Here is a 56,100-nt window from a genome sequence, read left to right as displayed (position 1 = left end):
TGGAGGCGGAGAGAAATACGCGGGACGGCAAAACGCCATACTTCGCCACCCCACGCCATGCCCATGCTTGAGCTAGACGCACTAGGGACGGAGCGGCTGCGGGAGCCGCCGACGCTCCACCCGCGAGGGGATCCCCCTGCCATGCGCACGGGGAGTGATGCGCCAGCAGATACGCACAGTGAAGTGATCGACACATGGTGTGATGTGGCCCACGGTGTTGCCAGGCGTGCAACGGAAAGGAACGAGCGCTCATGCGCGAGATCCTCGGAAGGCGACGCAGGCGTCTGTCCCGGCGGAAGGACGGCAGCCCTGAGTTGATCAGCGCGGCCCTGACCTTCGCGACGGAGTGGCGGTGGCCCGTGCTCCCGGGCGTGGCGGCCGACCCGCAGGGGCGCTCCCGCTGCGACTGCCCCGACCCCGAGTGCACCGTGCCCGGTGCCCATCCCTTCGAGCCCGGCCTTCTCGCCGCCACCACCGACGAGCGGATGGTGCGCTGGTGGTGGACCAACCGGCCCGCGGCGCCGATCATCCTGGCCACCGGGGGTGCCTCCGGCCCGGGCGGCGCCGCGAGCGGGGGAGGCCGCGCGCCCTGCGCGGTCAGCCTGCCCGCCCTGCCGGCCGCCCGCGCCCTCGCCGCGCTCGACCGCATGGGGGTGCGCCTGGGCCCGGTCGTCGCCTCGCCCGCGCGCTGGTCGATCCTGGTCCGCCCCTACTCGCTGGAGCAGTTGGGCGAACTGCTGTACGCCAAGGACTTCGTGCCCGGTTCCCTCCGCTTCCACGGAGAGGGCGGCTACATCGCGCTGCCCCCGTCCGAGACCGGCCGGGGCGCCGTCCGCTGGGAACGCGCGCCGCTGCCGGGCTCGGCCTCGCCGTGGGTGCCCGACGTGGCGGCCGTGGTGGACGCGGTGGTCGAGGCCCTCACTCGTACGGGTGTGAGCGCGCCCGAGTTGTAAGGGTGTCCGGCGCGCGTGGAACGGCTCCCGTGCCTCGCCTCGTTATCTTCCCTTGCCATGAACCTTCGTCTCCTCGCCCTCGCGGGCCTCGCGGTCTGCGCCGTCGCCCTGCCGCTGGCCGTGGCCTCCGCGGGGCAGCCCGAGGGCGAGGGGCGCACGGTCGTGCCCGCCGCGGCGCGCGACGTCGCCCACGGCGACCGGGGCGGCAGGACCTCCGACGGCCGGGGCGACCAGGACGGTTCCGCCGCCGGAAGTCGCGACGACCGCAGCGGTCCGGCTCCCGGTGACCGGGGCGGGTCCTCCTCCGGGCCCGGTCCGGCCACCGGAGACGGCGACGCGAAGGCCCCTGCCGCCCGGCCCGCAGGCTCGCCCCTGCTGCTCGGCCTGGGCGTGGCCACCGCCGCGCGCTGCGGCCCCGAACTCTCCACGCCCGGCGGCATCGAGGCTCAGACCTGCGTGCTGGCGCAGGGCGAGGAGACCTGGGCGCGCACCTACTACCGCAACGCCACCGGACGCGACCTGGAGGCCGTCCTGAGCCTCATGGGGCCGCAGAGGCGCACGATGCAGATGCACTGCCGGATCGGTGCCGAGGACGAGCCGGGGACGTGCGAGACGCCCAGGGAGCGGACGCGGGGCGCGATGGACGCGTACACGGCGGTCGCTGAGTTCGCCCGGGCGGGCGGGGGCGGGCCGCTGCTGTTGCGGTCGGGGAGCAATTCCCCGGTGCACACGGGTAATTGACGCCGGGCGGTGCTCTGTACACCCAGGTGGGCAAGAAAAAAGACCCGGTTGCTGGCGACGGGGGATGCACCAGCAACCGGGCTACTCGAACGGTAACAAGAGATCGGCCCCAGGCAAATTCGATCTCCTGTCGCCCTCGCCGATTCGGACACCGTCCCGCACGGCCGGACAGGGCCTCTTCGGACACCGACTCCCCTGAAACCGAGGGGAGTTGTGACAGGTGTCACCCCTTCCGGGGCGCCGGAACGGGCTGACCGGCCGGTCAGCCCGGACGAGACGTTCCCGGCGCGTCAGCTGAGAGTGACCTGGCGGTTGGTGAGGCCGCCGCGGGCGCGGCGCTCCTCCGCGGTCAGCGGCGCGTCCACGGCCAGGGCACCGGTGAGGCGCTCGGCGAACTCGGCCGCCGGCTTCTCGATGTCGTCGGCGCCGACCGAGACGGGCAGGTCCCAGACCGGCACGATCAGACCGTGGGCGCGGAAGGATCCCACCAGGCGGGTGCCCTCACCGAGGCTCGACGTGCCCGCCGCGTGCAGCCGCGCCAAGGCGTCCAGAAGCTGCTCCTCCGGGTGCGGCATGACCCAGCGCAGGTGGTTCTTCTCCGGGGTCCGGCACCAGTACGCCGAGTCGACGCCGGTCAGCCGCGCGGTCGGGATGGCCGCGGCGTTGGCCCGTTCCAGGGAGGCGGCCACGTCCGGCGTGGCGTTCTCCGCGTCCGGCACCCAGAACTCGAAGCCACTGTGGACGACCGGCTCGAACGCGGCGTCGGCGGCGAGCACGTCCTGCAGCCGCGGCCCGTCGGCCGGGGCGCGGCGGCCCTGCACCGGGCTGCCCGGTTCCGCCTCCAGGGCGCGCCGCAGGGTGTCGGCGAGGTCGCGGCTGATGTCGCCGGACGCCGTGTCGTTCTGCAGGCCGATCAGGACCGAGCCGTCGTCGCGTCGCAGCGCGGGCCAGGCCATCGGCAGCACGGTGGCCAGCGTCACGGACGGAACGCCCTCCGGCAGGCCGTCCTTCAGGGTCAGCTCGACCGTGGCGGCCGGGACCAGCTCGCGCAGCGCCACCCAGTCGCACTCGCCCGGCAGCCCCTCGAAGGGACGCTGCACCAGCTCGGTCGCGGCCTGCGCGGCGGCCCGTCCGTGGCAGGCCTTGTAGCGCCGTCCGCTGCCGCAGGGGCAGGGCTCGCGGGCGCCGACGACCGGGATCTCTCCATCCGTGATCTGCGGGCGCTTGCCCTTCGTCTGGGGTCGCTTCTTGGCCATCGTGCGTGTCTCCCGGTTACGGCTCGTCTGATACGGCGCGAGCCTAGCCGTTCAGGCCATGGCCGACGGGAACCTGTGGACGACGCTCGGACGGTGGACGGCCGCGGACCCGCACGGCGCCCGCCGGGGCGACGCCGGGAACGGCGGACGCTCGGCCCTCGCCGGCGGGCGCGGCCGTCCACCGGTGCGCGCCCGGGCACGCCGTCCGCCGCGAACCCGGGCGAGGGGCTCGCCGTCCCGCGCCGTCGGCCGGCTCAGTCGAGGGTGTCGAACGCGTCGGCGAAGCCCAGGTCCGGCATCGCCGCCACGGACGGTGCCGCCACCCGGGCGGCGAAGTCGTGGCGCCGCTGCCCGGCGTCCGGGTCGTGCACGTCCTCGTGGACGACGACCCACACCGTGACCTCGCCGTGGACGTCGTCCCGTACGCCCCAGTCGTCGGCCAGCGCCGTCACGATGCTGAGCCCGCGTCCGCCGTGCGCGGTCACCGACGGGGTGGCCGGGGCCGGACGGGTCGGACCGCCGCCGTCGGTCACCTCGACGACGAGCCTGCCGGTCGGGTCCACGCGCCAGGCGGCCCGCACGTCGCCGTCCCCGGCGAAGGCGTCGCCCAGCGGACGGCCGTGTTTGCACGCATTGCTCAAGAGCTCGGAAAGGATCAGCACCGCGTCGTCGACGACCGATTCCGCCACGCCGTTCCCGCGCAGCTGCTCGCGCATCCGATGCCGTGCCTCGCCCACGCCCGCAGGGCCATGGGGTACGGCCATGCTCGACGACGTGGGCACCTCCTGTGCCACCACCAACGCCACCCCCGAGACCTCCTTCGCCCCACGCCACCGTGTGGATGCCCCATTGGCCTGTACCGGAAACCGGCCAATCCTCTTCCGGTGACGCACTCGCCCCGATCGCCCCCCTTCCGAACGCGCCGGAGCACTCCCCGTGATCGGACCGTCGCCTTCAGTGGTCCAGAGCCGCCTCTTCCCGCCCCCGGGCCCCGGTCCCGGCGTGCCGGTGTACCGTGCGGCGTTCCCGGTGGGCCGCACCGGGGCGCCGTCACGCGGTGGCCGTCCACGGTGCGGGCCCGTGGCGGCCCCCGCCTGCGGGCGTCGTCCGCGGACGGCGCCGCTCAGCGGCCCAGCCGCTGCAGCACCGCGCGCGGGCGGTTGGTGATGATGGCGTCGACGCCCAGGTCGGCGCAGAGGTCCACGTCCTCGGCATCGTTCACGGTCCATACGTGGACCCGGTGGCCGGCCTTCTTCAGGCGCTCCACGTACGCCGGGTGGTTGCGCACGATCCGGATCGAGGGGCCCGCGATCCGGACGCCGACCGGCAGCCGGCCGTCGCGCAGCCGCGGCGAGACGAACTGCATCAGGTACACCGTCGGCAGTGTCGGCGAGGCGGTCCGCACGCGGTGCAGGGACCGCGCCGAGAAGCTCATGATCCGCACCGGGGACTCGGCGGCCGAGGCCGGGGAATCCAGCCCGAACCGCTTCAGCAGGAGCAACAGCCGTTCCTCGACCTGGCCCGCCCAGCGGGTGGGGTGCTTGGTCTCGATGGCCAGCTCCACGCGGCGCCCGGAGTCGGCGACGAGCTCCAGGAGCCGCTCCAGGGTGAGGACGGACGTCGCCTCCAGGTCCTCGGGCGGGTGCTCCCAGTCGGGCTCCTCGTCCCGGCCGCGCCAGGCCTCGCGTGTCTTCCAGGAGCCGAAGTCGAGCGCGGCGAGGTCGGCGAGCTCCAGCGCCGAGACCGCTCCGCGGCCGTTGGACGTACGGTTGACGCGGCGGTCGTGCACACACACGAGGTGGCCGTCCGCGGTCAGCCGCACGTCGCATTCCAGGGCGTCCGCCCCGTCCTCCATCGCCTTCCGATAGGCGGCGAGGGTGTGTTCGGGGGCGTCCTCGGAGGCGCCGCGGTGGGCGACGACCTGGATGTGGTGCTGTCGTGCGTCGGTCACCGCGTCATGGTGCCACCGTGACGGGGTAGGTGTCGGATCGAGGAGCCGGTACACGGCGGCGACACTCCGCGAGTGTGTCCAGTTTGCCGGAAATTTCCTCTATAAAGAGTGGCCGCGGACCCACAGGCACGGCTTATGGTGCTCTGACGGCCCGTGGGAAAAGCTGACGGCATACACATGCCGCCGGCGAGCATCCGGCGACGGCATGCCCGAGCACTCGCACAGCGACCGTGCCCCGGGACGGGCAGCAACGCGAACGTCCGTCGCCGAGTGCGACGGACGACGACAGCAACGACAGCAACGACAGCCGTGGATCGAGGAGAAGAGCTGTGAGCACCGAGAACGAGGGCACCGAGGTACCCCCGGCCCCGTCTGCACCCCCTGTGCCGGTGGCATCTCCCGCAACTCCCTCGCAGCCCGCCGCCCCTGAGCACGCCCCGCAGCCCGCACCGGAGAGCGGTGCCGCGACCGCCCAGTCGCCGGCCGTCCCCGCGAGTCACCAGGAGCAGCCGTCCCAGCCCGCCCACCCGGCCGCGCCGTACGCGCCGGCCCAGGGCGGCGCCGACGCGCAGTACCCCGCCGAGGATCCCTCGGCTCCGGGTGCGGCTCCCGCGTCAGCCTCCGCCCCGCACGCCGGATGGCCGCCCCCGCCGCCCCCCACCCACCCCGGGTACGCCGACGGCGGCGCCGGCTCCGGCGCGGGCTGGGGCGCGACGTACCAGCAGCAGCCCGCACCGAAGAAGCCCGGCCGGGGCGGACTCGTCGCGGCCGTCCTGGTGGCCGCGCTGGTCGCCGGCGGAGTGGGCGGCGGCATCGGCTACCAGCTGGCCAAGGGCAACGACGGCAGCGGCTCGACGACCGTGTCCGCCTCCACCAGCGGCGGCGACGTCAAGCGCGACCCCGGCACGGTCGCCTCCGTCGCCGCGAAGGCCCTGCCGAGCACGGTCACCATCCAGGCCGAGTCCACCAACGGCGAGGGCGGCACCGGCACCGGCTTCGTGTTCGACACCCAGGGCCACATCGTCACCAACAACCACGTGGTCGCGGACGCCGTCGACGGCGGCACCCTGACGGCGACCTTTCCCAACGGCAAGAAGTACGACGCCGAGGTGGTCGGCCACGCCCAGGGCTACGACGTCGCGGTCATCAAGCTCAAGAACGCGCCGTCGGACCTCAAGCCGCTCCCCCTCGGCAACTCCGACGAGGTGGCGGTCGGCGACACCACGATCGCGATCGGCGCCCCCTTCGGCCTGTCCAACACGGTGACGACGGGCATCATCTCCGCCAAGAACCGCCCCGTCGCCTCCAGTGACGGCCGCGGCAGCCAGGCCTCCTACATGAGCGCGCTGCAGACGGACGCGTCGATCAACCCGGGCAACTCCGGAGGTCCCCTCCTCGACGCCCGGGGCAACGTCATCGGCATCAACTCCGCCATCCAGTCCACCAGCAGCGGAGGCCTGGGCGGCACCGGCCAGTCCGGCTCGATCGGCCTCGGCTTCGCCATCCCGATCAACCAGGCCAAGTACGTCGCCCAGCAGCTGATCAAAACGGGCAAGCCCGTCTACGCCAAGATCGGCGCCTCGGTCTCCCTGGAGGACACCTCCGACGGCGCGAAGATCACCGACCAGGGCGCCGGCGGCTCGGCAGCCGTCGAGCCCGGCGGCCCCGCCGCCCAGGCCGGCCTCAAGCCCGGGGACGTCATCACCCAGCTCGACGACCACGTGATCGACTCCGGCCCCACCCTGATCGGCGAGATCTGGACCCACCAGCCCGGCGACAAGGTCACCCTCACCTACGAACGCGGTGGCAAGAGCCACACCGTCCAGCTGACCCTGGGCGCCCGCAGCGGCGACAGCTGACCCGCCCCTGGGTGCCTGCATCGCGACGTGGGCGCCCGCATGGGTGACAGCTGACCCGCCCCTGAGCGCCTGCACCGAGACCTGGGCGTCGCCCACCGCGTCAGCTGACCCGGTGGGGCGGCGGGGGCCCGAGCCCGGCACGGCAGGGCCCCACGCCCCGCGGCCACTGGGCCCGCTCCCACCCCGGACGCCGCCCGGACACGGCACCCGTCCACGCTGCGGGGCCGGTAGGCTGTAGCCGCTCCGCCCCTGGTGGGCGGCGCGGGGAGGCGTGCCCGAGCGGCCGAAGGGAACGGTCTTGAAAACCGTCGTGGCAGCGATGTCACCGTGGGTTCAAATCCCACCGCCTCCGCACAGGTCATAGACACCGCAGGTCAGAAGGGGTGCCCCCGCTCATGGGGCACCCCTTCTGCATGCAACCTGTCTCACTCTTTCTCGCCCGTCTCCCACCTTTGACCAGTGCGTATGGGCCATCTGTGGGCCAGGATCAGGGCTCGCTCCCCTCGTCGAGAGCACGAGAGATCAGGTCGTTGGAGTGCTTCTGACCGCCCTTGAGGATCTTCGCGTAGAAGCGGTGGAGAACAGCGATGCTGTGGCCGGCGCGAGCGGCGGCCTCTGCCGGGTCGACCCCGGACTTGATCCAGAGGGACACGCCCGCATGACGCAGGGAGTACGGCACGGCCGCCAGGCCGGACTCCACCTCGCGCGGGGACAGCACCGCTTTCCGCGCCCCCTCCCAGATGTCGCAGTACTCGGGCTACGGGACTCGTCCGCCCCGGGCAGCACGGCACAGCCGACCGTCATCGGCTGTGCCGTAGCGCTCGATGTGCTCCCGGAGCAGGTGCACCAGGACGGGCGGGATGGGCACGGAACGCGTCGCACCGCCCTTGCGCCGCTTGAGCCCGCGCTTCTCGTACGACGTCCCGTCGTCCGTCCACCCGCCACCCACCTCCGGGCGGCTTTCCCCCAGCAACAGTTCCCCCCACTCATTCACGTTCTCGGGCGAGTTGGGAGGCAACGTGCAGTCGGTTCAGCACCCGCTCTGCGATCGCCGGTTCGTCCCGCTCGACCTGGACCTCCTGAAGCTGCTCGGTCAACTGCTCGCCAAGGGCGTCCAGTTCGCTCGGGCGAGCGGAGATCCACTGCCGCTCCTGCGTCTCTGCAGCCTCCCGCGCTCTCGTGGCGTGCCGACCTGTTGACGGATCGTAGGCGGGGGTCGGCCACGGGCGCAGCCGAACCCGGCGCCGCACCGGAACCGGACCTGCCCGATGATCTACGCCATGGTCATCGGCCGCCGACCGGCGCGAGTAGCCGAATCTCCACACACCAGACCCATGACCTGCGCATTCACGACGCACGCCACTCAATGAGTGCCCCAGATCGACGGCTGGGGCGCGCTGTCTGCGGACTTGGCAACCCGCGCCCCCGCCGTCAGCCTCCCTCATCCAGTGCCCGTGTCCGTGCCACCGACGAGTTCCTCGCTCGGCGATTCCACGCCCACGACCAGGGTCACAGTGGAGCTTGCCTCGGCCTCGCCACCCGCCGGCTCCTGCTGGACGACCAGGCCGACCTGGTCAGCGGAGGCGGGCGTGGTGTTGACGGCGGGGACCAGCCCGGCGGCGTTGATCTCCGCCTCGGCCTCCGGCTGGGGCAAGCCCACCACGTTGGGCACGGTCACCGTTTCCGGTTTCGTCGGCTCCGCAGCGACCAGCAAGGTCACCGCGGAGTCAGGGGCCGCCGTTCCGCCCCCCTCCGGTTCGGTGCCGGCGGCAAGCCCCGGTGCCACATCGGGGTCGTCCACCGTCCGCGTCTCGACGACGAAGCCCAGGGCCTCCAACTGCTGGGTCGCGTCCGCTACCGACAAGCCCCTGGTCCGGGGGATCTCGACCAGTTCCGGGCTCGGCGACTCACCGGTCTCCCCGTCCCCGCCGGTGCCCCCGGTCAGCTCGGGCTCCTCGGGCAAGGCGATCTCGACCTGCTTGTCGGGGTCCTCCACGTCCACGACGGTGAGGGACTCCTGCGGCTGTTCGGCCTCCTCGACGCGCACGACCTGATCCTTCTTGACCTTCCATTCCTTGTTTCCCTTGTCCTTGCCCTTGAACTCGACCTTTACGTCACCGGGCTTGTGTTCGCTCACTGCCAGCGGGTTGCCGCAGTTGCACTTCACACGTGGCACTCCGAACACGTCGACGAGTACCGCCGTGCCCGCTTCGAGGACTGCGTCGTAGCGGTTGGCCTCACCTTTCTTGTAGCCGTGGTTGGCGACGAGGGTGTCGTTGGCGAGGACGACCTCAGTGAGGGACTTGACGAACTTCTTCACGTTCCCGTTCTTGGCGCCGATACCGAGGGCCTTGGCCCAGGCGGCTTTCTTCTTGCCGTTGCCCACCTGCAGCAGGAAGTCGAGCAGCAGGTCCGGATCGCATACGTCGATCTGGGTGCTGCCGCCGTACAGTCCCCGCTCGTTGCCCTTGCGTGAGCCGCCCTGCTGGGTGAGGTTGCCCCCGAGGTTCACGCCGTCACCGAGCGCACCGGTGAAGAAGGCGTTCTCGGCGACGTACCCGACCGCCTCCGCGGCGACCGTACGGGCCACGCACGCCAGGCCCGTCATAGAACCGAGTACGACAGCGAAGGCGAGGAATGCCCCCACGGTCCTCAGTTTGAACGTGCGGAATCCCCACACGCCTGGCGTGCGTAATTGTCGCGTGGTACGCGCCATCTGCTCCCCTGATATCCCCCGTGACGAGGGCCTCCATGCGTCCAGCATCCTCAGCGGCCTCAGTTCAGGCAGGAATTGGCAACGAATGAATGACAGTGGTTCGGGTGTCGTACTTCAGATCGGTCCGGCGTTGCGGGCCCGCTCCGCCACCGGACCGAGGGGATTCTGCACGGGTCTCGACGTTCGTCTTTGTAGACGTCCGGCCGAGTGAGAGGCGCAAGGTGCCACGGTCCATTTCCGGGTCGGCGTCGGTGGCGAGCAGGCCGCCGCTGGGCTGGGTGTAGGCATGTGTGAGACGTGGCCACCGGACAAGCCGGACGGATACCTGGATCACATCCGGACCAAGGCGGCGACCAGCGCGGCCATGCCTCCCTGGACAGCGGAGAGGACGGCGTCACGGGCCCCGCTGGAGACCGCCCGGCCGAGAGCCTGCAGGCGGCCCGGTTGGGAGTTCACTGCTGCGACGACCGCGCCGGGATCCAATACGGAGCCGTCGGAGGCGACCAAGCCTCGGGCCGTCAACTCGTCTATGAAAGCCCGCAGTTCGGCGATCGCGGCGTCGATCTCCGCGCGGGACAGGCTCTCTTGGTCGGTGACCGTGATGTGGGTGTTGTCGCCGGCCTTGTACTGGTCACGGCCTACCTTGTCGCCGTGCACCACATCCCCGTGAATGTGGTCCCCAAATCCGGAGTGAGGCATTTCCCCGCCCTTCGACGATGTTCAGGTGAACGAGCGGTTCCCGCTTCCGCTCGTCTTGTACTGGTCCCGGCCGGCCTTGTCGCCCATCACCACGTCTCCGTGCACCTGTACGGAGGTCGGCTGGGAAGGCGGATCCTCGATCGCCCCGACAATGACGTTCTTTAGGCGGTGAATCTCGGAGGCGTCGGTTCCGGACAACGCGGTGTACTGCATTCCCGCCGTCTCCAGGACAAGGGCGAAGTTCGGCCTTCTGATGAAGAGGCGGTAGATCAACTGCCCCAGGAGACAGACGGCGATCAACCCGGCGACAGCAGTGATGGGGGGCACCGTCTGGCGGGCAACCTCGTCGGCGTCAGGGCCGATCTCCGGTGGCAGTACGGGGGGGTATGAATGCCGCAGCGGCGATGACTGCCAAGACGATGAGGGCGAGGGCGAAAAGGTGTCGCAGCGGGTACCAAGCCGCTCGTTTTCCACCCCATAAGAGTTGCCGTGTCTGAACCCTGGAAATGTTCGCGAGCGGATAGACCTCATGTCCGATCTGGACCACTCTTCGGCTGATGATGATCTCGCCGACGTGCCGACGTGCCGACGTGCCGACGTGCCATGCGGCGCCCCCGATACTGCATACCAGAGCAGGAGGCAGGAGTGCGGGCCTGCCCTCGGTATGTGACGAGCAGTAGTGTGCTCCTCCGTAATTCGGTCAACAACCCTTTTCCGTCATGTGGTTATGCGAGGGGTGTGAGGGGCGAACGGGGCGGAGGACGCTCCGCCAGCCAGAGCGTGCTGCGCCGGGATCCGACCGGCGCATACCTTTTGCCCCCAGTGGTCGCCGGACGTCCGGCGACCACTGGGGGCAGCCGCAGGGCTACCTGACCGACGCCACCTCCGGGCCCGGCGCACGGCTCCCCATGAGAGGCTGGACGGCATGGGGGCAGCGCCGGACGATCAGGCTTCCCGGGAGTTCCTGACAGAGATCCACATCGAGTGGCGTGCGTCGTGAATTCGCAGGCCATGGGTCTGGTGTGTGTGGAGATTCGGCTACTCGCGCCGGTCGGCGGCCGATGACCACGGCGTAGATCATCAAGGCCGCCCGGAACCGCCCCCTGACCCGCGGCCAGAAACTGTCCCCCAAGGCCCTCGCCGACATTCCGGGCCATGGCCCTGTGGGACGCCGTCGGCGGATCCAGCTGCCCTCTTCGAGTGGTGTCGTGTCGGCGGCAGTACTGGTGCGGGGCGAGGGCAGGTCGCCTCTCTTGCTCGCCGCCGGCTGCCTGTGCCGGCGGCCGGCCGGGCTCCTCACGGTCGGTGGCCCGTCAGGCGGGCCGCCGAGGCGATCGTGGCGCGGGCCTCGCGTTCGGTGAGGCCTGTGTCGAGGGCCGCGGCGAGGAGCGGGGCGACCAGGGCGGGGCCGATGCCGTTCTCGTAGGCGCGGCAGGCGGCCCAGAACAGGCGGGTGTTGCGCTGGCCCTCGTGAGCGGCGAGGACGAACTGGATCAGGCCCTGGCCGTGACCGGAATCCGGTGCGCGCCCTGGGTGAGCGGCGCGCGGCGGGGGCAGCAGGAGCCGCAGCAGGGCCGGCGGGCAGGCGGCCGGGGCGAGGTGGGCCGTACCGGGGGCGGTGCTGTAGACGCCGTGGTCGGTCCGGGAGCCGGGGCCGACGAGGTAGCCGCCCGCGCCACGGATGTCGATTCCGGGGGCGAGGCGCCCGGCGGAGTTGGGCACGGCGAGGTCCGGTGGGCCGGTGAGCCACAGGTGCCGGCCGCCGGAGGGGGTCACGACCACCACCGTCGGGGGGATCGTGAAGAGGTGGCGCAGCGCCAGTTCGCGCAGCGCGGCCGAGGAGTCCGTGCCCGCCTTGGTGTCCAGGTCGACACCGATCAGGTGGTGCGGGGGCAGGCCGCAGGCGATGCCGTAGCCGGTGGCCCAGGGCGCCGCGGCGAACAGTTCCCGGATGCGTGCGGGATCGGTGGAGGCGTCGTACACACCGTGCCCGAAGAGGCCGCATTCGCCGTGGCAGGCGGAGGCGGGTGCGGGGGTCGACGGGGCGTCGCGGTGCGGGGAGCGCAGGGCCGGGAGTTTCGTCCGGGACAGGGGGATGACGGCCAGGCCGCGTTCGGCGGCTGACAGCGCGTGGGCGAGGGCCAGCGTCCTGGCCTGCCGGTCGATGGTGGCCATGCCTCTATTTTCGTACGTACGTTCGAAGAAGGGAAGGGGGTGCGACTGCGGCGCGCCCGGGCGGGCGGGATTGGCTCGATGTGTGCCGGAACGCTTCGCCTCTTGCGGTGCTTGGGGCGGCCTGCCCCTTCTGTTCAGAACCGTGCACTCAAGGTGGTTGAAGGGGTTTATCGACTTGTCATCACGCTTACGTGCGAATAGCGCCTTCCAGGGTGGTTCCCAGGAGGCTCGTGGGCAACTCTGATCTTGCGACGTCGTGACAGCGCCAGGGCGGTCGGCCAACTGCCCTGGTGGAAGCCGTACTTGACGATGCCCGGTCGACACGGCCGGTGCGTGAATCGTTCTGGAGGAACACACATGGCAAGCATCCGTACCGCCCGCGTTCTCGCCGCCGTCTCCGCCCTCCCGCTGGCTGTCGGGCTCCTCGCCGGCGTCGCGGCGGCGGACAACGGTGCCTTCGCGGACGACGGATCGAGCGCGGCCGTCACCCACGCGGTCCAGGGCATCGTCGGCAGCGGTGTCGGAGGCGGCAACAGCGGCAACTCGTCCACCACGCAGCAGCAGGCGATCGGCTCGGGCGCCTCCGCCCAGAGCAACACCGCGCAGGTGAACGGCTCCGCGTTCACCGCCGTCAACCAAGGCAACGAGAACGTGGCGGTCAGCTTCTCACCGCTGTGGTGGTGAGTGATGAGCTGAGGGGGCCGGCGCACCGGCGCCGGTTCCCCGGACCGGGTGTGCTCATGGGGTGGCAGGACCTCTGCGCGGCGGTGCTTCGGCGCCGCCGCGCAGCTCTGTACGGCGGCACCGGCTCGCCTGCGGTGCGGTGGCCGGTGTCGGCCCGCATCGGCGCCGTGCGGGTGTGCACGGGTGTCCGGCGGTCGGCGGCGCGGGTCGCAGACATGTTCGGCCTGCACCGGGTGGGCCGGCAGACATGTCCGGGCCTGCACCGTCCACAACCTCCCAGGACAGAACGCCTGGGCCTGTCCGGGCGTGCACCGGCGGGCTCGTAGGCGTGTCCCGTGCCCGCTCGCCCCCGCCTGTCTGCCGCCCGAGCTCCGTCTCCTGCCCGAGCTCCGTCTCCCGCGCCCCCGCGCCCTCATGGCTCCGCGCGCTCCCGGGCCCCGCGGCTGCGGATCCCGTACCCCCGGGGGGAACCCGCACGGGACGGGGGGTCTCCTCGTCCACCTACAGGAGGTGCGGCGAGGCCCACCCCTACAACCTGAGGCGGACTCTGCTTCGGCACCTGCGGCCGATCCCCGACGCGCCCGGCGCTCCTAGCGTGGAGCCATGACCACACCCGTCTGCACCAGCGCTGCGACGGCCGCCGCATCGGCCGCGCGGGCCGGAGTCCACCCCTCGTTCGCGTCGTACGTCAAGGACCGCCGGCCGGTGCTGCTGCGTACCGCCCGCTCGCTCACGGCGAACCCGTGCGACGCGGAGGACCTGCTGCAGACCGCGCTCGCCAAGACGTACGTCGCGTGGGAGCGGATCGAGGACCGCCGCGCGCTCGACGGCTATGTGCGGCGGGCGCTGGTGAACACGCGCACCTCGCAGTGGCGCAAGCGCAAGGTGGACGAGTTCAGCACGGACGAGATGCCGGAGCCGGAGCCGGTGCTCGGTGAGGGGGACCCGGCCGAGCGGCAGGCGCTGCACGACGCGATGTGGCGGGCGATCATGAAGCTCCCGGCGCGGCAGCGGGCCATGGTCGTGCTGAGGTACTACGAGGACCTGAGCGAGGCGCAGACGGCGGAGGTGCTCGGCGTGTCGGTCGGTACGGTGAAGTCGGCGGTGTCGCGGGCGCTCGGCAAGCTGAGAGAGGACCCCGAGCTGGTCCTCGTGCGCTGACGGACGCCCTCCGGGGACCCTCGGACAGCCAGGTGTTCTTTGATCGATCACCGTTTCCTAGTGACATACCGCGCGGTATGTGCGCAGAATCAGCGCATCCGCTACCGCCGCGTAGGCAATGTCGCCCCCGGGAGGACGCCGTGCAGAGCACCATGCAGGACGTACCACTGCTGATCTCAAGGATCCTGACCCATGGGTCGCGGATCCACGGGACATCGCAGGTGACCACCTGGACGGGTGAGGGCGGACCCCAGCGCCGCTCCTACGCGGAGATCGGCACCCGCGCCGCCCGGCTCGCGCACGCGCTGCGCGACGATCTGGGCGTTCGCAGCGACGACCGGGTCGCCACGTTGATGTGGAACAACGCCGAGCACGTCGAGGCCTACTTCGCCATCCCCTCGATGGGTGCGGTCCTCCACACCCTCAACCTGCGGCTGCCTCCGGAGCAGCTGGCGTGGATCGTCGACCACGCGGCGGACCGGGTGGTCATCGTCAACGGCTCGCTGCTGCCGCTGATCGCCCCGCTGCTGCCCCGTCTGAAGACGGTCGAGCACATCGTGGTCGCCGGCCCGGGCGACCGCGGCCTCCTGGCGGACGCGTCCGCCCGGGTGCACGAGTACGAGGACCTGCTCGCCGGGAAGCCGGACGCGTACGACTGGCCCGAGCTGGACGAGTGTCAGGCCGCGGCCATGTGCTACACCTCCGGCACCACCGGCGACCCCAAGGGCGTCGTCTACAGCCACCGCTCGATCTACCTGCACTCCATGCAGGTCAACATGACCCAGTCGATGGGCCTGACCGACGAGGACACCTCGCTGGTCGTCGTACCCCAGTTCCACGTCAACGCCTGGGGCCTGCCGCACGCGACCTTCATGACCGGCGTGAACATGCTGATGCCGGATCGTTTCCTCCAACCCGCGCCGCTCGCCGAGATGATCGAGAACGAGAAGCCCACGCACGCGGCGGCCGTCCCCACCATCTGGCAGGGCCTGCTCGCCGAGCTGACCGCCCGGCCCCGGGACGTCTCCACCCTCACCCAGGTCACCATCGGCGGCTCGGCCTGCCCGCCCAGCCTGATGCAGGCCTTCGACAAGCTGGGCATGCGGGTCTGCCACGCCTGGGGCATGACCGAGACCTCCCCGCTCGGCACGGTCGCCCGCCCGCCGGCGCACGCCGTCGGCACGGACGAGGAGTTCGCCTACCGGCTCACCCAGGGCCGCTTCCCCGCCTCCGTCGAGGCCCGCCTCACCGGTCCCGGCGGCGAGCGGCTGCCGTGGGACGGCGAGTCCGCCGGGGAGCTGGAGGTCCGCGGCCCGTGGATCGCCGGCGCCTACTACAACGGTCCCGACGGCGAGCCCCTGCGCCCGGCCGACAAGTTCAGCGAGGACGGCTGGCTGAAGACCGGCGACGTCGGCACCATCTCCCCGGACGGCTTCCTCACCCTCACCGACCGGGCGAAGGACGTCATCAAGTCCGGCGGCGAGTGGATCTCGTCCGTGGAGCTGGAGAACGCCCTGATGTCCCACCCGGACGTCACCGAGGCCGCGGTGGTCGCCGTCCCGGACGACAAGTGGGGCGAGCGGCCCCTGGCGACCGTGGTGCTCAAGGAGGGTGCGACGACGGACTTCGAGGCCCTGCGCAGCTTCCTCGCCGACGAGGGCCACGTCGCCAAGTGGCAGCTTCCCGAACGCTGGACGGTCATCGAGGCGGTCCCGAAGACGTCCGTCGGCAAGTTCGACAAGAAGGTGCTGCGGAGGAAGTACGCCGAGGGCACGCTCGACGTCACCCGCCTCTGAGCGGACGGCCCCGGCGCCGACCCGGGCGTCACCGTGACCCGGTTCCGGTCCCGGGCGGGGCCGGGACCGTGAGGGCGGCGGAGGCTCCGGCAGTCCGGTTCGCCCCCCGGCCCCGGGGCCGGGGCGCGTGCCCGCCGTGCCGCGGTCCGGCCCCGGCGGGGCCCCGGGCGTGACGGTCCTACCGCGCCGCCCCCGGGGCGTGCCCGCCGTACCGCAGCCCTTTTCGCCCGGCCCGCCCCGGCCACGCCCGGGCGTCACCGTCGTACGGCGGTGACGCCCCAGGCGACGGCCGGCCACAGCCCGGCCACCGCGCACACCCCGCCCCAGCCGAAGTGGCCGAAGGCCGGTCCGGCCAGGGCCGAGGCGAGGGCGCCGCCGGCGAAGCCGCTGACCACGTACGCGGTGTTGGCGGCAGCCGGGGTGGAGGTGGTGGTCAGGGCGAGGATCTGGTTCGCGACGTGGGAGGCCACCAGCGCGACGTGGATCGCGAGCGCGGCCGGCCACAGCGCCGCCATGGTGTGCCCGCCGAGCCAGAACAGCGGCACGGAGGCGGCGGACAGCAGATACGCGGACCGTACGACCCTCGCCGCGCCGAAGCGGTCCACCAGCCCGCCGGCCAGCGGCGCCACCGCGCTCGCGCTGAGCCCGAACAGGCCGAAGAACCCGGCGGTGGCGGTGGACAGGCCGTACCGCGGACCGGTCAGCAGCAGCGCCAGCTCGGTCCACAGCGCGCTCCACGCGCCGAACATCCCCGCCTGCCGCAGGCAGGCCCGCCACAGGTCGGCCACCGGCGCACCAGTCCCGGCAGGGCGGCGAGTACGGCACCGCAGAGCTGCCCGACGAGGCCGAGCGCCAGGAGCACTACGCCCGCAAGGCCGCCGCGGTCCGCGACGGCCAGGAACGCGGGATCGTCACCGACGCGTTCGCCCCTGCGGACCTGCTGTTCCTGCTGGTCGCACTCGCCAACTGGGGCTCCCTGGTCCCGCAGATGAGCCGCATCCTGGTGGGCACCGAGGACGGCGACCGGGCCCGCCTGCGCGCCTCGGTCAAGGAGGCGGCGCGGCGCCTGGTCGCCCTCTGAGCCGCGTCAGTTGGTGCCGATCCGGGCCAGCAGGTCCACGATGCGCGCCTGGACCTCCTCGCTCGTCGACCGCTCGGCGAGGAAGAGCACCGTCTCACCGGAGGCCAGCCGCGGCAGGTCGGCCTGGCCGACGGCGGCGGTGTAGACGACGAGCGGGGTGCGGTTGAGCTGCCCGTTCGCCCGCAGCCAGTCGACGATGCCGGCCCGCCGCCGGTGCACCTGCATCAGGTCCATCACGACCAGGTTCGGCGGGAACTGCCCCGCGAGCGTCACCGCGTCGGCGTCGCTCGCGGCCCGCGCCACCTGCATCCCGCGCCGCTCCAGCGTCGCGGTCAGCGCCAGCGCGATCTCCGCGCGCTCCTCGATGAGCAGCACCCGCGACGGATGCTGCTCGCTGTCCCTCGGGGCGAGCGCCTTCAGCAGCACGGCCGGATCGGCGCCGTAGGCCGCCTCGCGGGTGGCCTGGCCGAGCCCGGCCGTGACCATCACCGGCACCTCGGCGGCCACCGCGGCCTGGCGCAGCGACTGCAGCGCGGTCCGGGTGATCGGCCCGGTCAGCGGGTCGACGAACAGCGCGGCCGGGAACGCCGCGATCTGCGCGTCGACCTCCTCGCGCGAGTGCACGACCACCGGCCGGTAGCCGCGGTCGCTCAACGCCTGCTGGGTGCCGACGTCCGGAGCGGGCCACACCAGCAGCCGGCGCGGATTGTCCAGCGGCTCGGGCGGCAGTTCGTCGTCCATCGGCTGCGGGCGCGGGGTGTCGGCGACCTCGACGGCGCCGCCGGGCCCGTCGAGCGGCTCCGGCCCCTCGGAGGCGTTCTCGTCCGGTGCGCCTATGGCGTACGACCGCCCGGCCCCCTCGGTGCCCGGTGCGAGCCGCACCTGCCCGGCGAGCGAGGGGTGCGCCGGCGCCTGCCCCGTCACCGACGGCTGCGGCTGGGCACCGGGTGCCTGCCCTGTCGGAGCGGACTGCGGCAGGGCACCGGGAGCCTGTCCGCCGGGGGAAGGCTGCGACGGCTGCGGCTGGGCGCCGGGTGCCCGGCCGCCCGGGGACGGCTGCGGACGGGAGGCGGGCGCGGCGCCGCCCGCGGACGCCCGATCCGGAGCCTGCTCGGCCGGCGGGTGGGGTCGTGCCCCCTGGTCCGCCGCCCGGGCCGCCGGATCCGGAGGCGTACCCAGCTTGCGGCGCCGCCCGCCGCCGCCGGGCGCGTGCGGAGGCGGGGTCGCCCCCGCCGACGTCGGCTGCTGCACCTGCGTGGCCTGCCGCACGAAGGGCACGCCCTGTCCCAGCGTCCGCACGCTGATCGCACGCCCCTGCGTCGAGTTCGGGTCCAGGGCGGCGGCCGCGGCCTCGGCCGGGAGGGGCTGCGCGACGCGGGGAGCGGCGGACGGCGCGGGGTTCTCCGGCGGGAGCGGGGTGCCGGTGCTCGGGGTGCCGTGCGCGGGGACGGGGGTGTCGGCGCCCGGCACCGCCACGGGGGACGCGGTGCCGTCGGGCGGCACGGGCAGTGCGGTTCCGGCGCCGGGGGTGGCGTGCGGCGGGGCCGCGGGTGCGGCGGGAGGCGCCTGGGCGGGCAGCGGCCGGCCGGCGTGCGGCGCGGGCGGGCCCTGCGTGGGGACCGGCTGGGCCCCGGCGGACGGGCCGGGCTGCGCCTCCGCGGCCGGTGCGGGCACGGAGACGTGACCGGAGTGGTGTCCGGCGGAGGTGTCCGGCACGGGGGCGTGCGGGGCGGGCAGGCCCTGCGCGGGGACCGGCGGGCCGGTCGGCGGCCCCTGGGCCGGGACGGGGCCCGGGCCGGCGGCCCCCTGCGGCGGTACGGGTTGCCCGGCCGCGCCCTGCGGAGGTACCGGTTGCCCGGCCGTCTGCCGCGGGGCCACCGGCTGTCCGGTCGTCCCCTGCGGGGCCACCGGCTGTCCCGGAAGAGGCACACCGGTCTGCGCCGGGGCGGACTGGGCCGGGACCGGCTGGGCCGGATCGGCCTGCTGCGGAAGCGGCGGCGCGGGAACGACCGTTTGTCCCGCGGCCCCCTGCGCCGCCGCCCCGGCGACCTCGGGCTGCCCGGCGACGGCCGGCCGTCCGGCAGCCACCTGCGCGGGAACGGCCTGCCCGGCAGCGGCCTGCGCGGGAACGGCCGCAACCGCGCCGTTCTGCGCCGGAACCCCCGGCGCGGGAGCCGCCCCCGGAGCCGCGGGGGCCGGGCCCGGCGCGTGCGCCGCGGGCATCGCGCCCGGCGCCGCCGGGACCTGTTCCCCAGCCGGTGGTGCGACGGCGCGGCGACGGCGCCCGGTCGGCGCGCTCGCGGGGTGCGGCTGCGGCGGGGTGTGGTCGCCGCTCTGGTCATGCGGTACGGCGTCATGGCGGCCGTGGTCGGTCATCACGTCGGCGGGCGCACCCGGGCCGGGCACCTGGCCGGCCCGCACGCCGGCGCCGGCCTGCGCGGGAGAGCCGCCCGGCACCGGAACGGGACCGCCCGGCACCGCGGACTCCTGCCCGCCCTCGCCGGTCTGCCGGTCGGCGTCGGCGGGCGGAAGGGCGAACACGGTACGCGGCCCGGCCTCCTGCGCCGCGGCACGTTCCGCCGCGGCGGCGAGGGCGCGCCGGCGGCGCCCCGTCGGCTGCTGCTCCGCGGAGGCGGGCACGCCGTCGGCACCCGGCGCGGGCAGGGCAGGGGGCAGCGCCTGCTGCTGGTCGCCCGGTGCGGGCACCCCTTGCGGCGGCACGGCGCCGCCCAGCCCGGTGCCCGAGGCCGCGGTGCCCGCGGCGTGCTCGTCCGCAGTGACGACGGAACCCTCGACGCCCGCACCCCCGACGACGGCCTGCTGCGGCGCCGCCGGCGATTCCGGCCGGGGCTCCGGCTGCGGCTCCGACTGAGCGATCGCGCGGCGGCGACGCCCCGTACCGCCGGAGGCGGAGGGCTCGGGGACCTCGGCCGGCAGCTCCTCGGCCGCCGCCGCGGCCCGCCGGCGCCGCCGCCCGGTCGGGGGAGTGCTCTCCGCCCGGCCGGCCTCCGCGGGCGGGGTCGCCACCTCGCTCTCCAGGAAGGCGTCCACGGAGGACCGTCGTGCCCGCCGGCGCCCACCGCCTCCGGAAACCTGCTCCGCGCCGGCCGGAGCCTCCGCGCCGGCCGGAGCCGGGCCGGGGACGGGGGCGGCACTCGCCGCGGGCATCCGGCCCGCCTGCATCGGCGCCGCCTCGATCTGCGCCGGGCCCGCCTGGGCCGGCACCGGGGCGGCCGCAACGGTGCCCGCGCCGGCGCCGATCGGCACTTCGAGCACGTACGCGCTGCCGCTCATGCCCGGCACCTCGTGCGTCTGGAGCACGCCGCCGTGGGCGCGCACGATCCCGCGCACGATCGGCTCGTGCACCGGATTCCCGCCGGGGTACGGCCCGCGCACCTCGATGCGCACGACCTCGCCGCGCTGCGCCGCCGCCACCACGACGGTGTTGTCCATGTAGCCGCCGGCGGACACGGGAGCGTTGCCGGTCGCGTCGACACCGGCGACATCCGCCACCAGGTGTGCGAGGGCCACGGCGAGACGCTGCGGGTCGACCTCCGCCTCCAGGGGCGGCGCGTGCACGGCGAACTGCACCCGGCCCGGCCCGATCAGCTCGACGGCCCCGTCGACACCGGCGGTGACGACGGCGTCCATCATCACCTTCGTACGGGAGACCTCCTGGCCCTTTGCGTCGAGCCGCTGGTGGTCGAGGACGTTGTCGATGAGCGTCGTCATCCGCGAGTAGCCCGCGGACAGATGGTGGAGGACCTGGTTCGCCTCGGGCCACAGCTGCCCGGCGTCGTCCGCGGCGAGCGCAGCCAGCTCTCTCCGCAGCTCGTCCAGCGGCCCGCGCAGGGAGGCGCCCAGCAGGGTCAGCAGCTGCTCGTGGCGTGCCGTGAGCGCCTCGTACCGGTCCTTCTCGCGTTCCCCGAGCGCCGCGTACCGCTCCTCGCCGGCGGCCAGCTCCTCCTCGTGCCGCTCGCGCAGCTCCTCCAGCTCGGCGACGTGCTTCTGGCGCAGCGCGGTGAGATCGGAGGCGTGCTCCTCGGAGAGCCGCTCCAGTTCCTCGGCGTGCCGCTTCTCGACAGCCTCCTTCTCCGCGGTGAGCTTGTCGAAGGGCCGGCGGTCGGTGAAGGTCATGACGGCGCCGACGAGCTGGTCGCCGTCGCGCACGGGCGCCGTGGTCAGGTCGACGGGCACCTGGTCGCCGCTCTTGGACCACAAGACCTGCCCCCGCACCCGGTGCTTGCGCCCGGAACGGAGGGTGTCGGCGAGTGGCGAGTCGTCGTACGTCGCGGGCGAACCGTCGGCCCGCGAGTGCAGGACGAGGGTGTGCAGCTCCTTGCCGCCCAGCTCGCCGGCGCGGTAACCCAGTATCTGGGCGGCGGCCGGATTGACCAGCACCACCCGCCCGTCGGTGTCGGTGCCGACGACCCCCTCGGACGCGGCCCGCAGGATCATCTCCGTCTGCCGCTGCGACCGCGCCAGCTCGGCCTCGGTGTCGACGGTCCCGGCCAGGTCGCGCACGACGAGCATCAGCAACTCGTCGCCGGTGTAGCCATGGCCGTCGTAGGCCTGCTGGCCGTTCTCCAGGTTCGCGCTGGTGACCTCGACGGGGAACTCGCTCCCGTCGGTCCGCCGGGCCATCATCCGGGTCGGCTTGGTCCGCGCGCGGGGGTCGATGTGGTCGGGGCGCCGCATGGACCCCGGGATCAACTTGGAGTCGAACTGCGGCAGCAGATCCAGCAGCCCGCGCCCGACGAGCGCGGTGCCCGGCGCCTCGAACGCCTCCAGCGCTATGGCGTTGGCGTTGACCACGGTCCCGTTCGCGTTGACCAGCACCAACGCGTCGGGCAGCGCGTCCAGTATGGCTGCGAGGCGAGCAGCGCCTCGGGGTGGCCTGCTGCTCACGAGACGCTTCCTCCCTGTTACCGCACCTAGCCGACCGCTCGGGCCATCTTGCCAACCGGCCCGCGGCGTGTCACGCGAGGGAGTCTACGGGCAGCGGTTGCACCCGCGACGAGGGATGAGGAGGACGTCGCACGACGAAGTGACGTAGAACGTGTGACCGGATCTACGACACCGATCCGTGACCGATCCCTGCCGTGGCCCGCGCCATGACCCCTGCCGTGGCCCGCGCCGTGGCCCGCGCCTTGACCCACGCCGCGGTCCCTGCCGCGGCCCCGCCCGGTCCGCGCCTCGGTGCACGCACCTGGCTCCTGCCGGCCGACGCCCCGACGCGCGTGCCCGGACCCCGGCGCCCGCCCGGGCCCGGGCGGCGCTGCCGTCCCACGCCCACGCCCCACGACGTTCTGCCCCCTCGTCCCACGGCCCTACGACGCGGCGCCGGACAGGGGGCCTCGCAGAGGGCCGATGCCGCCCGGGGAAACGGCACCGGACAGCCCGCCCCCACGGCTCGGGGCAACGCCATCGGGCCCGGCGCCCGCATCGCCCGCGGGAACGGCACCGGGCAGCGGGAGCGCGCCGCTCGGGGAAGCGGCACCGGGCGCGGTCATGTCCGGCAGCAGCGGCACGAACCGGTCCCACCGCCCGATCTCGCACCCGTTGCCCCGCCCGAAGACGGCGTCGACCGGCCGGCCGGCCCAGATCCCGGTCACATGAGCGGTGGCCGGCCCGCCGTACTGCATCGTGCAGACGGTTCCCTCCGGCACCGGAGCGAAGGTCTCCGTCCCCCACCGCGTGTTCCGCTCGACCGTGCGGCACGCGCCGTCCACGTCCGGGTGACTGCCGCCGCCCGGGTGGCAGGACAACTCGTACGTCCCGTCCCTGCCGACGCCGGCTTGCCGGACCTGGACGACGAGGTGATCGGCGGATTCCCGTCCGGCCCCTGCGCCTGCGCCGGCCCTGGCCCGGACGGGTCGCGGCGGGACGGCGGAAGCGGCGGAAGCGGCGGAAGCGGCTGTCGTGACGGACACGGCAGACACGGCAGACACGGCGGGAGTGGCGGACGCTGCGGAAGCGGCGGGCGAGGGCAGGGTGACCACAGTGGCGGCAGTGAGCAGCGAGGCGGCAGTGCCGACGAGCAGCCGGCGCACCGGTGCGGAGAACGGAGACATGCCCTGCCCAACGCTCCCCGCCGCGCGACGTTGCGGCACGCGCCGCCCACCAGGGGCAAGGGCTTTGCCCTGGGCCCCGCCTGCCTAGTACCGTGGGAGCCGATTGGTGACACGACGCTCGACTGTGTCATCATCTGCACGCGCCACTCGCGCTCACGCGGGCGGTTGTGCTGGAGGCGTCGCCTAGTCCGGTCTATGGCGCCGCACTGCTAATGCGGTTTGGGCCTTAAAGCCCATCGAGGGTTCAAATCCCTCCGCCTCCGCCGCAAGACTCAGGGAGTCCACCCGACATCGGCTGGACTCCCTGAGCCTTTTCCGGACCTCTGCCCGCTGCCCCCTTCCACCGCAGAGGGCGGCACTGACAGGCCTTCCTCCGCTGGACGCGGCGGCACCCTTCGCCTTCCCCGATCCGGCCCCGGACGCAGCGCCGGACCCGGACCACCGCCCCGGACCCTGTCCGGCGCGCCCGTCGCCGGGTCGGTGGATCACCGAGCACCGCCTCACCCTGGCGCGCGCCCACGGCTCGGCCTGCGCGACCGGTCGGCCGAGTGCCTCGCCGCCACGACGGACGGTCGCGTCCGGCACGCCGAACACCTCGAAGGTGTAACGGAGTCGCGGCACCAGCGGCATCGATCGCGCTGACCCGCTCGCCCGCCGACCCCGCCCCGAGGGCGGAGACGGAACCGTCACCGCCACCCCCTTGCGCCGACGAGGCCCACCCGCGACGGCGACGACCTCCACCTCCGCACACCCCGCGCGAACCCCGGCTCCCGACCGGTGCCGCTCGACGCCCCGGAATGGACGTTTTCGCAGGTCAGGTGGGCTGGTGGAATCGGATTTCACATGTCGGCGGCAGTCATGTAATGTTCTTCCTGTCGCCGCGAGCGGGCCAAAAGGACCGAAAGCGAAGGCAAAAAGAGAAGACAGGCACTCGTAGCTTAACGGATAGAGCATCTGACTACGGATCAGAAGGTTGCAGGTTCGAATCCTGCCGAGTGCGCAGCATGTCAGAGGCCCTGTGGAGTGATCCGCAGGGCCTCTGCTTTATGCCTTGACGGCAGTGTTTGACGGCAACCGGATTCGGAGGCCGATCAGACGGCTACCGGGACACCGGCCGCGCCGTCATCGTCGTCCGGACCGTTGCCGTCACCTCTCAGCGCGTCCGCCGACACGATCGAAGGCGGAGCGCTGGGAGTCGAGCCGGACGAAGGTGTAGATGTCCATGGTCACGCGGATCGAGCTGTGGCCGAGGACTTCCATGATCATGCGGGCGTCGGCGCCCTGCTCGTGGAGGAGCGAGGCGCAGGTGTGGCGCAGGTCATGAAAGCGGACCTTGCGGACGCCGGCGCGGACACACAGCACCTCGAAGGAGCGGTTCTGGTTGCGCGGCTCGATGGGGGTCCCGTTCTTGGTGGTGAAGGCGAGGCCCTGACCCGTGCCCTTCCAGTTGTCCCCGGCGCCCTTCCGGTCGGCGATCTGCTGCGCCCGCTGGGCACGGAGCGCCGTGACGCACTCGGACGGCAGAGCCACACGACGAGCTGAGCGCTGAGTCTTCGGCGCCACGATCAGCAGCTCACCGCCGACCCGCTGTAGGGCCTGCCGAACGGTGATCACACTTTCGTGAAGGCTCACATCCGACCAGCGCAGCCCCAGCAACTCACCGCGTCGCAGGCCGATACGCACCGCCAGTTCGTACGCGGCCCACAGCCGGTTGTCCCGGGCCGCCGCCAGGAGCTGACGCCCCTCCTTGGCGGTGAGCGGTTCGATCTCGCGCTTGGTCCCCATGCTCAGCTCCACGTTCCGGGCCACGTTGCGGGGCAACTCGTCTTCGCGGGCTTTCGCCGAGCTGATGAACAACCGACAAGGTGAGGACCTCGACCAGTGGATCGAGCGCGTCCAGGCCGACGACCTGCCCGCCCTGCACGGCTTCGTCAACGGCCTCGGCCAGGACCGCGACGCGATCGTCGCCGGGCTCAGCCTCAGCTCCGGCGCCGTCGAGGGCCACAACAACAAGATCAAGATGCTGAAGAGGCAGATGTTCGGCCGGGCCAACTTCGACCTGCTCCGCAAGCGGGTCCTCCTCGCGGCGTGAGGCCGTTCATGATTGCGCTTGTGGTGACCCTCCGTGGCCCCGGCACTGAAAGTGATCCAGAACCACGATTCACCCGTCGCCGACACGAGACCGTGAGTCGCTACCACCCTGGTGGTGAGCCATCCATGAACGCAGGTGAACGCCCCCGCACGCAGCCCAACACCCCACCACCACAGTTGGAAAGCGTGCACCTTCCCTCGCATGGCCGGTGGTGTCATCCGGCTGTGCCGACGGGCCGTTCGGCTCTACCGGCCGTTGACGACCGCGGTTAACGTCGTGCCCGTAACCGGAGCCGGTCGGGCATGTGGGAGGTCGCCATGTCGGTCGAGCAACGGGCCAGGACACCGTGGCTGCCGCCGCGCTGGTTCATCCGTCTGGCCTGGTACGCGCACCGGGGCCTGTACCGGGTCTTCGGAGGCCGCCTCGGCCTGTGGCGGCCACGTGCCAACGGCTGGGGCACCCTGCGGCTGACCACCACCGGCCGTCGCACAGGCCGCCAGCGTAGCGTCATCATCGGGTATTTCGAGGACGGTCCCAACCTGGTCTCGCTCGCGATGAATGGGTGGGGTGCGGGCGAGCCCGCCTGGTGGCTCAACTTGCAGGCGCACCCGGACGTGACCGTCGATCTGGTCGAAGGACAGCGGCTGGTTCACGGTCATGCCGCAACGGGTGACGAGCGGTCGCGGCTGTGGGCCCGGTGGCGCGAGATCGACAAGAACCTGGACGCCTACGCGGCACGCCGACCGTCCGATACTGCAGTGGTGGTTCTGGAGCCCCGAGCCAGTGTGCCGGAGCCTACGCAGGGCAACTGATCGGCCGACGCCCCATCAATCAACTGGCACCTCAAGGGGAACGGCATCCACCGCTCCGTGCTCAGCAGCGCCTGCCTGCGAGGAGGTGCCTGTCAGACCGCACAACAACCGCACCAGATCGAGCGGGGAACAGCGGGGAACCACGGTGAAAGCAGCCGAGCCCGGCGAGGCCGTAGCCCGAACGTTCGCCCAGGTCAGCGCCCGAGCTACCCCCAAATGCCCCCCAGCTTCCCAAGCTGGGAGCTCCAGTTCAACGCCATCCACACGCGGTTGTGAGCGTTGATCAGAGGGCAGGTGAGAATCATGAAGACCAGCTTCAAGATCCACGCAGCGGCACTCACGCTGAGTGGGTTCTCGCTGCTGGTATCGGCTCTCACACTCCTGCCCGGCCCGCCACTGCCCTACAGCGGTGGGCCGTTGCTGGCGATCGAGTTCGCGCTTCTCTTCCCGCTGTTCATCGTCACCATCGGCCGCGGAATGGCCATGGAAGCCGGCGGCAGGAAGCTTTCCCGCGCAGCACACTGGCCAGCCCTGCAGAGTCTCCCCCGGCCCCTGCGCCTCGCGCTGGTCTGCATCTTCGCATCAGGCATAGGCCTGACCGCCAGCAGCGTGATCGCGGACACCTCACGTCAGGCTGGGAAGACCGAAGTCGGTCGCTACTACGCCGTCGATCTCGACAGCCCCACCCATGAGCAGGTTGAGGTGTCGAAGAGCGAGTACGACACGTTGCGCAAGCACGACCAGCGCGCCATGCACGCCATCACAGGGATGCTCGCGGCAGGCGCCGCGACCATGACATTGGTCATCGGCCACTTACACCCAAGCACGGGACGGTACATGCCCCCGTCCAGTCTCGATCCCTCCGTCTGAGACGCGCTCAGGGAAGTGAATGTCCCCAGAGAAGTACCGTCCTGGATCCTGAACTGGGCGGACAGCTCGTCCCGTCTTCCTTCTCAGTTTCCGTCTTGTTCAGCACCGTTCACGGCACGGCCCGTGCGAGGCCGGAGGTCTCGATGCCTCTCCGAAGGGTGTGCCGGAGTCGGCGCCCGTAGACCGTCGCGAGCGATTCGGCTCACGTGGTTCCGTCCCAGACAACGTAGGAGGAGCCAGCGCGGAGAGCAGACAGAGCAGCCAACGACGTGCCGTTGCCACCACCCAGTAGCCGTTCGACTCGCTCGCGCTCCATACCGTCGTCCCCCGGTTCGGATCCTGCTGTACAGCAACGAAGTGCAGCAACCTGAGCGACCGCCACCACCCGGCATAGGCCATCAGGACTCTCTCCGCAGCCTGTATGACCTGCAATGACCGATCTCTTCAGAGCTACGGTCAGAAGGTTGCAGGTTCGAATCCTGCCGAGTGCGCAGCGGAGCAGGGGCCCTGTGGAGAGATCCACAGGCCCCTGGCTTGTGCCGTGACGGCAGGGTTCGATGGCAACCTCGTTCGGTTGCGGGCTCAGTCCCGGGGTTCACGGAAAGTCGCACCCGTCGGGCACGTGCCCCTCAGGCCCAAGCCCCCGGGATGTTCATCCGAGACGTCAACCGGCCGCCCGGCCAGGCCTGAGGTGTCCGGCCACGCCTACGCGGTCGTCGGCGTCCTCGGCCGCTGCCCTCGTCCAGCACGTCGTCGTATGCGCCGAACGATCCGAGGAGCTGATCCGTGAGTCCGTTTCACGCATCTCCATCGGGCCCGTACCGTCCGTATGAAGGTGTCCTTGCGCCGGACAGGGGCACCCATCGGCCCCCTTGTGCAACCGCTGCCCCGGAGCGCCCGGATGAGTGAAGACACCACGGTCCCCGTCACGCTCAGCTCGTTGGTCATTGTGGCCAACGGCTATGTGGACGCCTACCTGTACATGGCTCACGGTGGTGTCTTCGCGGGAGCCCAGACGGGGAATCTGGTCCTGTTCTGTGTCGACCTGGCGCAGCCCCGATCCCAGGGAGCCCTGCTGCACCTGTGGCCCATGATGGCGTTCGTGGCAGGCGTCGGCGTGGCCGTGTCGCTCCGCGGCGCCGCGGCAAGGGCCGATCGCACGGCCCGCCATCCGCTGCTGTACGCCCTCGCCCTGGAAACCGCAGTACTGACCGTGATCGGTCTGGCATCCGGGGGCATTCCGCAGACCGCGATCACCACGTCCGTCGGATTCGTCGTCGCGCTCCAGGTCGTCTTCTTCCAGATGGTGAGGCCTGCCTCCTTCCTCACGGTCGCCATGACCGGGAACCTGACCAGGGTCACCGGCGCGGTACTGACCGCACGCCGTACCCGGAGCCGGTCGGACCTGCGTCTCGCGGTCCTGTACGCGTCGGTCATCCTGTCCTTCGGCGCGGGTGCCGCGATCGGCGCACTGGTCACCGCGGCCATGGGGGCACGGTCGTCACTGGTGGCCGCAGGGCTCTTCGGCGTGTCCTGGGCCTTGCTCCTCGTGATGGTCCGCGTCGCGCCGAGGCCCTCGGAGGGCGCCGGCGTATGACGGAGCGTCGATGTGTGGTGGCTGCCCCGGGCCGTCAGATGTAGGTCCAGCGCCAGGCGTTCGAGCGGTACATGCACTTGATTTTTGTGCCGCCCGCGGTGGTGGTGACGGCGCCGTGGTCGCTGTTCCGGCAGAACTGGCCCGCCGAGTAGCAGTTTCCCGCGCTGGAGACGATGGAGCACGTGCCGGTGCTGTCCTGGCCACCGCCGCTGCTGCCGCCACTACCGCTGTCGCCGGCGGCCTTGACGGTGGCGGTCTTGGTGACGGTGACCGTGGGGCCCGGTTCCGCCTCGGCCTCGACGGTCTCGGTCACGGTCTCCGTGACCGTCGGGCCGGGCTCGGGCGTGGCCGTGACCGTCGCGGTGATGGTCGTCGCCGGTTTGACCTTGGTCTCGACGGGCTGCTTCCCGTCGTCCCCGGCGGAGCCGATGAGCGTGCCTGTGATGAGCAGGGCCGTTCCGCCGACCCACACGAGTACGCGTTTGTGGAGTGGGCGGGTGTCGGGTGGGCGTGGTGCCGGCGGTCTGGGAGCGGCGTACGGGTTCGTCATATCGTCCCCCCGGATGGTTCGGGTGGGACGACCGTAGTGCCGGACGGGGGCGTGTGTGCAGAGTGTGCACGAGGGGTGGCCGTTCTGTGACCTCCGCTCGGTCGTCGTGGCGGCGCACGGGCGTCTCGGACACCGTCGTCGCGTGGGCGCCCGGCCGCGGCGGTCGGGACGGCGGGCGCGGCCTGCCCGGAGGGACGGCAGGATGCGATCCGCCCGCGTCCGCGTGGCCGTCTGCGTCACCCGCACTGCGCCGTGTGGCACGGAACTGCTCGTCTTCGAGCACCGGGACCATGCCGACGCCGGCGTCCAGGTGCCCGCCGGGGGCGTGGAGGCGGGGGAACTCCTCGGCCGGGCCGCTCTGCGGGAGGTCGAGGAGGAGACCGGCGCCGTGGATGTCAGGGTCGGCGCCGCTCTGGCGGGTGCAGCAGCGTCCGCATCCGCACACCGGCCGTCCGAGGGCCACCGTGTTCTTCCACGCGCGGACCACCGAGCCGCGTGACAGCTGGACGCACACGGTCACCGGTCGGGACGGCGACCAGGGCAGCGGTCTGGTGCTCCGGTGCCGTTTCGTTCCGCTGTCGGGGGCCGCCGGGCTGCTGGCGGACCGGCAGGACGAGTTCCTGCCCCTGGTGGAGCACGCGGAGCACGCGGAGGAGGCGGGCTGATCCCCGTGGCGGTGGTCCGGTTCCCGCAGCCCGCGGCGCAGGCCGTCGTCCGCGGGGCGTGCGGTGCGGGGTGCGGGGCGTGCGGTCCGGGGTGCGGGGTGGGCCGGCTGAACTCCCCGAAGACCGGTCCCGGGTCCCGCCGGCGGGACGCGCTCCCGGGACCAGGCTGCGGCCCCCGGCTGTCGGGTGCCGACAGCCGGGGGCCGGGAGCGGGCGGTGTCCTGCGGGTCTCGGGCTGCCGCGGGGGGCCGCGACCTGTGCATTCACGTGATCTGGATCACGGGATGTCACAGTCGTCACGGACCCGGTGTCTTGAGGTCGAACCCGTGGATACGGGGGAGGGCGTTGTGAACCTCGAAGGAGACACCATGGCTGAGAACACCGATGTCGTCGTCATCGGCGGCGGGTACGCCGGCGTCATGGCCGCCAACCGCCTCACCCGGCGCGACGACGTGACCGTGACGTTGATCAACCCGCGTCCGGACTTCGTCCACCGGGTCCGGCTGCACCAGTTGGTCGGCGGGTCGGACGACGCCGTCGTCGACTACCGGGAGGTGCTGGGCGAGCGGGTCCGGCTGCTCGTGGACAGCGTGGTGCGGATCGACTCCGCCGGACGCGACGTGACGCTGGCGAGCGGTGGCACCGTCGGCTACGACTACCTGGTCTACGCCGTGGGCAGCGGCAGCGCCGATCCGGGGGTGCCCGGCGCGGCCGAGTTCGCCCACCCGATCGCCACCTACGAGGAGGCGGAGCGGCTGCGCCCGGTACTCGCCGCCGCCCCCGCGTCCGCCGCGGTGACCGTGGTGGGGGCCGGGCCGACCGGGATCGAGGTCGCTGCCGAGCTGGCGGAGGAGGGACGGGCGGTGACCCTGGTGTGCGGCGGGGTGCTCGGCCCGTACCTGCACCGCCGGGGCCGCCGGTCGGTCGCCGGTCGGCTGGCCGCGCTCGGGGTGACCGTGGTCGACGGCGCCGGAACCGTCGTCGACGCCGTGACCCGTGACGCCGTCCGCCTCGCCGACGGGCGGACGCTGCCCAGCGACGTGACCGTCTGGACCGCGGGCTTCACCGTTCCGGGACTCGCCGCGCACAGCGGACTGAGCACCGACGCCCTGGGCCGGCTGCGCACGGACGAGACCCTGACGAGCGTGGATGACGAGCGCATCGTCGCGGCCGGGGACTCGGCGGCGCCGTCCGACCTGCCGCTGCGGATGAGCTGCCAGGCCGCGATGCCGCTCGGCGCGCGGGCTGCCGACACGGTGCTCAGCCGCATCGCGGGCGAGCAGCCCTCCCCGCTGCAGCAGGTGTTCGCAGGCCAGTGCATCAGCCTGGGACGGCGTGCCGGCATCTTCCAGTTCGCCCGCCGCCACGACGTCGCGGTGGGGTTCCACATCGACGGCCGCACCGGTGCCAGGCTCAAGGAGCTGGTGTGCCGCAGCATCGTCAAGCACCTGGCCGACGAGGCACGCAAGCCCGGGTCGTACAGCCTGCACCGGGTTCCGGGAGGGGCCAAGCGGCGGCAGATGCTGGAGAGGAACTCCGCTGCCGCGGCCACTGCCGCCCCGGTCGCGGCGCAGCACACGGCCTGACCGGCTCCGACGGAGGGAAGCAGAGATGAGCGAGCACGTCACCGACCCGGCCACGCAGGCCTTCGTCGCCCACCGCGGCCTGCTCTTCACCGTCGCCTACGAGATGCTGGGCTCGGCGGCCGACGCGGAGGACGTCCTGCAGGAGACCTGGCTGCGGTGGGGCGGTGTGGACCTGGAGCAGGTGCGCGACCAGCGCGCGTACCTCGTCCGGATCACGACCCGGCAGGCCCTGAACCGGCTGCGCACCCTGAAACGCCGCAAGGAGGCGTATGTCGGACCGTGGCTGCCCGAGCCGGTGCTCACCGCACCCGACGTCGCCGACGACGTCGAGCTCGCCGAGAGCGTGTCCATGGCGCTCATGCTCGTCCTGGAGACCCTGTCGCCGACGGAACGTGCCGTCTTCGTGCTGCGCGAGGTGTTCGGTGTCGACTACGAGGAGATCGCCGCCGCGGTCGACAAGAGCTCCGCGGCGGTCCGTCAGATCGCGCACCGTGCCCGCCGCCACGTCGACGCCCGCCGCCCCCGCGAGGCGGTCTCGGCGAGCCGGACCCGGACCGTGCTGGAGTCGTTCCAGCGCGCGGTCGAGACGGGGGACCTGCAGGGGCTGATGGACGTCCTCGCCCCCGAGGTCGTCCTGCTGAGCGACGGCGGCGGCATCAAGCAGGCCGCGCGCCGGCCGGTCGTCGGCGTCGACAAGGTGGCCCGGTTCGTCATCGGCGGCTCGGGCAAGGCCGCGGGCACGTTCAGCACCCATCCCGCCACGGTCAACGGAAACCCGGCCCTGCTCTTCCGGGTGCACGGCGAGATCGACGGCGTCATGGCGGTCCGGGTCGAGGGCGACCGGATCGCCGGCCTCTACTACGTCCGCAACCCGGAGAAGCTGACCCGCATCGGGTCGGAGACCCGGCTCACCGTGCGGTGACCGCAGTTCCCCCGGATGTCCGTGCCGTCAGGGCCTGTCAGTGGCGTCCCCTACCCTCACGGGTGATGGCACAGACATGGCGTTGCACCGGGCTGCGGTGGTCGTACGGCGGCCCCGTGCTGGGCTGGGGCGGAGGGCACAGCAGTGCGCTGAGCCGGGGGAGAACCGTGGCCTTCGGAGTGGCCGAGGGCAGCGCGCGGATCTGTGTCGGGGCCCGCGGGCATGCCTGCCCGACCCGGGCGGAGGTGCCGGCACGCAGTACGGGCGCCCGGTGTGAGGAGTGCGCCCGCCTGGACCGGGCGCACAGCGTCGCCGCCGACACGATCGTGGACGATCCCCGGCCGTACCACGTCTACCTGGCCTGGTTCGGGCCCGGCCTGGCCAAGGTCGGCATCACAGCGTTGGAACGGGGGCCCGCCCGGCTGCTGGAGCAGGGTGCTGTCTGCTTCAGCTGGCTCGGGGCCGGGCCGCTGATGGCGGCGCGGCGGGCAGAGGAACTGCTCCGGGCGGCCCTGCGGGTGCCCGACCGGATTCCGTACGGCGTGAAGCGGGCGGTGCGGGCCGCGCTGCCCGCCGCCGAGGCCGAACGCGCCGCCGAGATCGCCGAGCTGCACGCCCGGGCCCTCGCCCTTCCCGGTTGGCCCGAGTCGCTCGCTCCCCGGCCTTTCCGGCCCGTCGACCACCTCGGCGTCTTCGGGCTCGTCGACGCCCCGGCCGCCGTCGGGGAGGTCGGTGAGCTGGTCGCCGGGAGTGAGTTCGGTGGACGGCTGGTCGCCGCGGCCGGGCCGGACCTGCACCTCGCGGCGGACGGCGACGGCACCGTCGTCGTCCTCGACACCCGGCTCATGCGCGGGTGGGGGATCGTGCCGGCCGCGTCCGCCGGGGACGGCCGGATCTCCGTGCCCGTGCGGCGGTTCCGGCAGTCCGACGCGCACGCACAGGACGGGTTGTTCTAGTGCCGCGGCAGGCAACGTTCGCCCGTCAAGGGGCGGCGTCCGGTGCGTGCTCTCGGTGTGCCGGCCGGAAGCCCTCGTACTGGATGTACTCGGGCTTTCGTCCGGTGCAGCGAGAGTGCGTGCCGGACGCCGCGACGGGGCGAACGTCGCCTGGTGCGGCACTAGGAGGAGTTGTCCTGCGGGAGTCGTTCCGGCGGGGGAGCAGGTCACATCGCCCGCGTCGAGCGGAGCCACAGCTTCCGCCGCCCCGATGCCCAGGGCGCCACCGCTGTCCGGAAGAGTGCCCTGGTCGCCCGCACGCCCGCACGCCTCCGCTGTCCCGAGTCCCCCTGCCACCCCGGCCCCCCGCCGCCCCGTCGGACGCCTCCTGATGTGCGCGTCCCACGGCTCCTGAAGGACCCGTCCCGCGCCCGTACGCCGTCCGGGACGTCTTCCGCACAACTCCTCCGGAACGCCGTTCGGTGGCGCGCCTCCGCCCCTGCCCCTGCCTCCGCCCCGCGTCCAGCCCCCGCGCCCAGCCCCCGCCTGAGAACCGCCTGTGTGTTTCTCAGGGAAATCACAGACTGTCGAAAGCCTCCTCTCAGAGCCCCCGGACATCGTGTTCAGCATGACCACGACCTCGCCCCAGGGGCGCACCGAACTGCTGAGGCCGGACGGGAGCCCCGTCCGCGTGCTGGTGGTGGACGACGAGGTGTCGATCACCGAGCTGCTGTCCATGGCCCTGCGGTACGAAGGCTGGCAGATCCGTACGGCGGGGGACGGCCAGGGCGCCGTCCAGAGCGCGAGGGAGTTCCGGCCCGACGCGGTCGTGCTCGACATGATGCTGCCCGACATGGACGGCCTGACCATCCTCGGGCGGCTGCGCCGCGAACTGCCCGACGTGCCGGTCCTCTTCCTCACCGCCAAGGACGCCGTCGAGGACCGGATCGCCGGACTCACGGCCGGCGGGGACGACTACGTCACCAAGCCGTTCAGCCTGGAGGAGGTCGTCGCCCGGCTGCGCGGCCTGATCCGGCGGTCCGGTGCGGCCGACCGGCGGTCGGACTCCGTCCTCGTCGTGGGCGATCTGATGCTCGACGAGGACAGCCACGAGGTGTCCAGGGGCGGCGACAACATCCACCTCACCGCCACCGAGTTCGAGCTGCTGCGCTTCCTGATGCGCAACCCGCGGCGCGTGCTCAGCAAGGCGCAGATCCTCGACCGGGTCTGGTCCTACGACTTCGGCGGCCAGGCCAACGTGGTCGAGCTGTACATCTCCTACCTGCGCCGGAAGATCGACGCCGGGCGGGAGCCCATGATCCACACCCGGCGCGGCGCCGGTTACCTGATCAAGCCAGCGGTGTCATGAGCGGTCGGCGGCGACCGCGTACGCAGAGGCGGGGACGGCAGCCGCGCACGCTGCGGACACGGCTCGTCGTCGCGGCGGTGACCCTGATCGCGGTGGTGTGCGCGGTGATCGGCACGGTGACCACGCTCGCCCTGCACTCGCACCTCTACCAGCAACTGGACGACAAGGTCCGGGACACCGCCAAGCGGGCCGCGAGCGGCCACCTGATGGACAAGCCGGGTGAGCCGCCGCCCTCGTCGATCCCCGCGGGTCAGAAGGTCGGCAAGCTGGTCACGCAGCCGCCGGCCCAGCCCGGGACCATCGCCGCCTACGTCGAGGACGGCACGCTCACCGCCGCGGCCGTCGGCGAGCAGACGAACTACAGCAACGGCGCCTTCAAGAACGTGGAGGCCGTCCAGCTCGACGCCGAACAGCAGGCGGCGGTCGCGTCCGTACCCCGGGACCGGGATGCGCACTCCGTGGACGTGCCGGGACTGGGCGAGTACCGCGTGCAGTACATCCCCGGCGCCGCGGCGGGTGAGGCGTACTACGTCGCCCTGCCCACGCAGGACGTCACCAGCACGATCAACACGCTCGTCCTCGTCGAGATCAGTGTCACCACCGCCGGCCTCGTCGCCGCGGGCGTCGCCGGCTACGTCCTCGTCGGCGTCGCCACCCGCCCCCTGCGCAGGGTGGCCGCCACCGCGACCCGCGTCTCCGAACTGCCCCTGCACTCCGGCGAGGTGAACCTCAGCGAGCGCGTCCCCGACTCCGAGTGCGACCCGCACACCGAGGTCGGCCGCGTCGGTGTCGCGCTCAACCGGATGCTCGACCATGTGCACGGCGCCCTGCACGCCCGGCAGCAGAGCGAGACCCGGGTACGGCAGTTCGTCGCCGACGCCAGCCACGAGCTGCGGACACCGCTGGCCTCCATCCGCGGGTACGCCGAACTGACCCGGCGCGGACGCGAGGACGTCGGCCCCGACACACGGCACGCTCTCGGGCGGATCGAGTCCGAGGCCGGACGGATGACCCTGCTGGTGGAGGACCTGCTGCTGCTCGCCCGGCTGGACGCCGGCCGGCCGCTGCAGTTCACCGACACCGACCTCGTGCCGCTGGTCGTCGACACCGTCAGCGACGCGCGTGCGGCCGGGCGGGACCACGTGTGGCGGCTGGACCTGCCCGACGAGCCCGCGTCGGTCCTGGCGGACGCTGCGCGGTTGCAGCAGGTGCTGGTCAATCTGCTCGCCAACGCCCGCACCCACACGCCCCCGGGGACGACCGTCACCGCGCGCGTGCAGCGGCGCGGACCGTGGCTGTGCGTGGACGTCGAGGACAACGGCCCGGGAATCCCGGCCGCCCTGCTGCCGCGGGTGTTCGAGCGGTTCGCGCGCGGCGACTCGGCGCGCTCGCGCGCCACCGGCTCCACGGGGCTCGGCCTGGCCATCGTGCAGGCCGTGGCCGCCGCGCACGGCGGTGCCGTGACCGTCGACAGCGTGCCCGGGCGCACCGTGTTCACCGTGCACCTGCCGGCCCCGGTACCCGCGGGGCACCCGCGGTCCGCGGCGGTCGCGGCGCCCGAAACGCACCCGCAACCGGACTCACAGGCACAGCACAGCGCTGCCACACGGGTGCAACAGGGCGCTTGACGAGAGTCGTTCGCATGCGAACCGACTCTTCTCCCGGCACCCTGCCGGCGCGGGAGCACCTCCCGGCCGCAGGGGCCGGCGCCCCTGTTCTGGACGTAGTGATCCCCGTCTACAACGAGGAGAGGGACCTCCCGCCGTGCGTGCGCAGACTGCACGAGCACCTCGCACGCACGTTCCCGTACCCGTTCCGCATCACGATCGCGGACAACGCCTCGACGGACGCCACGCCACGGGTGGCGAAGCAGCTGGAGGCGGAGATCCCCGAGGTCGCCCACTTCCGCCTGGACCTCAAGGGCCGGGGCCGCGCCCTGCGGACCGTGTGGTCCGCCTCCGACGCCCCGATCCTCGCCTACATGGACGTCGACCTGTCCACCGACCTCAACGCCCTGCTGCCGCTGGTGGCGCCGCTGATCTCCGGCCACTCGGACCTGGCGATCGGCTCGCGGCTCGCCCGCAGCGCCCGGGTCGTGCGCGGCCCGAAGCGCGAGTTCATCTCCCGCACCTACAACCTGATCCTGCGCGGCTCCCTCCAGGCCCGCTTCTCCGACGCCCAGTGCGGCTTCAAGGCGATCCGCAGGGACGTCGCCCAGGCGCTGCTGCCGCTCGTCGAGGACACCGGCTGGTTCTTCGACACCGAGATGCTGGTGCTCGCCGAGCGTGCCGGCCTGCGGATCCACGAGGTGCCCGTCGACTGGGTCGACGACCCGGACTCCACCGTGCACATCGTCAGGACGGCCACCGACGACCTCAAGGGCGTGTGGCGGGTCGGCAGGGCGCTGGCCACCGGCTCGCTGCCGCTGGACCGGCTGGCCCGGCCCTTCGGGGACGACCCGCGGGACCGGGACATCGAGGACGTGCCCAAGGGGCTGGCGCGCCAGCTCGTCGGGTTCTGCGTCGTCGGCGCCCTGTCCACCCTCTTCTACCTGCTGCTCTACAGCGTCTTCCGCTCCTTCACCGGCTCACAGACCGCCAACGCGCTCGCCCTGCTCGTCTCCGCCGTCGCGAACACCGCCGCCAACCGGCGGCTCACCTTCGGCGTCCGCGGTCGTGGCGGCGCCGTCCGGCACCAGGCGCAGGGCCTGGTCGTCTTCGGCATCGGCCTGGCCCTCACCAGCGGCTCGCTCGCCGCGCTCGACGCGGCGACCTCCGACCCCGCGCACTCCACCGAGCTGGCCGTCCTCGTCGCCGCCAACCTCGCGGCCACCGTGCTCCGCTTCCTGCTCTTCCGCGCCTGGGTCTTCCCCGACCAGCGGGAGGACGGCTGGCAGAAGCCCCAGCAGCCCCAGCAGGAGCACCGGTCCGGAGCGGTCGCGCGGGGCGCCGACGGCACACGTGGCTCGCACGGCCTTCACCTGACGCCGTCCCGCAGCCCCCACGCGTCGTACGCCTCTCACCCGCCGTACGTCGCCCAGCGGCCCCATACCCCCCAGCCGTCGTACGGCCCCGAGCCGTCGTACGGCCCCGAGCCGTCGTACGGCCCCCACGTCTCCTACGACCCCCAGGCCCCCCACGGCGCCCACGGCGCCCACGACGCCTTCGACCCCACCGCCCGATTCCGCGCGGGTGACTCCGCGGAAGGCACCTGGCGGGACGTCACCGTGCAGCACCAGCCGGTTCACCCGCACGACTCCGACCCGAGGGAATCGCGATGACCACGCACTTCGACCAGGCCACCAGCTGGGGACCGCCCCCCACCGCTCCGCCGGAGCCGGCCGACGCGGCCCCGCGGCAGCCCACGACCGGCGTGCGGCGGCTGTGGCACGGCCGACCCGAGGACCCCGGCTGGGCGCGCCCGGCCTTCCTCGGCCTCCTCCTCGCGACCGGCCTGCTGTACCTGTACAACCTCAGCGCCTCGGGATACGCCAACTCCTTCTACTCCGCGGCCGTCCAGGCCGGCAGCAGGAGCTGGAAGGCGTTCTTCTTCGGCTCGCTGGACGCCTCGAACGCCATCACCGTCGACAAGCCCCCGGCCTCCCTGTGGCCGATGGAACTGTCGGTGCGGATCTTCGGCCTGAACTCGTGGGCGATCCTCGTCCCCGAGGTGCTGATGGGCGTCGCCACGGTCGCCGTGGTCTACGCGGCCGTACGGCGCCGGTTCAGCCCCGCGGCCGGACTGATCGCCGGAGCGGTGCTGGCTCTCACGCCCGTGGCCGCGCTGATGTTCCGGTTCAACAACCCGGACGCGATGCTGGCGCTGCTCATGGCGGCCGCCTGCTACCTCGTCGTCCGCGCACTGGAGGACGGCCGGACCAAGTGGCTGCTCTGGGCCGGCGTCGCGATCGGTTTCGCGTTCCTCGCCAAGACGCTGCAGGCGTTCCTGATCCTGCCGGCGCTGGCGGCCGTCTACGCCCTCTGCGCGCCGGTGTCGCTGCGGAAGCGGTTCGGGCAGCTGGCCCTCGCCACCGGTGCGCTGGTCGTCTCCGGGGGCTGGTGGGTCGCGATCGTCGAGTTGTGGCCGGCCTCCTCGCGCCCGTACGTCGGAGGCTCGCAGAACAACTCCTTCCTGGAGCTGACCTTCGGCTACAACGGTCTGGGCCGCCTCAACGGCGACGAGACCGGCAGCGTCGGCGGCGGTGGCGGCGGCGGCAACGGCGGCGGGAAGTGGGGCGAGACCGGCTGGGACCGCATGTTCGGCTCCGAGATCGGCGGCCAGATCTCCTGGCTCCTGCCGACCGCGCTGATCCTGCTGGCCGCGGGCCTGTGGGCGACGCGGAAGGCCCGCCGCACCTCCGTCACACGCGGGGCTCTCCTGGTGTGGGGCGGTTCGCTGCTGATGACGCTCGTCGTCTTCAGCTACATGGCGGGCATCTTCCACCAGTACTACACCGTCGCCCTCGCGCCCTACCTGGCAGCCGTGGTCGGCATGGGAGCCGGGCTGCTGTGGGAGCGCCGCCGGGAGACCTGGGCCGGACCGGCGCTCGCCGCCGCCGTGGTGGCCGCGGCCGCCTGGGGGTACGCACTGCTCAACCGCACCCCGGACTATCTGCCCTGGCTGAAGTGGCTGGTGCTGGTCGGCGGCCTGACCGCCGCCCTCGGCCTGATCTTCGTCGGCAGGCTGACCCGGCAGCTCGCCCTCGCCGCGGCCGCGGTCGGCGTGGCCGCCTCCCTCGCCGGCCCGACCGCCTACACCCTCAGCACGCTCCAGCAGGGCCACACCGGCTCCATCGTCACAGCCGGCCCGGCGGGCGCGAGCACGATGGGCGGCCGGGGCGGTGGCCCCGGCGGCGGTCCCGGCGGCCGGGGCGGATTCCCGGGCGGGGCAATGCCGGGCCAGCAGGGTCAGCAGGGTCAGCCGAACGGCAACGGCAACGCCCAGGGCGGTCCCGGCGGCCAGGGCTTCCCGGGCGGCGGCAACGGCGGCTTCCCCGGTAGGGGCGCGCCGGGTCAGCAAGGTCAGGGGCAGGGTCAGCAAGGTCAGGGGCAGGGTCAGGGTCAGCAGGGCCAGGGCAGGCAGAACGGCGGCATGGGCGGCGGCGGAGGCATGGGCGGTCTGCTCAACGGCGCCAGTGTCGACTCCCAGGCCGAGAGCCTGCTGAAGACCGACGCGGACGACTACACCTGGGCTGCGGCTGCCATCGGCGCCCAGAACGCGGCGAGTTACCAGCTGGCCACCGGTGAACCGGTGATGGCGGTCGGCGGCTTCAACGGTACCGACCCGTCCCCGACGCTGGCCCAGTTCCAGCAGTACGTGGAGGACGGCAAGATCCACTACTTCATCGCCGGCGGCACCGGAGCCGGTGGCATGCGCGGAGGCAGCGACGGCACGTCGTCGCAGATCACCTCCTGGGTGGAGGCCAACTTCAAGAAGGTCACGGTCGGTTCGGCCACCTTCTACGACCTCACGCAGAAGGCGAGCGGCTGAGCCGACGGGCGCCCCGTCCGGTTCGCAGGCGGAAGGCCACGGGACACCGCACAGCGCCCTCGCTGTGCGGTGTCCGCACGTCCCGGCCCGCGCTCGACGACACCCCGACGGTCCGGGCGGCGAGGGCGGACGGCCCGCGGGCTTTCCACCCACCGGCGCATCCGCGGTCCCGCACGGCCTGCATGGTCCGTAGGGCCCGCGGGCTCACGGGCCGTGAACCAAGGCGCCGTACGTCCGCACGAACGGTCCGAGGACCCGTCGGCCTGGGTAGCGTGCGGCGGCGGGTACCGCACGGCGCGCGCCGTTCATCGTGCCCACCGGTGGCCCGTGCGACGGTGCCGCCGAGTCGGTCGAGGCAGGCTACCCGTATATGACCAGGTCGGGCCGGCAGGCCAGGAGCGCTGCCCGCAGCAGTGTCCGGCTGGAGGGCGGGGCGCGTGGTCGACGCGGCGGCGGGCAGCCGTCGAGGCGGGACCGGGCCCGCATCACGAGCGCGGTCGCCGCGGTCCTCCAGTTCGTGTACGGCTACGGAACCCTGGAGGGTTGCTTCCACACGCGTGGCGCTGCCTTCGGGACGACCTCCGACGCGTACGTCCGGCACACACGGAGGAGGCGGCAGGGGCGGCCGAGGCGCCGACCCTCGCCGAGATCGTCCAGGAGTCCGGGAAGGGCACGGGGGACGACGGCGACACGGCCGCAAAGACGACGGAACGGAACTTCGACCATGCCCTGGACCTGCTGATCGCGGGCATCGAGGCGACGGCCGAACGGGGCTGACCGGCTCCGCTAATGCGGGTCCTGGGCCAGCCGCGCCGGGAATCCGCCCGTCGCCACCGGACCCCACCGCACCGGTGTCACGCGGATGATCGACTTGCCCTGCTTCACCATCGCCGCCCGGTACTCGTCCCAGTCCGGGTGCTCGCCCGCGATGTTGCGGTAGTACTCGACGAGCGGCTCGACGGAGTCCGGAGCGTCGACGACCTCCGCCGTCCCGTCGATCTGGACCCACGGCCCGTTCCACTCCTCGCTGAGCACGACGAGGCTGACCCGCTCGTCCCGCTTGGCGTTCCGTGTCTTGGCCCGCTCGGGGTACGTGGAGACGACGATGCGTCCCGAGTCGTCGACCCCGCAGGTCAGCGGCGAGCCCTGAGGACTGCCGTCGGCCCGCCGGGTCAGCAGGATCGCCCGGTGCCGGGGACGGACGAAGTCCAGCAGTTCGTCGAGGGAAACCGTCGTGTTCGTCGCGATGTTCGGCGCCATGGGCTCAGCGTAGGGCGTGCTGCGACCGTGGGCCCGCAGCACCGCAGGGGCACGGGCCCGCGGTCCTCACGCGGTGCGGGCGGCCCGGTCCTGCCGAGCCCACGCCTGTGGCGGCGACGCGCGCCGCACCACCCGGATCTCCACCTCGGTCCCCGACGGCCGTACCGATCGCCGCGATGCCCGCCTGCACCACCGGGTGGTCGCACAGGGCGAAGTCGTGGGCCTGTCAGTCCTGTCGGCGGATCCTTGCGGCCGGCCCCACTCCGTTCTTCCACTCCGACGGCCCCGTACGGGGCCGTCGGGCCGGCGTCCCGGGCCCGCATCCGCGGCCGGACTCGTCGGACCGGGATGCCGACCCGACGAGTCCGGCCCGTGGCGGGCGCGCGGGAGATCCACACGCCCGCCACGAGCCGGGGGGCGGCTACTCGCCCGGGTGCGCGAGTTCGACGTCGCGGCCGTCCGCGTCGCCGGCGCCGGCGGTCAGTGCGTCGGCCTCGGCGGCGGCCACGGCCGTGACCGTGGCGGCGGCTGCCGGGGTGGCAGGGGCCGCGGCTCCGGCTCCGGCCTCGGCGGCCTGGGCGAGGGCGCCGGTGGTGCGCAGCGGCACCTCCTTGATGAACAGGGTCACGAAGAACGCGAGAAGGGCGATCGGGGCGACGTAGAGGAAGATGTCGGCGATGCCGTGGCCGTAGGCGCCCTCCAGCCAGGTGCGGATGCCGGTCGGCAGGGCGTCCATGTCGGGGATCCGGCCGCTGCCGCTCGCCTTCGCCGCGGCCAGCTGCTCCCGCGGGCTGAGCTGGCCGACGGTGTCCTTGGCGTAGTGGGTGATCCGGGTCGACATCACCGAGCCCAGCACCGACACGCCCACCGCGCCGCCGAGCGAGCGGAAGAAGGTCACGACGGAGGACGCGGCGCCGAGGTCGGTCGGGTCGACCTGGTTCTGCGTGCACAGCACCAGGTTCTGCATCATCATGCCGACGCCGAGACCCATCAGGGCCATGAAGATCGCGAGATGCCAGTACGGGGTGTCGTAGCGCATGGTGCCCAGCAGGCCCAGGCCCGCCGTCAGCAGCACGCCGCCGGCCAGCAGCCACGCCTTCCACCTGCCGGTGCGGGTGATGACCTGGCCGGAGACCGTGGACGACACGAACAGGCCGCCGATCATCGGGATGGTCATGACGCCCGACATGGTCGGTGACTTGTCTCGCGCCAGCTGGAAGTACTGGCTGAAGAAGACGGTGCCGGCGAACATCGCGATGCCGACGAACAGCGAGGCGACCGAGGCCAGTGCGATGGTGCGGTTGCGGAACAGCCGCAAGGGGATGATCGGTTCGTCGGCCCGGGCCTCGACGAGGAGGAAGACCAGGGCGAGCGCGACGGCGCCGCCGACCATGGCGCCGGTCTGCCACGACAGCCAGTCGTACTTGTCGTCGGCGAAGGTGACCCAGATCAGCAGCAGCGAGACCGCCGCGGTGATGAAGAACGCGCCGGCCCAGTCGACCTTGACCTTGCGCCGGGTCTCCGGCAGGTGCAGCGTCTTCTGCAGTACCACCAGGGCGATCAGCGCGAACGGTACGCCGACGTAGAGGCACCAGCGCCACCCCAGCCAGTCGGTGTCCGTGATGACGCCGCCGACCAGCGGGCCGCCGACGGTGGCGACGGCGAAGGTGGCGCCCAGGTAGCCGGAGTAGCGGCCGCGCTCACGCGGGGAGATCATCGCCGCCATGACGATCTGCGCCAGGGCGGACAGACCGCCCGCACCGACGCCCTGCACCGCACGGGCGGTGATCAGCATGCCGGGGTTCTGCGCCAGACCCGCGACGACCGAGCCCACGATGTAGACGACGAGCGCTATCTGGACCAGCGCCTTCTTGCTGACCAGGTCGGCGAGCTTGCCCCACAGGGGAGTGGAGGCCGTCATCGCCAGCAGGGCGGCGGTCACGACCCAGGTGTACGCGCTCTGGCCGCCACCGAGGTCCTTGATGATCTCGGGCAGGGCGTTGGAGACGATGGTGGAGGACAGGATGGCGGCGAACATGCCGAGCAGCAGCCCGGAGAGCGCCTCCATGATCTGCCGGTGCGTCATCGGAGCGTGGCCGCCGGAGGAGCCTCCCCCGTGCTTGGCATGAGCCCGCACACCGGCTGGTGTGGTCGTTGCCATGGGCTTCCTTCTCTTAGGTGCTTGCGGGTGTACGGGTGGTCGCGTCGAGCCCGTCGGGCGGCGGCGCCGGCCGCGGGGGTGCCGCGCGGCAGTCGTCGAAGCTGGCGCGCAGCCGGGTCATGAGCCGGGTGAGCTGGGCGACCTCCTCGTCGCTCCAGTCGTCGAGCCGGTCGGCGAGCATCCGGGACGTCGCCAGGGACATCTCGTCGAGCTTGTGCCGGCCCTCGGGGGTGAGGCCCACGATCCGCGAGCGCTTGTCCGCCGGATCGGGCGACCGCTCGATCCAGCCCCGATCGGCGACGTGGGCGACGTGCCGGCTGGTGACCGACAGGTCCACGGCCAGCAGTTCGGCGAGCCTGCTCACCCGCATGTCGCCGTGTCGGCCGAGCAGCGTCAGCACGGCCGCCGAGCCGCTCGGGCAGTCGGACGGCAGGATCCGTCCCATCTCCCGTTTCACGGCACCGAAGGCGCTGAACTGACGGATCAGCTCTTCGTACTGCGCCTGTGCGGCCATCACACGCCTCCCGATTCGTTGCTTGAGGCAACCATAAGATGTTTGGTTGCCACAGGCAAGCAAACGAGGGAGGTGGGAGCTAAAAACTTGGCAAAGGCAACTATTGCGAGCGTGAACAGCCAGGTGGCGGCGGGTACGGCGACGGCCGGACCCGCACTTGGGCCGCACCGTCGGATTCGCTAGGGTCTCGGGCCATGGCTAACACCCAGGGCCCGCAGGGCAACCACGACCCCGCCGGCAGCACCCAGATGTTCCGTGCCTTCGTCGACGAGTCCCCTCAGGGCGAGCGGCAGCAGGCCTCCTCCGGCCCCCGCGTCGGCCTGATCGCCGGTGCGGTCGCCGCGGTGGTGATCGTGGCGGCGGTGGCCTGGCTGGCGCTGATGTAGGCCCGCGGGCCGGACCGACTCCGGTCCGCGACGCACGGGTACCGGCGGACGCCGGGAACACGGGTGCTCCCGAACCCGACCGCCGGACCTCCATGAGCCCGAAACCCGTGTCGCCCCGCGGAGTCCCGCGCCGGTGACACGCTCCGCGGCGGGGCGCCGACCGGCATGCGTACGCCGCGCCCTTCGCCGTGCCGCCGGGCACCCCCTTCAGCTCGGCCGCGTCGTCGGGTACCCCCTGGGCTGAGGCGCGTCGTCGGTGGTTCTCGTCCGTGTCGGCATCCGTTGCTCTGCTGCGGCACCTCGCCCGCCCCGGCCCTGGCGCCGTGCACCTCTTAGGCGCACCGTCGTTGCCCACACCCTCGCCCACCGCTCGGCCGCGTCGCCGTCCGACGGCGACCACTGGACGGCCGCCGCTCACCGCCGCTTGCGGCCTCTCGATCGCCGCGCGCCGGTCGTCGCCGGTTCGGTCGTGGCCCGTCGATCGCGTCCGTCGTCGTGACGCTTTGCCGGAAAGCCCGCCGACCGCCGCCCCGTCACCGGTGGCCTCGGGCCCCGTTGCCCTCCGCCCGGGGTGCCGTCCGCCCCTCGCCCCGCAGGCCACCCTGTCTGTGTCCCGCCCGTGGTTCGCTGCGGCGTCGGCTCGGCCGCGAGGCGGCGCGACCACCGGTGGGAGGGCGCGACGGCCGGCACTGCCGGTGTACCGCGTGCGCGCCCCGGGCCCGGGCGTTCCGGACGGCGCGAGGCGCCACCCGGGTGAGGTGGCGCCTCGCGGTGAACGGGACCCCGTCGGACGCGGGGCGGCCAGGTCAGTCCGAGATCAGGCCCTCCCTCAACTGGGCCAGGGTGCGGGTGAGCAGCCGGGAGACGTGCATCTGGGAGATGCCGACCTCCTCGCCGATCTGCGACTGGGTCATGTTCGCGAAGAAGCGCAGCATGATGATCCGCCGCTCGCGCGGCGGCAGCTTGGCCAGCAGCGGCTTGAGGGACTCGCGGTACTCCACGCCCTCCAGGGCCGTGTCCTCGTACCCCAGCCGGTCGGCGAGGGAGCCCTCGCCGCCGTCGTCCTCGGGCGCGGGGGAGTCCAGCGAGGAGGCGGTGTAGGCGTTGCCGACGGCGAGGCCGTCGACCACGTCCTCCTCGGAGACGCCGAGCACGGCGGCGAGTTCGCCGACGGTCGGCGAGCGGTCGAGCTTCTGGGAGAGCTCGTCGCTGGCCTTGGTGAGGGCGAGACGGAGCTCCTGCAGGCGGCGCGGGACGCGCACCGACCAGGAGGTGTCGCGGAAGAAGCGCTTGATCTCGCCGACGACGGTCGGCATCGCGAACGTCGGGAACTCCACGCCGCGTTCGCAGTCGAAGCGGTCGATCGCCTTGATCAGGCCGATGGTGCCGACCTGGACGATGTCCTCCATCGGCTCGTTGCGCGAGCGGAAGCGTGCGGCGGCGTAGCGGACGAGCGGGAGGTTCAGCTCGATCAGGGTGTCCCGGACGTAGGCGCGTTCGGGGCTGTCCTCGTCGAGGACGGCGAGCCGCAGGAACAGGGAGCGGGACAGGGTACGGGTGTCGATGGCTTCGGGCGCCGGGAGATCCGTGGCCGTCGGAGCCGGGGCCGGCGCGGCCGTCAGAGCCGAAACCTCGTCCATGGAGTCGAGAGCGTCGAGCGTCTCCGGCGCTGTCTCGCTCTTCGTGAGCGTGAGCACCACCTTCGAGCTGCCCTGGTCTGCGGACATGCCACCCCCTCTGGGTCGCGGGACGGTCGTGGCGAACGTCCCCACGGAGGAACGCCAGCCTTCACCTGAATACCGGAGCCGAGGCCACGGCAAACGCGCTTCCGGAAGAATGTCACATGTCGGCAACACGCTGTAGTGACATGTCGACATCCGAGATGCGAATCGGCCCTGGAAGAAGGGGGTCTGATGCCTTTTCAGCGCACAACTGCCGGGAAACGACCTGGTGAGCGATTCGCTCGTGCCGGTTACGCGTCGATCCTGTTTGCGGATCGTAGTCGCTGGAAGCTACGGGCGAGTAGCCTCGAGACGTGCATCTGTGAGACACCGAGTTCGGCACTGATCTGCGACTGGGTCAGATTGCTGTAGTAGCGCAGCAGCAGAATGCGCTGTTCGCGCTCCGGCAGCTGGACCAGCAGATGCCGCACCAGGTCGCGGTGCTCCACGCCGTCCAGGGCCGGGTCCTCGTAGCCGAGCCGGTCCACCAGTCCCGGTAGTCCGTCCCCCTCCTGGGCGGCCTCCAGTGAGGTCGCGTGGTACGACCGCCCGGCCTCGATGCAGGAGAGCACCTCCTCCTCGCTGATGCGCAGCCGTTCGGCGATCTCGGCGGTGGAGGGGGAGCGCCCGTGGGCGGTGGTCAGGTCCTCGGTCGCGCTGTTGACCTGGACCCACAGCTCGTGCAGTCGGCGCGGGACGTGGACCGTGCGGACGTTGTCCCGGAAGTACCGCTTGATCTCGCCGACGACGGTCGGCATCGCGAACGTCGGGAACTGCACGCCCCGGTCCGGGTCGAAGCGGTCGATGGCGTTGATCAGGCCGATGGTGCCGACCTGGACCACGTCCTCCATCGGCTCGTTGCGGGAGCGGAAGCGGGCCGCCGCGTACCGCACGAGCGGGAGGTTGGCCTCGATCAGCGCCCCGCGCACACGGTTGTGCTCCGGTGTGCCCGGCTGGAGTTCCTTCAGCTGTGCGAAGAGCACCTGGGTGAGCGCCCGGGTGTCGGCGCCGCGGCTGCGCTGCGGAGCGGTGGCCGCGGTTTCCTGGGGAGGCGCAGTACTGGCCGACACGGTCAACGCCACCTCGTTCGAATCGGTCAACTCATCCGTCAAAAGCGGTCATAGCATCACAAGACATGTGCACTGTGTGCAAGCACCGCAAATCAACGTGTTGAGTGTGATTCGGCGTGTTTCGCCCTCGTTTCGAGGCCTCGGTTCGGGGCGCGGACACGGCGAAGCCCTCCGCCGTTGCGGCGGAGGGCTTCCCCGGGGCTCTTGTCGGTCCGCAATCAGAACTCGTAGTCGGCGATCACCCACGTGGCGAACTCCCGCCACAGGGCGACACCGGCCTGGTGCTCGGGGTGCTCCACGTAGCGGCGCAGCGCATCCGCGTCCTCGAAGGCCGAGTTGATGGCGAAGTCGTAGGCGATCGGGCGGTCGCTGAAGTTCCAGCCCAGCTCCCAGTGGCGGATCTCCTCGATCTTGCCGCCGAGCGCGCGGAAGGCCTCGACGCCCCTCTCGACACGCGGGTCGTGGCGGGCGACCCCTTCGTCGAGCTTGAAGAGGACGAGGTGGCGGATCATGGGCTCTCCCGGTTCAGCTCTTGCCCCCGTTGACGACCCACGTCATGCAGTCGCCGATGGCCTTGGCGGCGTCCGATATGCCCTCGAACCCTATCTGCACGTAGTCGGCGGCCTTGGCCGGGTCCGTGATGATCACGTACAGCGCGAAGACCACGAGTACATAGACGGCGATCTTCTTCGCGTTCACCGCCACCGCGGCCTCCCCTGTCGTGTCCGCCCCCGTGGGACCTGCTACCGGCCGCGAGTGTAGCCACACGTCCATATTTAAGGACCAACGACCCGCGGACCAAGGTCTTTTTCCGGGGGATCAGGGTCCTTCTCCGGCGGGCGCGGCGGTCGGGCGCACGCAGGATGGAGAGGCGGCCCCCGGAAGGGCAGGAACTCCGGCGGGCGGCACGGGACCGACCCCCACTGCGGGATGCGTCCGGCGATCCCCCGTAAGCCGGCCGCGTCGGGGGGCCGGTCCCCGCCGGGGGAGCGGCCGTCCCTCGAGACCGCTTCCCCCGCCCCGCCCCGTTCGTGCCACCCGACTTCGAAGCGAGGGGCGCCACGGGCGTCGGGGGCGTGGTACGGACGTCGACGAGTCGCTTCGTGTGGCCTGCTGAACAGGCAGAACGACGGGCAGCGGCGTGAGCGGAGTACGTCCCGGAGCGAGGTGATCGGCCGCGGCGACCGCACGGGGACGCTCCCGCGCCGGCCAGGTCCGAGCGGCCGGGACTGCCACCCGGCGGCGTCGCGGACTTCGCGCGGGGAGGAATGCGGGGCCGGCCCCTTCAGGAGCGCCGGTCGCCAGCGGGGCCACCACCTGACCGCGCTCGACCTCGGGGCCGCACATGCGCGAAGGGCCCGGCTCCATGAGCCGGACCCTTCGTCCATGAGCGGTAGCGGAGGGATTTGAACCCTCGGTGACTTGCGCCACACTCGCTTTCGAGGCGAGCTCCTTCGGCCGCTCGGACACGCTACCGAGGGAGACCTTACAGTACAGGTGGCCCGCCGCTGAAATCCGTATCGTGCCGGTGCCCGCGGGGCTGTCAGCGGGAGCGGAAGAAGTCCGTGAGGACCGAGGCGCACTCGTCGGCGAGCACGCCCTCGACCACTTCGGGTCGGTGGTTGAGCCGGCGGTCCCGGACGACGTCCCAGAGGGAGCCGGCGGCCCCCGCCTTGTCGTCGCGGGCGCCGTAGACGACCCGGTCCACCCGCGACAGCACGATCGCCCCCGCGCACATCGTGCACGGCTCCAGGGTGACGACGAGGGTGCAGCCGGTCAGCCGCCACTCGCCGACCGCCTCGGCGGCCCTGCGGATCGCGAGGACCTCCGCGTGCGCGGTCGGATCGCCGGTGGCCTCGCGCTCGTTGTGCCCGGTCGCGAGCACGGTCGTGCCGTCCGGGGCCAGCACGACGGCGCCCACCGGCACGTCCCCGCCCCGGACGGCCTGTCCGGCCTCGTCCAGGGCGAACCGCATCGCGGCCCGCCAGCGGTCGCGTACCGGGTCCGGTCGGTTCGTGGTGTCCGGCGCGGTCAGCGGACGGCCTCCAGGAGGTCGGAGGCGCCGAGCGCGTCGGCGATCTCCGTCAGCGCGTCGCCCTCGAAGGACATCAGTTCCTTCCCGGTGACCCCGAGGTCGTCGAGGATGCCGGCGTCGCCGACCGGGCCGTGCGGCACGTCGGTGCCACCGTCCTCGTCGCCGTCGGCGGACTCGGGCTCGCCGTCCTCGGTCCCGTCGAGATCGAGGGCGTCCAGGTCGGAGCCGTCGTCCCCGGGTTCCCGGCCGAGCAGTTCGTCGGTGAGCAGCAGCTCACCGTAGGAGCTGCGGGCGGCGACGGCGGCGTTCGAGACGAAGACCCGCGGGTCGTCCTCCCCGTCCACGCGGACGAGGCCGAACCACGCGTCCTCCTGCTCGATGAGCACGAGCACCGTGTCCTCGTCGGGTGAGGCTTCCCGGGCCAGGTCGGCCAGATCCGACAGGGTTTCCACATCGTCGAGCTCCGTGTCGCTCGCTTCCCACCCGTCTTCGGTGCGCGCGAGCAGTGCGGCGAAGTACACCGTGACTCTCCCACTGGTCTGAGGCGTGCCGGTTGGGGGTCCCCCCGGCGGAGGCTGAGGGCGGGGGAACTCGGGCTCCGAGCCCCGCCCACTCGGAATCGTGGCAGAAACAAGGCGTTCAGGGGATGTCTTCGGCTCCCTGTGTCCGGCAGTTTTGACCGGACCTGAACGAGCGCTGCGCGTAGGATGCCGACATGTGCCCCTGGCACATGCACGATCGACTCCCCCGCGCACTCATTGCGACCACGTGCGGATCGTACGCGGGATTTCCCGTACTCCCCCGCACGTCCACCACGGCAACACCGTCACAGCGTGGAACTTCCCGAGCGCGGCGGCCCCTCGCGGCACCGTCCCCCGGCCCGGAGGGACCTACCAGCGGAAGGTCCGCATACGCATCGCGTGACGCAGCCGTGCCGTCTTGGCGCGGCGCGGCTGGACCCGGGCACGCAATTCTCTGGCCTCGGCGAGTTCCCGCAGGAACTGGGCTCGGCGGCGGCGCCGTTCGGCGTCGGTCTCCGGCGGATCGGCACGGCCGGGGCGGCCGTCCGTGTCCCGCGCGCCGCCGTCCGGTCGGCCGTCCGTGTCCCGCGCGCCGCGGCCGGTGCCGTCGGTGTCGTCGGTGTCGTTCGATCGGTCTGACCGTCCAGGCATCAGGCACACCACCCCCGCTCCGTCCTCCCCACCTTCCCTCCGGTGAGTGGTTCGAAGCCAGCACATGGCCGAATCGATGCGCAGGGGCTCACGCTGAGTGGGGACGCCGGGCCCATGCGGCCCGGTTACTGTTGTGGACATGCGTCTCCATGTCGTCGACCATCCCCTGGTCGCCCACAAACTCACCACGCTGCGCGACCAGCGCACCGACTCCGCGACCTTCCGGCGCCTCGCCGACGAACTGGTCACCCTGCTCGCGTACGAGGCCACGCGCGACGTGCGCACCGAGGCCGTCGACATCCGCACGCCGGTCGCGCAGACCACCGGCGTGAAGCTGGCCCGCCCCCGCCCGCTGGTGGTGCCGATCCTGCGCGCCGGGCTCGGCATGCTCGACGGCATGGTCCGGCTGCTGCCGACCGCCGAGGTGGGCTTCCTGGGCATGATCCGCAACGAGGAGACGCTGCAGGCATCCACCTACGCCTCCCGCATGCCGGAGGACCTCTCCGGCCGCCAGGTGTATGTCCTGGACCCGATGCTGGCCACGGGCGGCACGCTGGTCGCGGCGATCCGCGAGCTGATCCAGCGCGGCGCCGACGACGTCACCGCGGTGGTCCTGCTGGCCGCCCCGGAGGGCGTCGAGGTGATGGAGCGGGAACTGGCCGGCACCCCGGTCACCGTCGTCACGGCCGCCATCGACGACCACCTCAACGAGCACGGCTACATCGTCCCGGGCCTGGGCGACGCGGGCGACCGCCTGTACGGGGCCGCGGAGTAGGTCCACCCGGCGTCGGACCGGCGGGAAGCCTTCCGGCCGGTCCGAAGCCCGCGGCCCGCGGTTCCCGATCCCGGTTCCCGGTGCACGGCTTCCGGTTTTCCGGTTCCCGTCCTCTCTCTTGTCCCCGGTCCACCGCGCGAGGTCCCTCGTCCGCGGTGCGCTCCGGTCTCGGCCGCCCGTCCCGTGCGGCCGTCTCTCGGAGTCGAGGGGGCTGCGCGGCCGGTCTCCCGGCCGAGGTCGATGCCGATGGCGGAGGCCGGTGCGGCTTCCGGCGTCGTGGGTCTCTCCGGCGCGGAAACGGTCCTTCGGAGAGGTTCCCGGTACGGACTCGGCTCAGCAGTCCTTCTTCGACGCCGTCGGGGTCGGCTGCGGGTTCATCAGCGCCGCCAGCGCGCGGGCGGCGTCCGGCTGGGCGGCCAGCGACTTGAAGCCGCTGCCGAGGATCAGGTCCACGGCGTCGCCCTTGCGGGCGGCGTCGGTGCGGCGCTCGGCGGCCGGAAGCTGGGTGGAGAGCACCGGCAGCGCGCTGTTGAGAGAGGACGCGGGGCCCAGCAGCACACCGGCGCCGGCGATCTTCTTGTCGTACTCCTTCGTCGCGTTGCCCACCTCGCCGATGCGGAAGCCCCGCTTGCGCAGCTCGTCGGCCGTCTGCTTCGCCAGGCCGCTGCGGGGCGTGGCGTTGAGCACGTTGACGGTGATCCGGTCCGGCTTGGGCAGCGCGACCGGGCGGGGCGAGGGCGTGGCCCTGGTGGCGCAGTCGGCCCTGGTGCCGGCCGCCGACGCCTGATCACCTCCGGTGAAGACGTCGATGAGCTGCAGCGTGCCCCAGCCGAGCACGCCGAGCAGGGTGACGCCGGCGACGGTCATCAGCAGAAGCCTGCCGCGGCGTCGAGGACGGCGCATCCGCGGGTATGTGTCCCCCGTGATCCGGTACTTCCCGCCCATGCCGGGTGGCGTCAGCATGCTCATGGGCGCAGCGTAGTGCGCCCGGGCGGCCATGCCTACTAGATGATCATTCGACGGCGCCCAGGAGAACCCGAAAGGGTCAAACTGTTATCCGCGGCGGGCTCAGTCCAGCTCCAGGACGCGCGCGTGCAGCACCTGACGCTGCTGCAGAGCAGCGCGCACCGCGCGGTGCAGGCCGTCCTCGAGGTACAGGTCGCCCTGCCACTTCACGACGTGCGCGAAGAGGTCGCCGTAGAACGTCGAGTCCTCGGCGAGCAGGGTCTCGAGGTCGAGCTGCTGCTTGGTGGTCACCAACTGATCGAGGCGGACCGGGCGCGGCGCCACGTCCGCCCACTGCCGGGTGCTTTCCCGGCCGTGGTCGGGGTACGGCCGGCCGTTTCCGATGCGCTTGAAGATCACACGGAAAGCCTACCGGTCAAGGGGTTCCGGGCGCAGCCACGGCGGCCCAGCGCGGCAGCGGAAAAGTCGCGACGCATCAGGGCAAACCGGGAGCGAAGGGGTGGCGGTCGGGCGGGCCGAGGAGCGCCGGGCGGCCCCCGCCGAGCCCGGACGCGTACCGCCCGGCGCCGGGTGAACACGCCCTGGCACCGGGCGAGTACAGGCGGGCACGTGCGGGTGCCGAACGCCTGCGGCCGCCGCGGGGCGGGGGCCGCAGGGGGGTGCGAGGGACCGTCGCCATCCGTCCGCTCCGGTCCCCCGGCCGGTCGACCCGCCGGGTTGACCCTCCGGGTTGACCCGCCGGTCCCTCGACTTCCCGACGGGCCCGACACGGCCCTTCGGCACCGCAGGTCCGGCAGGGCCGGTTCACCACGGCGGATACGGCACGGCAGGCTCGCCGAGGCCGGTCCGGCAGGTCCGGGCCGGCAGGTCCGGGCCGGGGGATCCGCCGTCCCGCCTCGCCCGGTGCGGTGGGCGAGGCCGGCGGGGCCCGGCGGGTGGGAAGGCGGGTGGGAAGGCGCGCGGCCCGGCCGGAGGGCCGTCCGCGCGCTCTCCGCGTCTCCCGGCGAAGACGGTGACGCCGGGTCGGCCCCGACCGCCTCCGCCGGTGCCTCAGCGTTCCGGTTCCTGAGGCGGTCGTTGCTGCTGCTGCGGCTCGCGCGTGTCGGGCTTCGGCGCGCCGCGCTGCGCCTCCGCGCGCAGCAGGGCGCGCAGGACCGCGTACGGGTCGGTGGACATGGGGGTGCTCCTTGCGTCGTGCTGACGATGGCCCGGGGGGACGGGGCCGGTCAGCAGAGCAGGACCACCGAGCGCAGGGCGGCCAGTGCCTGCGGCTCCCGGGGTGGTACGGGGGCGGCTCGGCCGGGGGCGGCGGCGGGTACCGGGGCCGGCATCAGGACGGGCGGCAGCCGGGCGGCGGTGCGCTGTGCGGCGGTGCGGTGCGGGGTGCGGGCCGGCGGCCGTACCCATGCCGTGTCCGCGACGTCGTGCTCCGCGCTCTCGGCGGCCACGGCGGCGGGTGCCGCGGGCAGTTCGGCGAGGGCGCCCGGCATCAGCAGGGCGAGCAGCAGCACGAACGCACGCAGCCAGGTCCGGCTGTGCGGCAGGGCTCGTGGTGCGCGGCTCACGTCGTGTCATCTCCCCGTGGCCGGCGGTACCGTCCTCACGCCGTGCCGCAGATACGCCCGCACGGGCCGGCGCCGCGACCGGAAGGGTTCACCGTCCGGGCTCGCCCTACGGCCGCGGCACCGGGCGGGTCAGAGCTCGCGCGGGATCTGCCGGGCCCGCCCCCGGATCCGTACGGCCGTGACGATCTCCACCACGCCGACCGCGATCAGCCAGATACCGCCGACGACGGTGAGCACGGCGATCGAGTCGAAGGGGGAGTCGATCAGCACGATGCCGGCGATGAAGGTGATCACCCCGAGGAAGACCTGCCAGCCGCGGGCGGGCATGGACGGGTCGGAGGCGGCGGCCAGGGTCTGGGTGATGCCGCGGATGAGCCACCCGATACCGATCCACAGGGCGAGCAGCAGGGTCGACTGCATGGGACCCCGGAAGCAGAACAGGCCCAGCACGATCGACAGGGCGCCGCTGATGAAGGCCAGGACCCGCAGCGAGGTGGTGCGGTGCGTGCCGAACGCGGCGACCAGCTGGAAGGCCCCGCTGATCAGCAGGTAGATCCCGAAGAGGATGCCGGCGACCCGCACGGAGGCGTCGGGCCAGGACAGCACCACGATGCCCAGGACCAGCGAGGCCACACCGGTGACCAGGACGATCTGCCAGGCGGCGCGGGACAGGGCGTGCAGGGGCCCCTCGAAGGGCGGTTCGGGCTCGTGGGCTCCGTACGCCGAGTGGTGCTGAGCGTGGACCCTGCGGTCGTCGTCGTCCGGGCTCCAGGGGGAGCCGGTGGGTGCCTCGGTCATGCCCCCAGCTGAAACCGTGCCGCCCCACGGCGCCACTCGGGACGTCCGGTCGGGCGGCGGGGCCTGGGCTGCGGCGAAGGTCCGCCCGCCCGCGGCGCCCGGCACCCACGCGCGTTGTCGACCCCGGCACGGACGCGGAGGACGCCCACCCCACGGCGCCCGGCGCGCCCGCGGGCGCCGGCCTGGACCCCGGTACGCCGCGTACGGGCCCGGCCCTCCGGCATCCCCCCGCCGGGTGATGCACGCACCGGACGCCGCGGGGCCCGCCCTTTCGGTGGTCGGCGCCGCGTTCGCCGCACGCCCTACCCCTTCTTGGCGTTCTTCGCCTTCGCCGCCGCCTTCATCTCCTGCTTGTGCGCCCGGACCTTCGCCAGGGAGTCCGGGCCGGTGATGTCGGCGACCGAGCGGAAGGACCGCGCCTCGCCGTAGCCGCCGGCGGCCTCCCGCCAGCCCGGGGGCGTGACGCCGAGCTGCTTGCCGAGCAGGGCCAGGAAGATCTGCGCCTTCTGCTTGCCGAAGCCGGGCAGGTCCTCCAGACGGCGCAGCAGTTCGCGGCCGTCCTCGACGCCCCGCCAGACGAGTTCGGCGTTGCCGTCGTAGTGCTCGACCAGGTACTGGCACAACTGCTGGATCCGCTTGGCCATGGCGCCCGGGTAGCGGTGCACGGCCGGCTTCTCCGACAGCAGCGCGGCGAACACCTCCGGGTCCTGCACGGCGATCTCGTGGGCGTCGAGGTCGTCGGCGCCCATGCGGTCCGCGATCGTCCGCGGTCCCTTGAACGCCCACTCCATCGGGACCTGCTGGTCCAGCAGCATTCCGACCAGCGCGGCGAGCGGGGACCGGCCGAGCAGTTCGTCGGCCGCGGGTTCCTGGGCGAGGTGAAGGGTGACGTCCATGCGTCGATGATCCCGCGCGCCCAGGCCGGGCGCGCGCCGGTGGGCTTGCCCGTGGCCGGCTGCGGCGGTGCCGCCCGTGGGCGCACGCCGGCCGTGACCGTCCTGCCGTGGACCTGCCGCCCGATGCGGTGATGCCGTGGCCGCGCCACCTGTGACCGGCCTGCCCGCGGCGTGCCGCCCGACCCGACCCGGCGCGCCCCGGCGCGGCCCGTGGCCCCGGGCAGGGCCGGCGGCGCTGCCGAGACCGGTCGTCCGGACGGGTGCCCGCACCGGTTCACGCCCCGGTGCCCGTCCGGGAAGGCGCGTCCCGCCGGTGCGCCCAACTCGCCCGACCTCCAAGGGCGGTAGCCTTCGCGCAATGATCGAGGTGACCCCGGACGAACTCGTCGCCCACTACGGTCTGCGACGGCTGCCCCGCGAGGGCGGACTGTTCCGCCGCACCTGGGCGGGCCCCGAACGGCCCGACGGCCGCCCTGCGGGCTCGGCGATCGTCGTCCTGCTCACCGCGGACGACTTCTCCGCCCTGCACCGCCTGCCCACCGACGAGATCTGGCACTTCCACCTCGGCGACCCGCTCCGGCTGTTCCTCCTCGCCCCCGACGGCACCGCGCGCACGGCCGTGCTCGGCCCCGCCCTGCGCGCAGGCCAGCACCTCCAGTTCACCGTGCCCGCCGGGACGTGGATGGGCGCCCGGGTCGCGGAGGGCGGCGCGTGGACGTTCTTCGGCTGCACCATGGCACCCGGCTT

At 72.6% G+C, this 56,100-nt stretch carries 51 protein-coding genes, 4 tRNA genes and 4 pseudogenes (1 of these 59 only partly in view); 27 read left to right on the top strand and 32 right to left on the bottom strand.

Annotated features, from left to right (window positions below; all coding sequences use genetic code 11):
• Positions 1-251 precede the first annotated feature (251 nt).
• Both JS756_RS03700 and JS756_RS03695 read left to right on the top strand, forming a co-directional pair.
• A complete protein-coding gene (locus JS756_RS03700; protein ID WP_205381448.1) occupies positions 252-953 on the top strand; it encodes a bifunctional DNA primase/polymerase in 702 nt (233 codons plus the stop codon).
• Positions 954-1,010: 57 nt separating this feature from the next.
• On the top strand, positions 1,011-1,694 hold the full coding sequence (locus tag JS756_RS03695) for a hypothetical protein (RefSeq protein ID WP_205381447.1): 684 nt from the start codon (positions 1,011-1,013) through the stop codon (positions 1,692-1,694).
• A gap of 290 nt (positions 1,695-1,984) precedes the next feature.
• On the opposite strand, the gene JS756_RS03690 is transcribed toward JS756_RS03695, so the two are convergent.
• From JS756_RS03690 to JS756_RS03680, 3 genes are all read right to left on the bottom strand, one after another.
• Positions 1,985-2,950, bottom strand: a complete 966-nt coding sequence (locus JS756_RS03690) for a DUF5926 family protein (RefSeq protein WP_205381446.1) — start codon at positions 2,948-2,950, stop codon at positions 1,985-1,987.
• 254 nt (positions 2,951-3,204) lie between these two features.
• Entirely contained in the window at positions 3,205-3,843 is a 639-nt protein-coding gene (locus tag JS756_RS03685; RefSeq protein WP_205381445.1) for an ATP-binding protein, read from the bottom strand.
• Between the two features lie 230 nt (positions 3,844-4,073).
• Positions 4,074-4,901: a glycerophosphodiester phosphodiesterase gene (locus tag JS756_RS03680; protein ID WP_205381444.1), complete on the bottom strand. Its 828-nt coding sequence runs from the start codon at positions 4,899-4,901 to the stop codon at positions 4,074-4,076.
• Positions 4,902-5,230: 329 nt separating this feature from the next.
• On the opposite strand from JS756_RS03680, the gene JS756_RS03675 reads away from it, so the two are divergent.
• The gene (locus JS756_RS03675) at positions 5,231-6,760 is read left to right on the top strand and encodes a S1C family serine protease (RefSeq protein WP_205381443.1); all 1,530 of its coding nucleotides are present in this window, start codon (positions 5,231-5,233) and stop codon (positions 6,758-6,760) included.
• A gap of 265 nt (positions 6,761-7,025) precedes the next feature.
• A tRNA-Ser gene (locus tag JS756_RS03670) sits at positions 7,026-7,112 on the top strand.
• A 135-nt stretch (positions 7,113-7,247) separates the two neighbouring features.
• On the opposite strand, the gene JS756_RS37515 is transcribed toward JS756_RS03670, so the two are convergent.
• From JS756_RS37515 to JS756_RS03645, 7 genes are all read right to left on the bottom strand, one after another.
• Positions 7,248-7,478 (bottom strand): site-specific integrase, encoded by a 231-nt coding sequence (locus tag JS756_RS37515; protein ID WP_275892647.1) that lies wholly within the window; start codon positions 7,476-7,478, stop codon positions 7,248-7,250.
• Positions 7,479-7,517: 39 nt separating this feature from the next.
• Positions 7,518-7,733, bottom strand: coding sequence for a hypothetical protein (locus JS756_RS37510; RefSeq protein WP_275892646.1), 216 nt, complete (start codon positions 7,731-7,733; stop codon positions 7,518-7,520).
• Positions 7,734-8,201: 468 nt separating this feature from the next.
• Positions 8,202-9,407 (bottom strand): DUF6777 domain-containing protein, encoded by a 1,206-nt coding sequence (locus tag JS756_RS03660; protein ID WP_205381442.1) that lies wholly within the window; start codon positions 9,405-9,407, stop codon positions 8,202-8,204.
• A 399-nt stretch (positions 9,408-9,806) separates the two neighbouring features.
• Positions 9,807-10,133 carry a hypothetical protein gene (locus tag JS756_RS03655; protein WP_205381441.1) on the bottom strand — a complete coding sequence of 109 codons (327 nt, stop codon included), beginning with the start codon at positions 10,131-10,133 and terminating at the stop codon, positions 9,807-9,809.
• A 63-nt stretch (positions 10,134-10,196) separates the two neighbouring features.
• On the bottom strand, positions 10,197-10,502 hold the full coding sequence (locus JS756_RS37765) for a DUF6232 family protein (RefSeq protein WP_205381440.1): 306 nt from the start codon (positions 10,500-10,502) through the stop codon (positions 10,197-10,199).
• Positions 10,503-10,527: 25 nt separating this feature from the next.
• Complete coding sequence (locus JS756_RS38015) at positions 10,528-10,734, bottom strand: DUF6232 family protein (protein WP_368861087.1); 207 nt, start codon at positions 10,732-10,734, stop codon at positions 10,528-10,530.
• 737 nt (positions 10,735-11,471) lie between these two features.
• Entirely contained in the window at positions 11,472-12,350 is an 879-nt protein-coding gene (locus JS756_RS03645) for a bifunctional DNA primase/polymerase (RefSeq protein WP_205381439.1), read from the bottom strand.
• A 357-nt stretch (positions 12,351-12,707) separates the two neighbouring features.
• Between JS756_RS03645 and JS756_RS03640 the strand changes: the two genes are divergently transcribed.
• The 3 genes from JS756_RS03640 to JS756_RS03630 all read left to right on the top strand — a co-directional run bounded on the left by JS756_RS03640 (position 12,708) and on the right by JS756_RS03630 (position 15,991).
• The gene (locus JS756_RS03640; protein ID WP_205381438.1) at positions 12,708-13,034 is read left to right on the top strand and encodes a hypothetical protein; all 327 of its coding nucleotides are present in this window, start codon (positions 12,708-12,710) and stop codon (positions 13,032-13,034) included.
• A gap of 603 nt (positions 13,035-13,637) precedes the next feature.
• Positions 13,638-14,195, top strand: a complete 558-nt coding sequence (locus JS756_RS03635) for a SigE family RNA polymerase sigma factor (protein WP_205381437.1) — start codon at positions 13,638-13,640, stop codon at positions 14,193-14,195.
• A gap of 140 nt (positions 14,196-14,335) precedes the next feature.
• On the top strand, positions 14,336-15,991 hold the full coding sequence (locus tag JS756_RS03630) for a long-chain fatty acid--CoA ligase (RefSeq protein WP_205381436.1): 1,656 nt from the start codon (positions 14,336-14,338) through the stop codon (positions 15,989-15,991).
• 254 nt (positions 15,992-16,245) lie between these two features.
• On the opposite strand, the pseudogene JS756_RS03625 reads toward JS756_RS03630, so the two are convergent.
• Positions 16,246-16,814: pseudogene (locus tag JS756_RS03625) on the bottom strand (MFS transporter); the annotation flags it as partial.
• On the opposite strand from JS756_RS03625, the pseudogene JS756_RS03620 reads away from it, so the two are divergent.
• A pseudogene (locus JS756_RS03620) lies at positions 16,797-17,072 on the top strand (TetR/AcrR family transcriptional regulator); the annotation flags it as partial. The pseudogenes JS756_RS03625 and JS756_RS03620 overlap by 18 nt on opposite strands.
• 6 nt (positions 17,073-17,078) lie before the next feature.
• Here the strand turns inward: JS756_RS03620 and JS756_RS03615 are convergent.
• Together JS756_RS03615 and JS756_RS03610 are read right to left on the bottom strand one after the other, a co-directional pair.
• Positions 17,079-21,980, bottom strand: a complete 4,902-nt coding sequence (locus JS756_RS03615; protein ID WP_205381435.1) for a response regulator — start codon at positions 21,978-21,980, stop codon at positions 17,079-17,081.
• 422 nt (positions 21,981-22,402) lie between these two features.
• Entirely contained in the window at positions 22,403-23,146 is a 744-nt protein-coding gene (locus tag JS756_RS03610; protein WP_205381434.1) for an SSI family serine proteinase inhibitor, read from the bottom strand.
• A 172-nt stretch (positions 23,147-23,318) separates the two neighbouring features.
• Between JS756_RS03610 and JS756_RS03605 the strand changes: the two genes are divergently transcribed.
• Positions 23,319-23,409 (top strand) — tRNA-Ser (locus JS756_RS03605).
• A gap of 664 nt (positions 23,410-24,073) precedes the next feature.
• Positions 24,074-24,146 (top strand) — tRNA-Arg (locus JS756_RS03600).
• A 146-nt stretch (positions 24,147-24,292) separates the two neighbouring features.
• On the opposite strand, the gene JS756_RS03595 is transcribed toward JS756_RS03600, so the two are convergent.
• Positions 24,293-24,931 carry a site-specific integrase gene (locus tag JS756_RS03595; RefSeq protein WP_240203209.1) on the bottom strand — a complete coding sequence of 213 codons (639 nt, stop codon included), beginning with the start codon at positions 24,929-24,931 and terminating at the stop codon, positions 24,293-24,295.
• Positions 24,932-24,980: 49 nt separating this feature from the next.
• Here JS756_RS03595 and JS756_RS03590 point away from each other — a divergent pair.
• From JS756_RS03590 to JS756_RS03575, 4 genes and pseudogenes are all read left to right on the top strand, one after another.
• Positions 24,981-25,238 (top strand): annotated as a pseudogene (locus JS756_RS03590) (transposase); the annotation flags it as partial.
• Positions 25,239-25,555: 317 nt separating this feature from the next.
• The gene (locus JS756_RS03585; protein WP_205381432.1) at positions 25,556-26,050 is read left to right on the top strand and encodes a nitroreductase/quinone reductase family protein; all 495 of its coding nucleotides are present in this window, start codon (positions 25,556-25,558) and stop codon (positions 26,048-26,050) included.
• Between the two features lie 303 nt (positions 26,051-26,353).
• Positions 26,354-26,920, top strand: a complete 567-nt coding sequence (locus tag JS756_RS03580; protein ID WP_205381431.1) for a hypothetical protein — start codon at positions 26,354-26,356, stop codon at positions 26,918-26,920.
• Between the two features lie 901 nt (positions 26,921-27,821).
• The gene (locus tag JS756_RS03575; RefSeq protein ID WP_205381430.1) at positions 27,822-28,517 is read left to right on the top strand and encodes a YoaK family protein; all 696 of its coding nucleotides are present in this window, start codon (positions 27,822-27,824) and stop codon (positions 28,515-28,517) included.
• Positions 28,518-28,551: 34 nt separating this feature from the next.
• Here the strand turns inward: JS756_RS03575 and JS756_RS03570 are convergent, their stop codons facing one another.
• Complete coding sequence (locus JS756_RS03570; RefSeq protein WP_205381429.1) at positions 28,552-29,067, bottom strand: hypothetical protein; 516 nt, start codon at positions 29,065-29,067, stop codon at positions 28,552-28,554.
• 202 nt (positions 29,068-29,269) lie between these two features.
• Between JS756_RS03570 and JS756_RS36515 the strand changes: the two genes are divergently transcribed.
• The 10 genes from JS756_RS36515 (at position 29,270) to JS756_RS03525 (ending at position 40,811) form a co-directional block, all read left to right on the top strand.
• On the top strand, positions 29,270-29,566 hold the full coding sequence (locus JS756_RS36515) for an NUDIX domain-containing protein (protein WP_240203208.1): 297 nt from the start codon (positions 29,270-29,272) through the stop codon (positions 29,564-29,566).
• Positions 29,460-29,732, top strand: a complete 273-nt coding sequence (locus JS756_RS36510; RefSeq protein WP_240203313.1) for an NUDIX hydrolase — start codon at positions 29,460-29,462, stop codon at positions 29,730-29,732. The genes JS756_RS36515 and JS756_RS36510 overlap by 107 nt, the downstream gene beginning before the upstream one ends.
• Before the next feature lie 368 nt (positions 29,733-30,100).
• Positions 30,101-31,318: an NAD(P)/FAD-dependent oxidoreductase gene (locus tag JS756_RS03560; RefSeq protein ID WP_205381428.1), complete on the top strand. Its 1,218-nt coding sequence runs from the start codon at positions 30,101-30,103 to the stop codon at positions 31,316-31,318.
• Positions 31,319-31,343: 25 nt separating this feature from the next.
• A complete protein-coding gene (locus tag JS756_RS03555) occupies positions 31,344-32,240 on the top strand; it encodes an RNA polymerase sigma-70 factor (RefSeq protein ID WP_205381427.1) in 897 nt (298 codons plus the stop codon).
• Between the two features lie 65 nt (positions 32,241-32,305).
• The gene (locus JS756_RS03550; protein ID WP_205381426.1) at positions 32,306-33,196 is read left to right on the top strand and encodes a DUF2797 domain-containing protein; all 891 of its coding nucleotides are present in this window, start codon (positions 32,306-32,308) and stop codon (positions 33,194-33,196) included.
• A gap of 607 nt (positions 33,197-33,803) precedes the next feature.
• The gene (locus JS756_RS03545) at positions 33,804-34,544 is read left to right on the top strand and encodes a response regulator transcription factor (RefSeq protein ID WP_205381425.1); all 741 of its coding nucleotides are present in this window, start codon (positions 33,804-33,806) and stop codon (positions 34,542-34,544) included.
• Entirely contained in the window at positions 34,541-36,172 is a 1,632-nt protein-coding gene (locus tag JS756_RS03540; RefSeq protein WP_205381424.1) for a sensor histidine kinase, read from the top strand. Before JS756_RS03545 ends, JS756_RS03540 begins: the two co-directional genes overlap by 4 nt.
• A gap of 14 nt (positions 36,173-36,186) precedes the next feature.
• Positions 36,187-37,824 (top strand): bifunctional glycosyltransferase family 2/GtrA family protein, encoded by a 1,638-nt coding sequence (locus JS756_RS03535; protein WP_205381423.1) that lies wholly within the window; start codon positions 36,187-36,189, stop codon positions 37,822-37,824.
• Positions 37,821-40,034: a glycosyltransferase family 39 protein gene (locus tag JS756_RS03530; protein ID WP_205381422.1), complete on the top strand. Its 2,214-nt coding sequence runs from the start codon at positions 37,821-37,823 to the stop codon at positions 40,032-40,034. The genes JS756_RS03535 and JS756_RS03530 overlap by 4 nt, the downstream gene beginning before the upstream one ends.
• A 543-nt stretch (positions 40,035-40,577) precedes the next feature.
• Entirely contained in the window at positions 40,578-40,811 is a 234-nt protein-coding gene (locus JS756_RS03525) for a hypothetical protein (protein ID WP_205381421.1), read from the top strand.
• Between the two features lie 9 nt (positions 40,812-40,820).
• Here JS756_RS03525 and JS756_RS03520 read toward each other — a convergent pair whose 3' ends face one another.
• The 3 genes and pseudogenes from JS756_RS03520 to JS756_RS03510 all read right to left on the bottom strand — a co-directional run bounded on the left by JS756_RS03520 (position 40,821) and on the right by JS756_RS03510 (position 43,969).
• Positions 40,821-41,294 (bottom strand): PPOX class F420-dependent oxidoreductase, encoded by a 474-nt coding sequence (locus tag JS756_RS03520; protein WP_205381420.1) that lies wholly within the window; start codon positions 41,292-41,294, stop codon positions 40,821-40,823.
• A gap of 478 nt (positions 41,295-41,772) precedes the next feature.
• Positions 41,773-43,380, bottom strand: a pseudogene (locus JS756_RS03515) (MDR family MFS transporter); the annotation flags it as partial.
• A gap of 88 nt (positions 43,381-43,468) precedes the next feature.
• Positions 43,469-43,969, bottom strand: coding sequence for a MarR family winged helix-turn-helix transcriptional regulator (locus tag JS756_RS03510; protein ID WP_205381419.1), 501 nt, complete (start codon positions 43,967-43,969; stop codon positions 43,469-43,471).
• A gap of 194 nt (positions 43,970-44,163) precedes the next feature.
• On the opposite strand from JS756_RS03510, the gene JS756_RS03505 reads away from it, so the two are divergent.
• Positions 44,164-44,355, top strand: coding sequence for a hypothetical protein (locus JS756_RS03505; RefSeq protein WP_205381418.1), 192 nt, complete (start codon positions 44,164-44,166; stop codon positions 44,353-44,355).
• 806 nt (positions 44,356-45,161) lie between these two features.
• On the opposite strand, the gene JS756_RS03500 is transcribed toward JS756_RS03505, so the two are convergent.
• The 8 genes from JS756_RS03500 to JS756_RS03465 all read right to left on the bottom strand — a co-directional run bounded on the left by JS756_RS03500 (position 45,162) and on the right by JS756_RS03465 (position 50,353).
• Positions 45,162-46,082: an RNA polymerase sigma factor SigF gene (locus tag JS756_RS03500; RefSeq protein ID WP_205381417.1), complete on the bottom strand. Its 921-nt coding sequence runs from the start codon at positions 46,080-46,082 to the stop codon at positions 45,162-45,164.
• Between the two features lie 245 nt (positions 46,083-46,327).
• Positions 46,328-47,188, bottom strand: coding sequence for an RNA polymerase sigma factor SigF (locus tag JS756_RS03495; protein ID WP_205381416.1), 861 nt, complete (start codon positions 47,186-47,188; stop codon positions 46,328-46,330).
• A gap of 176 nt (positions 47,189-47,364) precedes the next feature.
• On the bottom strand, positions 47,365-47,658 hold the full coding sequence (locus JS756_RS03490) for a Dabb family protein (protein WP_205381415.1): 294 nt from the start codon (positions 47,656-47,658) through the stop codon (positions 47,365-47,367).
• A gap of 13 nt (positions 47,659-47,671) precedes the next feature.
• The gene (locus JS756_RS03485; protein ID WP_205381414.1) at positions 47,672-47,851 is read right to left on the bottom strand and encodes a hypothetical protein; all 180 of its coding nucleotides are present in this window, start codon (positions 47,849-47,851) and stop codon (positions 47,672-47,674) included.
• A gap of 686 nt (positions 47,852-48,537) precedes the next feature.
• Positions 48,538-48,622 (bottom strand) — tRNA-Ser (locus JS756_RS03480).
• A 67-nt stretch (positions 48,623-48,689) separates the two neighbouring features.
• Positions 48,690-49,121 (bottom strand): tRNA adenosine(34) deaminase TadA, encoded by a 432-nt coding sequence (gene tadA, locus JS756_RS03475; RefSeq protein WP_240203206.1) that lies wholly within the window; start codon positions 49,119-49,121, stop codon positions 48,690-48,692.
• A gap of 56 nt (positions 49,122-49,177) precedes the next feature.
• Positions 49,178-49,702, bottom strand: a complete 525-nt coding sequence (locus tag JS756_RS03470; protein ID WP_205381413.1) for a tRNA adenosine deaminase-associated protein — start codon at positions 49,700-49,702, stop codon at positions 49,178-49,180.
• A 369-nt stretch (positions 49,703-50,071) separates the two neighbouring features.
• Positions 50,072-50,353: a DUF4461 domain-containing protein gene (locus tag JS756_RS03465; RefSeq protein WP_240203205.1), complete on the bottom strand. Its 282-nt coding sequence runs from the start codon at positions 50,351-50,353 to the stop codon at positions 50,072-50,074.
• A 139-nt stretch (positions 50,354-50,492) separates the two neighbouring features.
• On the opposite strand from JS756_RS03465, the gene upp reads away from it, so the two are divergent.
• The gene (upp, locus tag JS756_RS03460; RefSeq protein WP_205381411.1) at positions 50,493-51,128 is read left to right on the top strand and encodes a uracil phosphoribosyltransferase; all 636 of its coding nucleotides are present in this window, start codon (positions 50,493-50,495) and stop codon (positions 51,126-51,128) included.
• Between the two features lie 333 nt (positions 51,129-51,461).
• On the opposite strand, the gene JS756_RS03455 is transcribed toward upp, so the two are convergent.
• The 6 genes from JS756_RS03455 to JS756_RS03435 form a co-directional block, all read right to left on the bottom strand.
• A complete protein-coding gene (locus JS756_RS03455) occupies positions 51,462-52,097 on the bottom strand; it encodes a LytR C-terminal domain-containing protein (RefSeq protein WP_240203204.1) in 636 nt (211 codons plus the stop codon).
• A gap of 99 nt (positions 52,098-52,196) precedes the next feature.
• Positions 52,197-52,493, bottom strand: coding sequence for a type II toxin-antitoxin system VapB family antitoxin (locus JS756_RS03450; protein WP_004943146.1), 297 nt, complete (start codon positions 52,491-52,493; stop codon positions 52,197-52,199).
• 651 nt (positions 52,494-53,144) lie between these two features.
• Positions 53,145-53,270 (bottom strand): hypothetical protein, encoded by a 126-nt coding sequence (locus JS756_RS37505; protein WP_275892644.1) that lies wholly within the window; start codon positions 53,268-53,270, stop codon positions 53,145-53,147.
• A 50-nt stretch (positions 53,271-53,320) separates the two neighbouring features.
• Positions 53,321-53,659, bottom strand: a complete 339-nt coding sequence (locus JS756_RS03445) for a hypothetical protein (protein ID WP_205381410.1) — start codon at positions 53,657-53,659, stop codon at positions 53,321-53,323.
• A 129-nt stretch (positions 53,660-53,788) separates the two neighbouring features.
• Positions 53,789-54,457, bottom strand: coding sequence for an HdeD family acid-resistance protein (locus JS756_RS03440; RefSeq protein WP_205381409.1), 669 nt, complete (start codon positions 54,455-54,457; stop codon positions 53,789-53,791).
• A gap of 302 nt (positions 54,458-54,759) precedes the next feature.
• Positions 54,760-55,353: an HhH-GPD-type base excision DNA repair protein gene (locus JS756_RS03435; RefSeq protein WP_205381408.1), complete on the bottom strand. Its 594-nt coding sequence runs from the start codon at positions 55,351-55,353 to the stop codon at positions 54,760-54,762.
• 358 nt (positions 55,354-55,711) lie between these two features.
• Here JS756_RS03435 and JS756_RS03430 point away from each other — a divergent pair, with 358 nt between their 5' ends.
• Positions 55,712-56,100 carry the 5' portion of a cupin domain-containing protein gene (locus tag JS756_RS03430; RefSeq protein ID WP_205381407.1) on the top strand. Its footprint extends 94 nt past the window's final position, so 389 of the gene's 483 nt are visible here — the first part of the coding sequence; the start codon lies at positions 55,712-55,714; its stop codon lies beyond the right edge, outside the window.

Source organism: Streptomyces actuosus, assembly GCF_016921115.1.
Classification (GTDB): Bacteria; Actinomycetota; Actinomycetes; order Streptomycetales; family Streptomycetaceae; genus Streptomyces; species Streptomyces actuosus_A.
The sequence above is the reverse complement of the archived record's forward strand: the minus strand, read 5'-3'. Positions and strand labels throughout refer to the sequence as shown.

Excerpts from the sequence above, each read along its gene's own strand:
- JS756_RS03695 (WP_205381447.1), top strand. The coding sequence starts at position 1,011 with ATGAACCTTCGTCTCCTCGCCCTCGCGGGCCTCGCGGTCTGCGCCGTC.
- JS756_RS03520 (WP_205381420.1), bottom strand. The coding sequence starts at position 41,294 with ATGGCGCCGAACATCGCGACGAACACGACGGTTTCCCTCGACGAACTG.
- JS756_RS03505 (WP_205381418.1), top strand. The coding sequence starts at position 44,164 with ATGGCTAACACCCAGGGCCCGCAGGGCAACCACGACCCCGCCGGCAGC.
- JS756_RS36510 (WP_240203313.1), top strand. The coding sequence starts at position 29,460 with ATGTCAGGGTCGGCGCCGCTCTGGCGGGTGCAGCAGCGTCCGCATCCG.
- JS756_RS03530 (WP_205381422.1), top strand. The coding sequence starts at position 37,821 with ATGACCACGCACTTCGACCAGGCCACCAGCTGGGGACCGCCCCCCACC.
- tadA (WP_240203206.1), bottom strand. The coding sequence starts at position 49,121 with ATGCGGTTCGCCCTGGACGAGGCCGGACAGGCCGTCCGGGGCGGGGAC.
- JS756_RS03550 (WP_205381426.1), top strand. The coding sequence starts at position 32,306 with ATGGCACAGACATGGCGTTGCACCGGGCTGCGGTGGTCGTACGGCGGC.
- JS756_RS03575 (WP_205381430.1), top strand. The coding sequence starts at position 27,822 with ATGAGTGAAGACACCACGGTCCCCGTCACGCTCAGCTCGTTGGTCATT.
- JS756_RS36515 (WP_240203208.1), top strand. The coding sequence starts at position 29,270 with ATGCGATCCGCCCGCGTCCGCGTGGCCGTCTGCGTCACCCGCACTGCG.
- JS756_RS03585 (WP_205381432.1), top strand. The coding sequence starts at position 25,556 with ATGTCGGTCGAGCAACGGGCCAGGACACCGTGGCTGCCGCCGCGCTGG.
- JS756_RS03700 (WP_205381448.1), top strand. The coding sequence starts at position 252 with ATGCGCGAGATCCTCGGAAGGCGACGCAGGCGTCTGTCCCGGCGGAAG.
- JS756_RS03555 (WP_205381427.1), top strand. The coding sequence starts at position 31,344 with ATGAGCGAGCACGTCACCGACCCGGCCACGCAGGCCTTCGTCGCCCAC.
- JS756_RS03540 (WP_205381424.1), top strand. The coding sequence starts at position 34,541 with ATGAGCGGTCGGCGGCGACCGCGTACGCAGAGGCGGGGACGGCAGCCG.
- JS756_RS03570 (WP_205381429.1), bottom strand. The coding sequence starts at position 29,067 with ATGACGAACCCGTACGCCGCTCCCAGACCGCCGGCACCACGCCCACCC.
- JS756_RS03580 (WP_205381431.1), top strand. The coding sequence starts at position 26,354 with ATGAAGACCAGCTTCAAGATCCACGCAGCGGCACTCACGCTGAGTGGG.
- JS756_RS03510 (WP_205381419.1), bottom strand. The coding sequence starts at position 43,969 with ATGGCCGCACAGGCGCAGTACGAAGAGCTGATCCGTCAGTTCAGCGCC.
- JS756_RS03595 (WP_240203209.1), bottom strand. The coding sequence starts at position 24,931 with ATGGGGACCAAGCGCGAGATCGAACCGCTCACCGCCAAGGAGGGGCGT.
- JS756_RS03610 (WP_205381434.1), bottom strand. The coding sequence starts at position 23,146 with ATGTCTCCGTTCTCCGCACCGGTGCGCCGGCTGCTCGTCGGCACTGCC.
- upp (WP_205381411.1), top strand. The coding sequence starts at position 50,493 with ATGCGTCTCCATGTCGTCGACCATCCCCTGGTCGCCCACAAACTCACC.
- JS756_RS03465 (WP_240203205.1), bottom strand. The coding sequence starts at position 50,353 with ATGCCTGGACGGTCAGACCGATCGAACGACACCGACGACACCGACGGC.
- JS756_RS03640 (WP_205381438.1), top strand. The coding sequence starts at position 12,708 with ATGGCAAGCATCCGTACCGCCCGCGTTCTCGCCGCCGTCTCCGCCCTC.
- JS756_RS03440 (WP_205381409.1), bottom strand. The coding sequence starts at position 54,457 with ATGACCGAGGCACCCACCGGCTCCCCCTGGAGCCCGGACGACGACGAC.
- JS756_RS03435 (WP_205381408.1), bottom strand. The coding sequence starts at position 55,353 with ATGGACGTCACCCTTCACCTCGCCCAGGAACCCGCGGCCGACGAACTG.
- JS756_RS03490 (WP_205381415.1), bottom strand. The coding sequence starts at position 47,658 with ATGATCCGCCACCTCGTCCTCTTCAAGCTCGACGAAGGGGTCGCCCGC.
- JS756_RS03455 (WP_240203204.1), bottom strand. The coding sequence starts at position 52,097 with ATGAGCATGCTGACGCCACCCGGCATGGGCGGGAAGTACCGGATCACG.
- JS756_RS03500 (WP_205381417.1), bottom strand. The coding sequence starts at position 46,082 with ATGTCCGCAGACCAGGGCAGCTCGAAGGTGGTGCTCACGCTCACGAAG.
- JS756_RS37505 (WP_275892644.1), bottom strand. The coding sequence starts at position 53,270 with ATGTCCACCGACCCGTACGCGGTCCTGCGCGCCCTGCTGCGCGCGGAG.
- JS756_RS03535 (WP_205381423.1), top strand. The coding sequence starts at position 36,187 with ATGCGAACCGACTCTTCTCCCGGCACCCTGCCGGCGCGGGAGCACCTC.
- JS756_RS03635 (WP_205381437.1), top strand. The coding sequence starts at position 13,638 with ATGACCACACCCGTCTGCACCAGCGCTGCGACGGCCGCCGCATCGGCC.
- JS756_RS03690 (WP_205381446.1), bottom strand. The coding sequence starts at position 2,950 with ATGGCCAAGAAGCGACCCCAGACGAAGGGCAAGCGCCCGCAGATCACG.
- JS756_RS03545 (WP_205381425.1), top strand. The coding sequence starts at position 33,804 with ATGACCACGACCTCGCCCCAGGGGCGCACCGAACTGCTGAGGCCGGAC.
- JS756_RS03645 (WP_205381439.1), bottom strand. The coding sequence starts at position 12,350 with ATGGCCACCATCGACCGGCAGGCCAGGACGCTGGCCCTCGCCCACGCG.
- JS756_RS03560 (WP_205381428.1), top strand. The coding sequence starts at position 30,101 with ATGGCTGAGAACACCGATGTCGTCGTCATCGGCGGCGGGTACGCCGGC.